Genomic DNA, 57,250 nt, shown 5'->3' with positions numbered 1-57,250 from the left:
AGTTCGTGCGCGAGCACAACCCGCGGCATGCGCGCTTGATCCACGAAACCCTGACCCAGTTCGAGCACCACCCGGCCGACTGGCACGACTTCCTCGGCTGGTTCTACGACATGCCGCTGTTTGTCGATGCCGGGCGTTTTCGCGTGGTGCACGCGTGCTGGGACGACGGTTTTATCCAGCCGCTGCGCGCCACCTTCGCGGACGGCTGCATCGACCAGCACTTCCTGCAGGCCGCCGCCGTGCCGGGCAGTTTTGCCTGCAACGCGTTCGACCGCCTGTTGCGCGGCACCGACATGCGCCTGCCGGATGGCCTGACGCTGACCGGTGGCGACGGGCTGACGCGCTCGTTCTTTCGCACCAAGTTCTGGGAAGACGACCCGAAAACCTACGGTGACATCGTGTTCCAGCCCGACGCCTTGCCGGAGCCGGTGGCGCGCACGCCGTTGTCGTCCACCGAGAAAAACTCGCTGCTGCGCTACGGCGTCGACGAACCGTTGTTGTTCGTCGGGCATTACTGGCGCAGCGGCAAACCGGCGCCGATCCGCCCGAACCTGGCCTGCCTGGACTACAGCGCAGTGCTGTACGGCAAGCTGGTGGCGTACCGCCTGGACCAGGAAACCCAACTGGACCCGCGTAAATTTGTGTGGGTCGACGTTGAGCGACCCGAAGTGATCAAACCTGAGGTGACCCAATGAGCACCGTGGCTGTATTGCGCTTGCCCCTGAGCGTCGACCTGGGTGGTTTTGTCAAACTGCTGCAACGCATGCAAGTGCCTCACCGCGTCAGCGAGGAAGCGGGCGAGCAGGTGTTGTGGGTGCCCGACACCCTCAGCGACGACGTGCGCGTGTTGTACCAGCGGTTTCCCGCCGGCGACCCCGACCAGCAACTGGATATCCCGGAACAAGCGCCGGTGACGCGTCCCAGCTTTGCCCAGCAAGTTCGCCACAGCCCGGTGACGGCGCTGGTGCTGCTGGCCAGCCTGATCGTTGGCGCGGTGACGTTGCTCGGTGAAAATCTGCAAACCATGAGCTGGCTGACTTTCCTGCCGTTCCGGGTGATGGGCGAGTACATCCAGTTCACGCCGTTCGCCGACATGCTGGCCTCGGGGCAGTGGTGGCGGCTGGTCACGCCGATGCTGATCCACTTCGGCATCCTGCACCTGGCCATGAATGGCATGTGGTACTGGGAGCTGGGGCGGCGCATCGAAGTGCGCCAGGGCAGCATCAACCTGCTGGGCCTGACCCTGTTGTTCAGCCTGGTGTCCAACTACGCTCAGTACGCCTATGGCGGCCCGGGCCTGTTTGGCGGGTTGTCCGGCGTGCTGTATGGCCTGCTCGGGCATTGCTGGATCTTTCATTTATTGTCGCCGAACCCGGCGTATCGCCTGCCTCGCGGGGTGCTGGCGATGATGCTGATATGGCTGGTGCTCTGCATGTCGGGGCTGATCTCGATGATCGGTTTCGGCGAAATCGCCAACGCGGCTCATGTGAGCGGCTTGGTCATCGGTTGCCTGACGGGTTTGCTGGGTGGGTTGTACAACCGCCGCAAAGCCTCAATTTGATAGAAGGAAGAGCCTAATGTCCTCTTTTGCTGAAATGATCGAAAACATCACCCCGGACATCTACGAGAGCCTCAAGCTCGCCGTCGAAATCGGCAAGTGGTCCGATGGCCGCAAGCTCACCGCCGAGCAGCGCGAGCTGTCCCTGCAAGCGGTGATCGCCTGGGAAATCCAGAACCTGCCGGAAGACCAGCGCACCGGCTACATGGGCCCGCAGGAGTGCGCGTCGAAGTCTGAGCCGGTAGCGAACATCCTGTTCAAGTCGGATGCGATCCATTGATTGAAATTGGTCGCGGTGCAGTCAGCAAAATGTCGGCGCAACTCGGTGAGCCGACCGTTCAATACGCGTTTCGCCTGGGCGACACCGAGGTGCCGGTCAACCCGTTGATCGGCACTCACATTCGCCTCGAATACCTTGGCGCCATCCATTGCAGCCATTGTGGGCGCAAGACCAAAACCAGTTTCAGCCAGGGGTATTGCTACCCGTGTATGACCAAGCTGGCCCAGTGCGACCTGTGCATCATGAGCCCCGAGCGTTGTCATTACGACGCCGGTACCTGCCGTGATCCGGGCTGGGGCGAAACATTCTGCATGACCGACCACGTGGTGTACCTGGCCAACTCGTCGGGCATCAAGGTCGGTATTACCCGCGCCACCCAGTTGCCAACCCGTTGGCTCGACCAGGGCGCCAGTCAGGCTTTGCCGATCATGCGTGTGGCGACCCGCCAGCAGTCAGGCTTTGTCGAAGACCTGTTCCGCAGCCAAGTGGCCGACAAGACCAATTGGCGCGCGTTGCTCAAGGGCGATGCGCAGTCGGTCGACCTTGCGCAGGTGCGCGACGAGCTGTTCGCCGCCTGCGCCGAAGGCCTGGTGAGTCTGCAGGAACGCTTTGGCCTACAGGCCATCCAAACCATTGCCGACATTGAGCCGATCGAAATTCGCTATCCAATTGAGCAGTATCCCACCAAGATCGTCAGCTTCAACCTGGACAAGAACCCGATTGCCGAAGGCACGCTGCTGGGGATCAAAGGCCAATACCTGATCTTCGACACCGGCGTTATTAATATTCGTAAGTACACGGCCTACCAGCTCGCCGTGCATCAGTAGAAGGATGCCACCCATGCGCACCGAACAACCCAAGATGATTTACTTGAAGGACTATCAGGCGCCGGACTACCTGATCGAAGAAACGCATCTGACCTTCGAGTTGTTCGAGGACCACAGCCTGGTCCACGCGCAGCTGGTGATGCGCCGCAACCCTGAGCGCGGTGCCGGCTTGCCGCCATTGGTCCTCGATGGCCAGCAGTTGGAGCTGCTGACCGTCAACCTGGGCGACAAGGAATTGACCGAGGCTGACTACCAGCTGACCGACAGCCACCTGACGTTGCACCCGACCAGCGAGACGTTCACGGTCGACACCAGCGTGCGCATCCATCCGGAAACCAACACCGCCCTGGAAGGCCTGTACAAATCCAGCGGCATGTTCTGCACCCAGTGCGAGGCCGAGGGCTTTCGCAAGATCACCTACTACCTTGACCGCCCGGACGTGATGAGCACCTTCACCACCACGGTGATCGCCGAGCAGCACAGCTACCCGGTGCTGCTGTCCAATGGCAACCCGATTGCCAGCGGCCCTGGGGAAGACGGCCGTCACTGGGCGACCTGGGAAGACCCGTTCAAGAAGCCGGCCTATCTGTTTGCCCTGGTGGCCGGCGATCTGTGGTGCGTCGAAGACAGCTTCACCACCATGACCAACCGCGAAGTGGCACTGCGCATCTACGTCGAGCCGGAAAACATCGACAAGTGCCAGCACGCGATGACCAGCCTGAAAAAATCCATGCGCTGGGATGAACAAACCTACGGCCGCGAGTACGACCTCGACATCTTTATGATCGTCGCCGTGAACGACTTCAACATGGGCGCCATGGAGAACAAGGGCCTCAATATCTTCAACTCCAGCGCCGTGCTGGCCCGCGCCGAAACCGCCACCGACGCCGCGCACCAGCGAGTCGAGGCAATCGTCGCCCACGAATACTTCCACAACTGGTCGGGTAACCGCGTGACCTGCCGCGACTGGTTCCAGCTGTCGCTCAAGGAAGGCTTCACCGTGTTCCGCGATTCGGGCTTCTCCGCCGACATGAACTCGGCCACGGTCAAGCGCATCCAGGACGTCGCGTACCTGCGCACTCACCAGTTCGCCGAAGACGCAGGCCCGATGGCCCACGCCGTGCGGCCAGACAGCTTTATCGAGATCTCCAACTTCTACACCCTGACCGTGTACGAAAAGGGCTCGGAAGTGGTCGGCATGATCCACACCTTGCTCGGCGCCGAAGGCTTCCGTAAAGGCAGCGACCTGTACTTCGAACGCCATGACGGCCAGGCAGTGACCTGCGACGATTTCATCAAGGCCATGGAAGACGCGAACGGCGCCGACCTCAGCCAGTTCAAGCGCTGGTACAGCCAGGCCGGTACGCCACGCCTGGCCGTGAGCGAGTCCTATGACGCCGCCGCCCAGACCTACAGCCTGACCTTCCGCCAGAGCTGCCCGGAAACCCCGGACAAGGTGCAAAAGCTGCCGTTCGTGATCCCTGTCGAGCTGGGCTTGCTGGACGGGCAGGGTGCGGGCATTGCCTTGCGCCTGGCCGGCGAAACGACCGCTGGCGCCACGTCCCGGGTGATCTCGGTGACTGAGGCCGAGCAGACGTTCACCTTCGTCGATATCGCCGAACAGCCGTTGCCGTCGCTGCTGCGTGGTTTCTCGGCGCCGGTGAAACTGAGCTTTCCGTATAACCGCGACCAGCTGATGTTCCTGATGCAGCACGACAGCGACGGCTTCAACCGCTGGGATGCGGGCCAGCAGCTGTCGGTGCAGGTCTTGCAGGAATTGATCGGCCAGCACCAAGCGGGCCAGCCGCTCAAGCTGGACCAGCGTCTGATCGACGCACTGCGCACGGTCCTGAGCGACGAAAGCCTGGACCAGGCGATGGTCGCGGAGATGCTCTCGTTGCCAAGCGAAGCCTACTTGACCGAAATCAGCGAAGTGGCGGATGTCGAGGCGATTCACGCTGCCCGCGAGTTTGCTCGCAAGCAATTGGCCGACAACCTGTTTGAAGGGTTGTGGCTGCGCTACCAGGCCAATCGCGAGCTGTCCAAGCAGACGCCGTATGTGGCGGCAGCCGAGCACTTTGCGCGCCGTGCCTTGCAGAACATTGCGCTGTCGTACCTGATGCTCAGCGGCAAGCCGCAAGTGCTGGCGGCCACCCTGGATCAGTTCGACACCAGCGACAACATGACCGAGCGCCTGACGGCGCTGGCGGTGCTGGTGAACTCACCGTTCGAAGCGGAAAAAGCCCAGGCGCTGGCGGTGTTCGCCGAAAACTTCAAAGACAACCCGCTGGTCATGGACCAGTGGTTCAGCGTGCAGGCCGGCAGCACGTTGCCAGGCGGCCTGGCGCGGGTGCAAGCGTTGATGGAGCACTCGGCGTTCAACATCAAGAACCCGAACAAGGTGCGTGCGCTGATCGGTGCCTTTGCCGGGCAGAACCTGATCAACTTCCACGCCGCCGATGGCTCGGGCTATCGCTTCCTGGCGGACCTGGTGATCCAACTGAACGGCTTCAACCCGCAGATCGCATCGCGCCAGTTGGCGCCGTTGACGCGCTGGCGTAAATACGACAGCGCGCGTCAGGCGCTGATGAAGGCGCAGCTGGAGCGTATTCGCGCGTCCGGCGAGCTGTCGAGTGATGTGTTCGAAGTGGTCAGCAAGAGCCTTGCTTGATCTGAGCAAATAAAAAAACGGCCTGTTCAGGCCGTTTTTTTTGCCTCAAATAACCGGCGGTCGCGGTGGATCCGCGCCGTTATCGAGGGGGAAGCGCTCGGCGATGAGTGCGCAGGGCAAGATTTCGCGGCTGGATATTTCCGTGTAGTTCATACTGGCGGGCATGACGCTCGACTCGCCCCTTACCGCCTACCAACACGCCATCGCCCAACAGGGGTTCGTTGCCGACGACGCCCAGCGCCGGGCGGTGGCTGCCTTGCAGGCCTGCCACGAGGCCCTGCACCAAGGCCGCTCGCCTATCAACGGCGTGTACCTGTGGGGGGCGGTCGGGCGCGGCAAGACCTGGTTGATGGACCAGTTTTACCAGACCTTGCGGGTACCGGCGCGGCGTCAGCATTTTCATCATTTCATGGGGTGGGTGCATCAGCGCCTGTTCCAGCTCACCGGCACCCATGACCCGTTGCAGGCGCTGGCGCGGGAACTCAGTCGGGAAGTACGTGTGTTGTGCTTCGACGAGCTGTTCGTCAATGATATCGGCGATGCAATTATTCTCGGTCGGCTGTTCCAGGTGATGTTCGAGGCAGGCGTGGTCATGGTCTGCACCTCCAACCAACCGCCGGATCAGCTATATGCCGATGGCTTCAACCGTGAGCGGTTTTTGCCCGGCATCGCCGCGCTCAAGCAGCACCTGCACGTGGTCGCGGTGGATGGCGCGCAAGACCATCGCTTGCACCCAGGTGTCGGCATCCAGCGCTATTGGGTGAACCAGCCGGATGCGCTGGCCACTGTGTTCCAGCAATTGGCCCAGGGGCAGGCAGCGAGCAGCGGCGCGGTCACGGTCGGCCACCGTGGCATCGTGGCGGTGCGGTCCAGTGACAGGGTGCTGTGGTGTCGCTATGCCGAGCTTTGCGAGCAGCCTCTGGCCGCGATGGATTTCATGCTGCTGTGTGACCGTTTCAAGGTGATCCTGCTGGGCGGGGTGCCGAACCTGAGTGCGCAGCGACGTCCGGGCCGTATTGCGCGCGGCACCGAGGATGCTGCCGAGCGTGTGGTGGCCGGTGATCGCGAGTTGCCGCAACTGTCGGTGCACGATGACAGCGTGAGGCGCTTCATCGCCCTGGTGGACGAATGCTACGACCGCAAAGTGCCGCTGTATATCGAGGCTCAGGTGCCGCTGGAATGCTTGTATACCGAGGGTTATCTGGAATTTCCCTTCCGTCGCACGCTGAGTCGGCTGCAAGAAATGCAACGCCAGCGGTTTGGCTGAAGCAGGTAGGAAAAAACCTCGAAATTCACGCATCGCGCTTTTTTAGAGGCATACCCTTCGCACTTTCAGGCGGATATTTGTAGTTAATCTCCTTCATCTGTTACCGATTCCGCGCTTACAATCGTGCGCCTCAAAGGGAGCCGAATCCCTTGTTGTCGTGATCGAGGAAGGACATGGACACCCCAGATATCCTGGTGCTGCAAGCCAGCTATACCAACCCCGTGCATGCCCAGGCCATTGGCCGCGTGCTCAACCATTACGCCGAAGACCCGATGGGTGGAGGCCACAGCCTGCCTGCCGACCTTCTGGAGCAACTGCCCGGCGAACTGGCCAAGCGTCCCCATGCGTTCAGCGTGCTGGCGTTCGTCGGCGGTGAGCCGGCGGGCCTGGTGAATTGCTTCGAAGGGTTTTCCACATTTGCCTGCCGCCCTTTGGTCAACGTCCACGATGTGGCGGTGATGGAGGCGTTTCGTGGCTTGGGGTTGAGTCAGAAAATGCTGCAGAAGGTCGAGGAAATCGCGCGCCAGCGTGGCTGCTGCAAGATCACCCTGGAAGTGCTTGAAGGCAATGCCGTGGCCCAGTCGGCGTACCGTAAGTTTGGTTTTGATGATTCCAAGTTTGATCCTGAGTTTGGCCGCATGTTGTTCTGGAGCAAGCCGCTTTAATAAATAGCGGGCAAAAAAAAGGCGCCATTAGATGGCGCCAAGTTAGCCTTGGCCATAGGAGCAGAATGGCAGAGGGTAGTACGGTTACTTCAGCTTTTGGGTTGTTGATCAGTATTGGTTTCTTCAACCGTGTCCATTTTCATATCCTTGCCATCGGCGGCGGCAACCCGTTCGTTAGTGCTGTGAAGCTGGTTCTGCATGAAGGTGAAGTTGTTGTAGAACTCCTTTGAGCGCTCCGAGCCGCCTTCTGCGAACGCGGCGGCGGAGGTCAGGGTCATCAGGCTGGCGAGCATCAAGGTAGAGAGTTTCATTGCGCTATTCCCATTAAGATTGATCGGTATCCAGTCGCTCCTTGATCAGATGATGGAGGCAACTATGGGGCGATCTTATTAAGTGGGAATTAACGCAATTGAGGTCAGGCGTTAACAATACTGTTAACTAAGAGGGTGATGGGTTAACCCTTAAATCCCGGCCAAGCGTTACGGTGTGCGGGGGTTCCCACTGCACACCGTTATAAAAGCCGACGCGTCCGTAACATTTTTTATCAAATAAGCTATTGATGCAGTTTCAGGGGCTGTTCGGCGTTTCCTGAAGTACCACATCGGTTGAATTGACCTTTTTCGGCTTGATCAGGCTGAAGTCTATCAGCGCCTTGCGCTGGGCCGCGTAGGGGTTGCCGATCAACAAGGGGCGTGGCGTGAAGCTGTCGCTTACCACGCTTCTGGTGCGATCCAGTTCGTTGAAGCTCAGCCCGGCCAGGTCGGCCCAGGTGTGAATCAACTGTGAACTGCTGTACGGGCGCTGCAAATCGCCGGCGAAGTTCCAGTCGTGGGTTTCGCGCCATTTCGGTGACGCATAGGCCATGAACGGAATGGTGTACATCGGCGCCGTGGGTTTGCCTTCATTGCGCCCCAGGGTGGCATGGCCGGCCGAGTCGAACACATCTTCGCCGTGGTCCGACAGGTACAGCAGGAAGCCATTGGGGTCGGTCTTGGCGTAATCCTTGATCAGGCTCGACACCACGAAGTCGTTGTACAGCACCGCATTGTCGTAGCTGTTGTAGGTCGGCAGTTGGTCGTCGCGGATGCCCGCCGGTACCCCTTGGCGATCGGTGAACTTGTCGAAGGTCGGCGGGTAGCGGTACTGGTAGCTCATATGGGTGCCGAGCAGGTGCACCACAATGAACTTGCGTTCGGCCGGATCGGCCAGGGCCTTGGCGAATGGCGCCAGCACGTCGCCGTCATATTGGCGGGCGTTCTGGTTGCGGTTGTTGTTCAGGTACACCTGCTCGTCGGCCTGTTCGGAAAAGGTCGTGAGCATGGTGTTGCGCTTGGTCATGGTCTGCTGGTTGGTGATCCAGTAGGTCTTGTAGCCGGCCTGTTTCATCACGCTGACGATCGACGGCGTCTTGAGGTACAGGTCCGGGTTTTGCTCGTCGGCAAACGTCAGCACCTGTTGCAGTGCCTCGATGGTGTAGGGGCGCGGCGTGATGACGTTGTCGAACACTGCCAATTGGTCGCGCAGCTTGTCCAGTTCCGGCGTGGTGTTGCGCGGGTAGCCATAGAGGCTCATGCGCTGGCGGTTGGTGGACTCGCCGATCACCAGCACCAGGGTCGAGGGCTGGCCGGCCATGCTGTCCTTGAGGTTGGTCAACGGCGGGATCTGGCTCGCGCTGTCGAGCATGCCTTGCATGTTGTCCAGTTGTTCGGTGTAGCGGCGGTAGGCGACGATCATCTGCCACGGTACGGCCGGCTCGATGCGCGATTCAAAGCGGTCCATCGCGTCTGCCAGGGTATCGCTGCGCGCGATCTGCTTGACCAGCGGGTAACCGATGATCGCCACCAGGATCGCCGTGGACGCCAGCAGCGCCTGACCGCGCGGCAGGTACACCGGGCGCACCCGGGTCCACAGGAAAATCGCGACAGCGGTGTGGGCGATGAATGCCAGCACGATCCACCAGGCGAAATACTGGGTGGCGTACTCACCCGCTTCAGAAATGTTCGACTCGAACATGATGAAGATGACGCTTTGGGAAAACTCTTGCTGGTAGATGAAGAAATAACCCAGGCTGGCCATGGAGCAAGCCCACAGCACCACGCCGATCAGGGCTGCGAGCAAGCGCGTACGGCGCGGGAATATCAACATCGGCGCCAGCCACAGCGCGCTCATGAAGAATGCCTGGCGGAAACCACTGAAGCCGGAGGTTCCGCTCAGTTGTATCAGCAGCTGGGTAATACCCGAGAAATACCAGAAAAATATGAACAGCCAGCCGAGACCGGCCCAATCAAAGCCTTTCGCAGACTTAGTGCTGCGTTTGAACATTGCCATCCAGCGCTCCGACCCGACAATTCTTGAGTTGACGCGCAGGGCTGCGCGCAACAGAGGCCACCCTTGCATGCGGTGGCCCTTGGGGGCGGGAGTATCGGGAGGGGCGTGTGAAAACTTTGTGAGATTTTCGTAGGCGTTATCTTACAAAGCGATGACGCGGCTCAGCAGAGCGCAGGCTGCGCGCTGGAGGGCTGATCCAGCTGGGCTTGAATGATGTGCGAGCGTAGGCGCATGACTTCCTGCTGCAGTTGATCGCGCTCGTCTTTCAGCTGGCGCAACTCATCACGGCGGATGTTGACGTAGAGGGTCTGTGGCGGACGGGGCATCTGTGCAGTGCTCATTGCTTACCTCGCAAATAGCCGGTGTGTCGCGGTGTGCCAGAACGCTTGAGTCGAGGTTCTCGGCAGCAGTCGGAAGCAATTCTGAATTCTTTTTTGCAGCAAGGGAACTTTTTTATTTTTGACGGTCGTGTGACTTTTTGGGCCGTGATGCTGAAATGATGGCAACTTTTTCTCATGAAACTACACGGATCGGGCCTGGACTAACCCTCATTAGCCTCATTGCGCTATAAACTATGTCACACATTTATTTAGTAGTTGGGAGCATCAGCACATGCAACTGGGGATTATCGGACTAGGCCGCATGGGCGGGAATATTGCACGGCGCCTGATGCTCAATGGGCATACCACCGTTGTTTACGACCGTAACGAAGCATTTGTAAAAGGCCTTAGCGAGGAGGGCGCCACCGGCGTTGCCGACTTGAAAGCCTTGGTTGCCGGGCTGCAAAAGCCTCGCGCCGTCTGGGTGATGCTGCCGGCAGGCGACCCCACGGAACACACCATCAATGAATTGAGCGAGCTGCTGGAAGACGGTGATGTCATCATCGACGGCGGCAACACCAACTATAAGGACGATGTGCGTCGCGCCAAGGCGTTGGCGCAGAAGGGCCTGCACTATGTCGACGTCGGTACTTCCGGCGGCGTCTGGGGCCTGGAACGTGGCTACTGCATGATGATCGGTGGCGACACTGAATCCGTGCAGCGCCTGGACCCGATCTTCGCCAGCCTGGCGCCGGGCCTGGGCAACATTCCGCGCACCAAGGATCGCTCGCCGTCGGCCGACAAACGTGCCGAGCAAGGTTACATCCATGCTGGCCCTGCGGGCGCCGGGCATTTCGTCAAGATGATCCACAACGGCATTGAATACGGGATGATGCAGGCGTTTGCCGAAGGTTTTGACATCCTCAAGACCAAGAACTCGGAAAACCTGCCGGCAGACCAGCGTTTCGACCTGAATGTCGCCGATATCGCCGAAGTCTGGCGCCGGGGCAGCGTGGTCTCGTCCTGGTTGCTCGACCTGACGGCCGATGCACTGGCGACTGACCCCAAACTCGACGGTTACTCAGGCTCCGTAGCCGACAGCGGCGAAGGCCGCTGGACCATCGAGGCCGCCATGGAACAGGCCGTGCCGGTGCCGGTACTCTCGACGTCGTTGTTCGCGCGCTTCCGCTCGCGTCAGCAGAGCACCTACGGTGACAAGATGCTGTCTGCCATGCGCTTCGGCTTTGGTGGTCACGTGGAGACTTCCAAAAAATGACCGCTAACGGCAAGAAACCCAAGGCCGAACCCGCTCCACCCACCACACTCTTTCTGTTTGGCGCCCATGGCGACCTGGTCAAGCGCCTGCTGATGCCGGCGCTGTACAACCTCAGTCGTGACGGGCTGCTGGGCGACGGCTTGCGCATTGTCGGCGTTGATCACAACGCCATCAGCGACGCCGACTTCGCCAAGAAGCTGGAGGATTTCATTCGCACCGAAGCGGCAAGCAAGGTCAAGGGCAATGCGGATAACGCGTTGGACCCGGCCTTGTGGGCGCAATTGGCCAAGGGCATCAGCTACGTCGAGGGTGACTTCCTCGACGACAGCACCTACGCCGATATCGGCAAGAAAATCGCCGACAGCGGCACCGGCAATGCGGTGTTCTACCTGGCCACCGCACCGCGCTTCTTCAGTGACGTGGTGCAGCGCCTGGGCAGTGCCGGCTTGCTCACGGAAACCGATGACGGTTTCCGTCGCGTGGTGATCGAAAAGCCATTCGGCTCCGACCTCGCCACCGCCGAAGCGTTGAACGCCAGCCTGCTCAAGGTGATGAGCGAGAAGCAGATCTATCGCATCGACCATTACCTGGGCAAAGAGACGGTGCAGAACATTCTGATCAGCCGGTTCTCCAACGTGCTGTTCGAAGCGTTCTGGAACAACCATTACATCGACCACGTGCAAATCACCGCCGCCGAAACCGTCGGTGTGGAAACACGGGGCAACTTCTTCGAAAAGACGGGCACCCTGCGCGACATGGTGCCCAACCACCTGTTCCAGCTGCTGGCGATGGTGGCCATGGAGCCGCCAGCCGCCTTTGGCGCCGATGCCGTGCGCGGCGAAAAGGCCAAGGTGATCGGCGCGGTACGCCCTTGGTCCCTGGAGGACGCGCGGGCCAACTCGGTCCGTGGGCAGTACACCTCGGGTGAAATCGGCGGCAAGCTGCTGCCGGGCTACCGGGAAGAGGCCAACGTCGCACCTGACAGCAGCACCGAGACGTTTGTCGCGCTGAAAGTCATGATCGACAACTGGCGCTGGGTGGGTGTGCCGTTCTACCTGCGTACCGGCAAGCGCATGAGCGTGCGCGACACCGAAATCGTGATTTGCTTCAAGCCGGCGCCGTACGCGCAGTTCCGGGATACCGAGGTTGATGAGCTCAAGCCGACTTACCTAAAGATCCAGATCCAGCCGAATGAGGGCATGTGGTTCGACCTGCTGGCGAAAAAGCCCGGGCCGACCCTGGACATGGCCAATATCCAGCTAGGGTTCGCCTACAAGGACTTCTTCGAGATGCAGCCATCGACAGGCTATGAAACCCTGATTTATGACTGCATGACCGGCGACCAGACCTTGTTCCAGCGCGCCGACAACATCGAGAACGGCTGGCGTGCGGTGCAGCCGTTTCTGGATGCGTGGAAGGAAGACGACGGGATCCAGGCCTACAAGGCCGGTGAAGACGGCCCGGCCGCCGCCGATGCGTTGCTGGCCCGTGATGGCCGTACGTGGCATAGCCTCGGATGAGTGATGCAGCGATTCATCCCATCCGTTTTATCCTCAGTGACGTGGACGGCACCTTGCTGCATCCGGATCACAGCCTGAGTCAGCGCACGGCCGATGCGATTCGCGCCTTGCGCGACGCCGGGGTGTTATTCAGCCTGGCCAGCGGGCGGCCGCCCAAGGCCATGCTGCACCTGATCGAGACATTTGGTATCGATGTGCCGGTGGCCGGGTTCAATGGCGGCACGCTGATCAACCCGGATGGCAGCATCCTGGTTGCCCATCACCTGCCGGCGGAAGCGGCGCTGGTTACCCTGGCGCTGTTTTCCGCCGAGCCGGACGTTGAGGTCTGGGTGTTCGCCGACGGCGACTGGCTGCGTCGCGACGCCCCTGGGCCGATGGAGCAGCGTGAAGCCGATGGCCTGGGTTATGGCCCGGTGGTGGTGGAGAGTTTCGAGCCCTACCTGGACCGGGTCGACAAGATTGTCGCGGCGAGTAACAACACGCAATTGCTGGTGGAGCTGGAAGCGCAATTGCAGCCCAAAGTGCACGGGCTGGCCCAGGTGTCGCGTTCGCAGCCGGTTTACCTGGATGTGACCGCGATGCTGGCCAACAAGGGCGAAGCCTTGAAGACCCTGGCGGCGCACTTGGGCGTGCCCATCGAGCAGACGGCGGCGATCGGTGATGGCGGCAATGACCCGGCGATGTTTCACGTGGCCGGTTTGTCGATTGCCATGGGGCAGGCGGAAGAAACCGTCAAGCGCCAGGCCAGTGTGGTCACCGGCAGCAATATCGAAGACGGTGCCGCCGAGGCCATCGAACGGTTTATTCTCGCTGCTCGATAAGCGAGATTAAGCATCTTCTGATGCACAACTTCCGAGCACTGTTTGGCAGTGCTCGGAAGTTGCTGTGTCGTCTTACTTGGGCATTACCCAGGATTGCAACTGGTGGCCATCTTTATCGAGCTGGGCGCGCGCTTGCAACAGCAAGTCTTCCAATTGCGCCGGGTCGGTATAGGCACTCGACGACAGTTGTTTGCTGCCGATACGGGTATTGGTACGGTCGATGACACTCAGGCTGAGGGCGCCATTGCCATCGTGCCAGGCCACGCACTGAAAGGGCTGGAAGGCACGGTCTGCGATCAAAAGAGCTTCGTTGATGCGGAGCGGGGCGTTCATGTCGGGTTCTCTCTCATTGCCCATTCAAGTGAGTGCCGTTGGTTGGGCGGGCCAAGCGGCGAGTTACTTGTACTGATGCACGATGACCGGGTACGGGTCACATCTTAGAGCAAGAAATTTTAACCTTCCCTGATTAACGTCATGTAAGCGGCTGTTTTGAAAGCTGATTGAATGTTTCCACGGCGAGCAACTTTTTTACCCAAAATGCTCAGGGGTGGCTTTTTGCCCACACTTATAGCGAAACGGTACAAGCGCAGCGTCAAGATCTTGCTAGTGTTAGCGCCAGGCTTCACAAACCGTTGTTTATTAATAAATTTAACGATTTTGACGTCAAGGAATAGTCATGATTGTTACACCTGCGCAGCGTCGCTTGCTTGTGGTCGATCCCTGTGACGACTGCCACGGGCTATTGCCCGGTTTGCGCACCGCCGGGTGGGACGTGGACAGCTGTGCGCTGGAAGCCGTCGGCGAACGGACCTGCGATGTGGGCCTGCTGCGTTTGCAGCCCTTTCATCTGCAACGGCCCGAGGCGGTCAAGGAACTGATCGGCCGCAGCGGCACCGAGTGGATCGCGGTGCTCAGCCAGGATGTACTGCGCCTGCAGAACGTTGGCGATTTTGTCTGCGAATGGTTTTTCGACTTCCACACCTTGCCCTTCGACGTTGCCCGCGTGCAGGTCACCCTTGGCCGTGCTTTCGGCATGGCGCGGCTGCGGGGCAAGGAGCAGACACCCGCGGATGAGCCCGAACACGAGCTGCTGGGTGACAGCCGGCCGATTCGTGAGCTGCGTAAATTGCTCTCCAAGTTGGCGCCTACCGAATCCCCCGTGTTGATCCGCGGGGACAGCGGCACCGGCAAGGAGCTGGTGGCCAAGACCCTGCACCGCCAATCCCAGCGCCACGCCAAGCCGTTTGTCGCGATCAACTGCGGGGCTATCCCGGAACACTTGATTCAATCCGAACTGTTCGGCCATGAGAAAGGCGCGTTTACCGGCGCCCATCAGCGCAAGGTCGGGCGTATCGAGGCGGCCAATGGCGGCACGCTGTTCCTCGATGAGATCGGCGATTTACCGATGGAGCTGCAAGCCAACCTGCTGCGGTTTCTCCAGGAAAAACAGATCGAACGCGTCGGCGGCAGCCAGCCGATTCCCGTGGACGTCAGGGTATTGGCCGCCACCCACGTGGACCTGGAAGCCGCCGTCGAGAAGGGCACTTTCCGCGAAGATTTGTACTACCGGCTCAATGTCCTGCAAGTGGTGACCGCGCCGTTGCGCGAACGCCATGGCGATGTGGCAAAGCTGGCCAACCACTTTGCACGGTTCTACAGCCAGGAAACCGGTCGACGCCCGCGCAGCTTCAGCGAAGACGCGCTGGTGGCGATGGGGCAGCACCCCTGGCCGGGCAATGTGCGTGAGTTGGCCAACCGCGTGCGCCGTGGCCTGGTGCTGGCCGAAGGGCGCCAGATCGAGGCCGTTGATCTGGGCTTGCAGGGTGAGCAGGCAATTTCGCTGCCCATGGCTACACTGGAAGACTATAAGCACCGCGCCGAACGTCAGGCGTTGTGCGATGTGCTCAACCGGCACAGTGACAACCTGAGTGTCGCGGCCCGTGTGCTGGGGGTGTCGCGGCCGACGTTCTACCGGTTGCTGCACAAACACCAGATCCGCTAGGGCGGGTAAACCGAAAAGCCCCGCAACGACCCTTATCGTTGCGGGGCTTTTCCTTGTTTGCGGTAAAACGTCTGCGTTAGAAGTAATACGGGAATTTGAGGCTGAACGTAAAGTCCGGCGCGTCATCCGTCATGCCAATCGCCAGGTTTGGCACGATTGTGAGGTTGTCCGATGCCGCAATCGTCATGCCCACGTTGAAGTAGCCGGCGTTGGCATCGCTGGAGACCACCGATTGCCAGTCGCCGCCGTCAGGCTTGAGTTTGCTCTTGCGCTGCACCAGGTCGGACACGGAGAACGACATACTCATCTTCTCGTTCAGCGCAAAGGCTACGCCGACGCCGACCTGGAAGCTGTCGCCAAGGCTGACCTTGCCGCCGACTTTCTGGTTGGCGTTGGAGCTGATGTCGTCAAACGAATCCTCGAAATTGTGGGTGTAAGACAACGAACCGAACAGTACGGCCGGGTCGAAGGTCTTGACCAGCGAGATGCCCGGCGTGACCGACCAGACGCCGTTACCCGTGGGCAGGCTTTCGGGGACGAACAGGTTGTCGTTGTTCGGCGATTCGATCAGTTTGATGCCGTAGGGTTCTCTACCGGTAGGCGCCTTGACGCGTACTGAAACCACCGCATCCGGCAGGCTGTCGGTTTCGTCGAGGAATTTGTACGCGATGCCAAAGTTGACGTCGCCGATGGTCGGGTCGCGAGTGACCGAGGCTTCCGACGTGGTGGTGCCACTGTTGCCGGCGCCACCCGACTGGTACGTCGATTCGCGGTAGACCACCGGTACGTTGACATCGAACTGCCAGCGGTTATCGAGGTTGTAGCGGCCGGTCAGGTCCAGGGTCCAGTTATCGGCCTTGATCCGGTCAAGGTTGATGTTGCCGAGGAAGATCGAGTCCAGCGCCAGAAAACCGTTGAGGGTCAACTGGCGTGCGTCATACCGGGCATAGGTGATGCCGGTTTCAAAGCTGAACTTGCCATCGCCGAAAAAGCCGCTGGCCTCGTTGTACAGGTTGCTGACGCTTTGCGCGGGAGCCGAGTCATCCTTGAGGCTTTGCCCATAGGAGCTTCCGCCGCCCGCACCGCCGGATGCTGCTGCGGCGCCCACGCCCGGCGCGCCGGCAACGGTGGTGCCTTTGTTGAAGTCGGCAGGCGATTTGGCCAGGCGCTTGGGCGCCGGTGTTGCCGGTTGGTCTTCGACCTGTCGTACCCGCTGTTCCAATACCGCCAGTGCCTTTTGTTGCACTTCGTAACGCTGCTTGAGCTCCAGCAGTTCCTGTTTAAGCGTTTCAATATCGGCGTCCGGCGCGGCATACAGCATGGTCGCAGGCAGGAGCGTACTTAAACAAACCACAGCACGTAACGATAAAGATCGATGCATGAAGTAAGCCGTCCCTTTTTAAATACGTAAGTGTCGTGGCTCAGCGTAGTTCAATAACCGATAGTGCGTAGGCCTTTGAGTTGGTCCAGATTGAGGTTCTGCGCAATGTTATTCAGCCCGTTGTTCCCCATCACGATGTTGAGTTGGGTCAGGTTGTTGATGAGGTTGCTGTTGCCCTGGATAACCGTGCCTTGCAGGACATTGCCGCCGCCGATTTGCTGCACGACATTGCCTTGGTTGTTATTGGCCAGAAGCGCCATCTGCAAGCCGCCATTCTTGGCCGAAACAGTCACTTGGCCAGCGGCGGTACTGCCGGTAATTGCCTCGCCGGCCACCAGCGCCTGGCCGGATTGCGCGTAGTTGGCCGGAGCCAGGCCGTTTTTGCTGACGTTGATGTCGACCGCATTGCTGGCGGTATTGCCGTCACCCGCCGCGCGCACGCTTTGGGTCACGCCTTGGCCGCTGCCCAGGCCGCCGCCGCCGACGACTGTGCCGGTGCCGTCAGGTTGCTTGATGCTGCCATTGCCATCATTGCCGGTGATCTGCACATAGAACTGCGGGGTCACCGTGGTTTTATCGATCTGCATGCTGGCGCTGCCCGTGACGGTGGCGCCGGCGGAGTTGGTCCAGGTGCTGCTCATCACAATGCCGAAACTGATGATCCGCCCAGGCATCACGAAGCGCCCACGCAGATCTGCCATTTCCGCATCCTTGAGTTCAACAGGCTTGAACGCCGATGACGCATACGCGGGCATTGAGGCTGCCAGGCACATGACCGTCAGCCAACGGTAAGTGTTCATCATCTGCTCCTGGAGCGTCCTGCTCCTTATTGCGCTTCTAGAAGAAGTCGCTCTGGATGAAACCGAAGTCCATCAGTTCGCTGTCGCGCACCGGGCTGAACGCACTCAGCTGGTTCTTGGCGGTCAACGGCGTGGGCGGGGAGAGCAGGGCGTTGGTCTTGTCGTAGCCTTCACCCAGGACGGCAAACACAATGCCGTTCCAGCCCTTGATGAAATCGTCCTTTGTATAGCGCTTGTGGCCCAGCACGGGGTCGCCGATGTAGACCCAGTCCTTGTCGGCGCGCTGCAGGACCACAAAGTGCTTGTAGCCGCGGATTTCCAGCAGCACCACGACAGGGATCTTCACCGTGGTCAGCACTTGTGGCGTGATCCGGTAGCCCCTGGCGCGCATGCCGATGCTTTCGAGGTAACGCTTCATGTCGAGCATCGAGAAACCCTGGGTCCGGACCAGATCCTGGTCGGCGTTCACCAGCATGCCCTTGATGACGTCATCCTCGTTGACATCCAGCCAATAGCCTTGGCGCAGAATGCTGGCCAAGGCGGCGGCACCACAGCTGAAATCGGTTTTCTGTTCCACCAGGTTGGCGAATTTACGCTCGCGGATGCTTTCGACTTTCTTGTACATCATCCCACCGCCGGGCATTGGAACTGCCACTTGGCCTGCCCAGGTCGGGCCGGTCAGCGATAACAAGAGGGCGAAGGCAACGAGGCGCATGATCGTATGACCTGCTGGACACTGGAATTGAAAAGGGCCTTGTTGCCAAGGCCCGATTTGCATCAGAAGCGGGAGATCGACACACCGAGTGCAGCCTGGTTGCCAGTACCTGCTTGGGAAACAGTCCCGGAAATACCGGTGTTGTTGTTACCCGAGTTGGTGAGGCTGGCGTTGTTCACCACGTTCGCTTTGTTCCAGCCGTGGCCGGTGGTGGCGTTCAAGGTCAGGTTGCTCGACGAGTTTTGCTGAGCATTGACAGCTGCACCGCCCGAGGCACCGTCTTCGGAAGAAGCGATGGCAATGCCTTGGCTGCTTTGGTTGCCGGTACCGGCCTGCACGGAAGCCAGGCTGACACCCGAGTTGCTGTTGTTGGAGTCGGTCAGCGACGAGTTGTTGGTGTTGCCGAGGTTGCCCACCAGGTTGCCGCTGCTGTTTTGCACGGTGTTGATGGTCGCGAACACTTGATCCGCATCATCGGAGGCGCCGATGGCGATGTCGTGTTTGGCTTGGTTGCCAGTGCCGCTTTGAATGATGCCGCTGGCCACACCGGAGTTGCTGTTGATCGAGTTGGTGGTGGACGCGTTGTTCTCGGTCTTGTCGTTCAGGGTGCCGTTGCCCGAGCTGTTCTGGGAATCGTTGGCAGTGACCGACAGCACGGTAGGTGCAGCCGGTGGTTGGTTGCCGCCGCCACCACCGCCATTGCCGCCGCCGTTACCACCACCCGCTTGTGCGGCGATTGCCATCAGTGCAGTCAGAGCGAAAACCAGTGGTTTGAGAGCCATTGTAGGTTTCATGGTGTTTCTCCTTGCTTCTAATTAGTTGGTTAAGTGTTGGTACGGTCTAGCTATTGGACTCAGCTCCATCAGTTGAGTCGCAGGTTCAGGGTGTTAGCCACTCGGTTCCCCACCCCGGCGCTCTGGTTGACCTGTACCACTCCACGGCTGCCGGTGAAGGCCTGGTCGCTGGTAACGACCTGGCGGCTGCCAGTGGTAGAGGTCACTCCCGAGTCTGTTGCAAGCACAACGTTCTGTTGTGACATGACACTGTCGTCGATGCTTTGCGGGCCAGCGTTGAGGCTGATTCGCACGGCATTGATCATTTGGTTCTGGGCCCCGGCGGACTGGTTGACGGTGACGATGCCGTTGCCATTGGTGAAAGAGCTGCCCTGAATCGACGTCTTGGCGTTCAGGGAGCGGTCGGCGGGTGCGCCGCTGATTGTCTGCGTGACCGAAACAGTTGCCTGGGCGTTACGGCCGACGGCAATAGCGATGCTGTTGCTCTGCTGATGCTGGTCGCCCGCTGCCTGGTTGACGGACATCACGCCGTCGTACTGTTTGCCGGAGTTGTCGATGGTTGCGTTGTTGTCGCCGCCGGCCATGGCCGATGCGCTGACCAGCACCGCAAGAAGCATCCAGGAATGATTCATCTCAACGCCCCCCGGCCATGCTGCCGATAGAGTTCAGGGGCGCAAGGCCTCTGGAAATGGCATTGTTCACCGTTCCGGAGAGGCTGCCGCCGCCGCTATGCCCTGCAGCACCGCCGGCGCCCAGGCCGATGCCGCCACCGTTGTTATCGAGCCCAGGCAGGTTGCCGCCGGGCAAAATGGTGCGGTTGATGCTGGAGCCACTGGCGATCCCGGAGATATCCGTGTCATTGAGTTCGTGGGTGGTCGTGCGAAAGATCTGCGCAGACGGGTTGGCATTTGCGGTGGTGGGGCTGGGGTCGGAGCCGGCGGTGCGGCCCCACATGTGGCCACGGACTGCACGGTCAATCACGATCACACCGTTACCCTCGGCGAGCACGGGAAGGCTCACGCTGGTACTGAGTACGCAGCTGATCAGCAGTAGGCTCAATGAGCCTTGAGTGTGAGTGACCACGGCACGATTCCTTCTTCTTCGCGCTGACCCTAAACAGCGCTGTCAGGGATAGAGCAGAAGGCGTGCCGCTTTTTATTTAGTGTTGTTATTCAATGGGTTGTGGGTTTTGACGGGCTTTTCGAGATCACGCCTGTTTCATCGCTGAGACACCTGCCGTTCAGGCGCGCGCTCCCGGCCATACCAAAAACGTTTCACCAGGGTGTATCAGCGCTGTAACAGCCACTGTGACAAAAGCATTAACCCGCGCAGGGCGGGCGATGCAGGGCGGGGCGGTGTTTCAAAAATGGACACTGCAGGCGCGAGCGAGGCCCACGCCTGCGGGCAAGGCTCAGCCTTTGGGGGTTTTACGCGGGATGGAATTGAGTACGGGGTTGCCGTCCTGGTTCTGGGTCACGTAGACCGGCAGCACCTTGGGCAGGGAGGCGATGAGGTTGTGGACCTCATTGATGTTGTAGATGCCGCCGATGCGAATGGCGCCGGTGCCGGCATCGGCGAGCATCACCGGTTTGTTCAGGTAGCGGTTGATCAGTGGCAACGCATCGACCAGTGCCAGGTTGTCGAGCACCAGCTTGCCTTGGCGCCAGGCCAGGGCGCTGTCATTCGCGGGGATCGTGCGCACACGAGGGGTGGCATCGCCCTGTTGATAGCTGGCCTGCATGCCGGGGGTCAGAGGGACGCTGCCGTGCACCTGGTCGCTGGCGATCTGCACCGAGCCTTCGAGCAGCATCACTTGCACCTGGTCTTCGTACTTCCACACGTTGAACTGGGTGCCCGTGACCCGCACCTGGCCCGCGCCGGCGTGCACGATAAAGGGATGTGCGCTGTCATGGCTGACTTTGAAGAAGGCTTCGCCCTTTTTCAGTGTGACCCGGCGCTGGTCCTTGTAATGGCTGTAGACCAGTTCGGTGCCCAGGTTGAGTTCGACCTGGCTGCCGTCACTCAAGGTGATCTGCCGCAAGCCATTGTCGGCCTGGTAGCGCTCATAGGAACTCGGCAGCCAGCCGGCTTCCCAGCCGGTAAAGGCAGCCAGCGGCAGGGCGGCCAGGCAGATCGCTGCCGCCACCGCGTAGTGACGCAGACGGCGGCGGGGTTTGAACGGCACCACTACCGGCGTGGTTTCGGTGCGGGGCAGGTGGTCGGCGACGTCCCATATTTCCAGCATCGCCGCGTATTCAAAGGCATGCAGCGGGTCGGCATCATGCCATTGGGTAAAAGCCTGACGTTCCTGCGGGGTGCAATCCCCCGCATGCATGCGCATGCACCAATGCGCGGCGGCGTCGGTGATGGCGTCATATTCGGCTTCTGTAAGGGACTTTTCGCTCATTAATTCATCCTGATTTCACGCATTCTAACCTCCCGAGGGGGACGGCGAGAACAGCCATCATGGCGATTGCACATCAATTGGAACTTATTCTCGTTTGGCGGGCTCCTAAAAAATTCAGGACATTCCCACAATGGAGTACGAAGATGCTGAAGAAAACCTTAGTCGCCCTGTGTGCAACCACCGCTCTGCTCAGCGCCGGCGCTGCGCTGGCCGATAAACCCGGCGCAGGCTGGATCACCATCGAAAAGGCCATCGAAGTGGCCAAGACCAAGGCCGGGTACATCGAGGTCTATGCGGCGGAAGCCGACGACAACGGCTATTGGGAAGTCAAAGGCCGCAAGTCCGACGGCACGGTGTATGAAGCGCGTATCGACGGCGCTTCGGGCAACATCCTGCGTGACCAGAAAGACTGACGTACCCCGCCGGGAGCCTGCTCAGGCTCCCGCATCCAGTTCTCGCCCCAGTTGACTGATCAGATACGTCACCGAGTCGGCATTCGCCAGGATGGTGTCAATGCGTTTATCGGCGTCGCTCATGAAAATCACCCGCGCCTCAGCGAGGCTCCGGCTGCCGGTGGTGCGCAGGACTTTATCTTTGAGCGGTGAGGTCACGTTTCGGCTGCCGAAATCCTCCCAGGCTTGCGAGAATTCGTCCCATGCCTTGAACAGCAGTCTGGCGGGCGTCAAGGTGGAGAGGGCGGTCAGGCGCAGGTCGGCAAGGTCGGTCTGCATCACCCCGGCGCCCTGGATGTTGGTGTTGATCAGGTCGTGGAACGGCCGCATCGAGTCGAGGTAAGCCAGGTCCTCGGTCAAGGATTTGATGTGCGATATCTCGTGAATCAACGACGCCGCCCGCGCATGCGCCGAAATGTTGAACGGCGTGGTCAAGCGGTTTTGATAGACGTCCATCCCGGGGTCGAAGAAGCGGTCCAGCAAGTAGATCTTTTGGTCCAGGTCATCGGGTATCACGAAGGCAAAGCTGTTTTCGGGGTTGTAGCGATGGGTACCGCTGACAAAACGCTGCGAGTCGGGACCGATCAGCGTGTGATTGGTCAACTCGTCGAGCACCTCGTCCACGCGCCGCTCGATTTTCTGCACGTGATCGGCCGTCAACGTGCCCACGCCCAGTAACTCGGTGAAGAACCGCCCGAGCCGGCTATTGGGCTCGCGCAGTGTCGCAAAGTGGCTCAGGTTGCGTTTGCACGTCACTGCATAGTAAGTCGCGACATTCAGCGCTTCATCAATGCACTGCGCCTTCCAATTGGATAAGGCCGCGATTTCGCGCATGCCCACGGCTTCGATATTGATGACCTCTCGTTCGGCTGCCCGCGTGTACACCTTGCCTGCCAAGCGCTTCAAGGATTGGCCGTAGCGCGGGTTATGCCCATCGAGGTCCAGTGTCCAGCCGCCCTGGGCGCTGCTTTTTACATAAGGGCCGTGGAGTTCGCCTTTGCTCAGACGCCAGTGTTCGCCGGCTTTTTTCACCGGGTACACCTTGCCCGCCAGCGGCACGCAATGGAGTGCTCCGGTGCTATCTCTGTAAGGCTGTGTCGAGGTGCTGGGCGTGAGGTCCGCCAGCGCAATATCGTGGTCTTCAAATGCCCGCAACCCGGTGCGCCCAGGTGCTGTCAGGTCTACATCCGCCAGCGTGGCGGCGGCTGCCTGAGGGGGGTTGAGCCACGCCTCCAGCGAGACGTCTTGCTGCGGCGAAGAGGCGGGTGGCAACAGCCGGTCCAGCTCTGTGCGCAACGAGGCCAGCTCGGCCACGCCACGGGCAAAGGTTTTCAGCGCGTGCTGCCAGCGGTGCTGCTGCAAATCTTCAGCGGAGGTCTTGAACAGTTGGTAGCTGCGCCAAACCACCAATGGGTAGGCCAGTTTACCGGCCATGAACATCAAGCCTTTAGGGATCGCCTGCCCGAGCAGGCTGGTGATCGCGTCCCACTGAGCCTTGCCTGATGCGGAAAACTGACTGTCGAGCATCCTGAGCAACATCTCGCTATTGTCCTCAAACAGCTTTTTGAGCAGATTGCCGGTGATATAGGCGGCGCCGAGACGGATTTCCGAGGCGCCCCGACTGTCTTGTTGGGCCAGCAAATTGCGGTAGGTGGCTTGATGGGCGGCTTGCATCTGACCGGTCACCCAGTCCTGCAGCGCGCCGGGGGCGGTGAACGCATTGATCAATGCGGCCTCATTCGCGTATTCCGTCAACATGTGCTGGGGGCTGTAGGGCGCATACAGCACCAGCGGGCCGGAAGCGGCCGTCGGTGTGCCAATGAGGTAGCAGCACAGTGCGTTGGCCGGCGTCGCGCCTGGGGTGGCGATCAGTTCAAGCGGGCAGATGTTTGCCGTTGCGTCAGTTACCGTAGCGCGTGCCACATGCGTCAGTTACCGTAGCGCGTGCCACACCGTCGGGCATGTCGAAGACTTGCTGGATCAGGCTCCACGCCGATGCCGACAGCCGCCCTTCGAGTTTTTGTTGATGGGCGTACTGCAGCAATTGCCAGGGCAATTGCTGGCAGAACAGCTGGCGACGCTCACGGGTTGCCTGCGTATCGCCTTTGAGATGGGTGGTCAGTTGTTCCTGGTAGAAGCTTTTCAAGTCCAACTGGCGAACCAGTTGCACCACTGCCGTGCCGTCCAGTGCCGCCGGCAACGGCGTGGCCGTTCGCGAGTGTGGCCGGATGTCTTCGCCGCGCAGTACAGGCAAGTGTCGCAGGGCGAAGTCTGTCAGCGTCTGCGTGTTGCCCGCCAGGTTGATGCGACCCGGGATCATTACATGGTCCGGGTTCACCACTTGCCCCGGAAAACGGGCGTTGAGCAACGTCGAGAGGCTGCTCACGGCCTGCTCGCGCAGGGTTGTGATGCTGTGCAGATAGTCACGCTCATCCAGCGCGTTGACGCGGTATTGCTCGAGCAATTCGGCGTGCAGGATCTGCTCGCTCGGGCGCGCCATGCCCAGCCAGACCGGAAGTGCCTGCTGGTGGATGAGGGCCTGTGCGATGGCCGTGGCCCTGGGCAGGTTGGTCGGGGGGGCGCGACGGATCAAGCTGTCCATCCATTGTTCGTAACGCTGTGCGCTCAGTTTCATCGAGCGCACATGGCCAATCTCGTCACTGATGAAGTCGCGGTAAGACTGTTGCCGATCGTTCAGCAAGTGGGCGTCGAGACGTCGCAGCGGGCCGAGCTGACAGGACTGATGGGGCACCCGCTTGGAGGGCGGCAGGTTCTCTATCAGCGGTAATCGCGCTTGGGCGTCTTGCAAGCGTTGCTCAAGGGTGTCACGCAGGGCCTTGATCGACGCAAACGCCTCAACGCCGCAACGGGGTGTCCAGAGTACTGCCGCCCCTGAGTGAGCAGGGTCTGTGCCGCCACGTTCGGTCAGTACAAAACAATTGGCCAGTGCATGGGGCGTGGCAGGCGAGCCGAGGTGTAAGGTCAGGCCATAGGCATCCGGGATAAACCCGTTCAGGCCCCGGCGCTTCTCGCGGGTCATGCTGTCGGCGTGGAGCACGCTGTCCAGCAGCGCCAGGGCGTTGGCTGGCAGGCTGTTGTGCAGTCGCCTCAGTTGCGCCTCGCCGCTCAGGCCTTGCAGCATTCCATGGCTGAGCTGTGCCTGGTGACTCTCCAGCAGCTGGACCGGTAACGTTTGCAAACCGGTTGGGCCAAACCTGGGAGGCTGACTGCGAGCCAGTGCCAGGGCCGTCTCGACCACTTGCAGGCGTTGCAGGTGCAGCTTGGCCTTTTGCGCCTGAACCGTGGTGGGGCGGTCATTGCCGCTGCTGCTCGGGTGTACGCTCCAGCGCCCGTCTGGTTGCGGCTCCAGCAAGCGGCTGTCGAGCATGGCGCGTACATACAGGGCACTGTCGAGCAATGCACCCAGGTCGATGCTGCCCACGCTGCGCCGATAAAACGCCAGCGCATACTCGAGGTTGTCGGCCTGTTTGGCGACGATGTCTTCGAGCATTGCCTGAAACACATCGCCGACCACGGGCTTGCCGGTCACCTGCGGCTGATCGATGCCGACAAACACACTGCGTTCATCCAGCGACAGGAAATTGAGCAGCTCATCCTCATAACCGGCGGTTTTGAGCATGGTCAGCAAGGTAGCGTTCAGGTCACTGAGGCTGCCCAGCACCTGCAGGCCACGCGATTGGGTATAGAGGTAAGCGTGGGCGTTGCTGATCATCAGGGTGCCGGCCAGGTCGACGTGATGTTGAAACGCGCTATCAATGCGTACCTTTTCTACGCTCAAGTGGTGGTCCAAGGCTGCGTGCGTGGCGTGGTCCGGCAGGATTGCGCCGCGCAATGTCCGGCTTTCGTCAGCCGACACAATGGTTTGCTGATGTTTGAACAGCAGGTCGGCGCGAAACTTGTCGCGCATCACCTGGGTGAAGAGCTGCAAGCGTGACTGACCCGCCGTGCAGTCTTCATTCCAGTAGACCTGCAGCAGGCTGTTCAATAATTTTGCAAGCGCCGCGCTTGTTTGCTCGACCACACTGTCCCAGCGTTGCTGGTCCTCGGCCAGCTGTTCCTTGCTGAAGCTGCGCGTGTCATGGGCGCTGTTGAAGTAGCTGTGTGTCTGCCCGATTGGCCAGGCTTGCTGGACATAAAAGCGTAACAGCGTGTCGCGTAAGGAATCGGAGGCCACCCAATGGCTGTGCTCGCCATTGGGTGCCGAGACGAAGGCGTTCACCCGCGTGTCGCCCTGGTTCAGGCGTGGGAAGTAGGAGCGCGCCATGATGCCGAGCAACGTGTCGAGCATCTCGTTCAAACTGGGAAGCTTGCACAGCTCGTTAAGCATCAGCGCTACGTTTTTCTGCTGGGACGCCAGGATGGCGTGTTCCTGGTCTTCCATCACCGGGCCCAGGATGGTGCTGGTAGTGACCGTCAGCGGCGCAGTGGCTGGCAGCGCGTTACGTTCGCCGACGGACACAAACTGCAGCAATTCACTGCGCTGACTCGCCTCTGTCAGGCGTTGTGCTACCTCGCTCAACAGGTCAGCGTGGCTGTCGAACAGCTCAAGACCACCGTCAGGGGTGTACAGCACCGCCTTGGCGTCATCGGGGGTGGGGCTCATCACGAAGGCACCGGGCAGCGGCAGGGCGTCGCTACCGGCGAGGTTGATGTGCAACCTTTCCACTAGCATCGGAGCATCGCGCACCGTCGAGTTTTTACGTGCGGTGTCGGAGGCGTAGTACACCGTGTACAGCCAATCAAGGTCTTTCAACGAGAACCCCAACTCACGCTCCCGCGCGGTAGGTGCCCTGCGTCTGGCCGGGCGTAGAAATTCGTCGAAATAGTAGGGTGGGGTGACGTTCGCCATGCTGTGCGCTCCATCGTTGCGGCAGGTAGCAGGCGAGTCTGGTGTCGGCAGCGCGTGGCGGGGCGGTAGATAGCTCAAGCATAAAAACCGGCGCCTGCCTCAAGCGCCCGTTGACAGCAGGCACACGGAGCGTTGTTTAATCGACGGCCTGGATTCTTGTTGTCTCTCCCAATTCTAAAAATCGGAGCTACAGATGTCAGCCCAGTCCCCGATAGTTGAAAGTGCTACCGCGCTCATCGGCTTCAACGCGCTGGTAGGCTTGCTGCACGAGGTGTTTGTGAAGCACGGCACCTCGCCCGCAGTCGCCGCGATCCTGGCGCACAATTGCGCCAGCGCCGAGCGCGACGGTGCCCATAGCCATGGCATCTTCCGTATCCCCGGCTACCTCAGCACCCTGGCCAGCGGTTGGGTCAACGGCAAGGCCACGCCGGTGGTCACCGATGTGGCGTCCGGGTTCGTGCGGGTCGATGCGGCAAACGGGTTCGCCCAGCCGGCCCTGGCCGCCGCCCGCGCGCTGTTGGTGGACAAGGCCCGCAGTGCCGGCATCGCGTTGCTGGCAATTCACAACTCCCATCACTTTGCCGCGCTCTGGCCAGACGTCGAACCCTTCGCCGAAGAGGGGCTGGTGGCGCTGAGCGTGGTCAACAGCATGACCTGTGTGGTGCCCCATGGCGCCGACCGCCCGTTGTTCGGCACCAACCCGATTGCCTTCGCTGCCCCGCGTGCCGATGGCGCGCCCATTGTCTTCGACCTGGCCACCAGCGCGATTGCCCATGGCGACGTGCAGATCGCCGCGCGCAAGGGCGAGCGCCTGCCGACGGGCATGGGCGTGGACAGCCTGGGCCAACCCACCACTGACCCCAAGGCCGTGCTGGAAGGCGGTGCGTTGCTGCCGTTTGGCGGCCACAAAGGCTCGGCGCTGTCGATGATGGTTGAGCTGTTGGCGGCGGCCTTGACCGGCGGTAACTTTTCTTTTGAGTTCAACTGGGCCGACCACCCTGGCGCACGTACCCCCTGGACGGGGCAATTGCTGATCGTCATCGACCCGAGCAAAACCGCCGGCCAAAGCTTTGCCGAGCGCAGCCAGGAACTGGTGCGGCAGATGCATGCGGCGGGGTTGCGGCGGCTGCCGGGGGATCGACGTCATCGCACGCGGGCGAAGTCGCAGGAAGCCGGTATTGAGATTGAAGCGAAGGACCTGAGGCAGTTGCACGAACTGGCCGCAGATTAAGCGGGGCTGCGCGAATGGCGCAGCCCCGGTGTATCAGTTACGACGACCCAGCAACAGGCCAACTACCAGGCCGAAACCGGCGGAGATGGCCACGGTTTGCCATGGGTGGCCACCGATGTAGGTTTCAGTGGCATCGACCACCGGCTTGCTGCGTTCGCGCACGTTGGACACGGACTCCAGGGCTTGCTTGAGCTTGATGGCGACCTGCTCACGCAAGGTTTCACCTTCCTCGCCCACCAGGGAGGCGCTGCTTTTGAGCAGTTTGTCCGACTCTTCGATCAGCGCGGTGAGTTCGCTGAAGGCTTGATCCTTGATTTGATCTTCGACGGCTTGTGCGGCTGTTTTGCGGGCCATTGTGGTGACTCCTTGCGGGTGAATGTGACAGTGAACAATGGAGTGTCGGGCCGCGGCAAAAGTTGCAGTTTTTTTGCCCGGGGCCGGTTTCGGGGAAAATCCGGAGCCGGTAATTTCGACCTACAGTGTAAGATGTCGCCTATTTGTGCAGCAGGTAATTCAACATGAGCTTCAATCTGGCCAACAAGACCCTCGCCGAACGCGCCGAGCTGGAAGATGAAAAGTCGCGCCTCTACGACCTGTGGCAAACCAACCTGGGCAAGGCCAAGGGCGAGGCCGCGCGGTTGTTCGGCGAGCGCGCCAAGCGCAAAGGCAAGTGGGCTGAATGGGTCCGCGCCGAACTCGACGGCATGTCACCGCCGGAGTTTTCCAACATGGTGCGCAGTGAAGTCAACAAGCTGATGGCGGCGGCGAAGTAAAGCACTCGGCAATAGCCTCGCGCACTTTCAGCAACATCGGATCACGTTGGGCCTGGGTGCGCCAACCCAGCTCCACCGGGTAACGGGGCAGATCCAGCGGGCAGGGCAGTACACGCAAACCGGTCATTTCGGCAATAGCCAACGCCGCATGCCCTGGAATGGTCGCCACCGCCTGGCTGCCCTTGAGCAAAAACGGCAGCGCTGCAAAATGGCTGGTCGAGGCGCACACCTGGCGGCTCAACCCGTGCGCCGCCAACCCCTCATCGGTAATCCCGATGAACCCGCCGGATGACACCAATATATGCTCGCGCCTGACGAACTCGTCCAGGCTGATGCTTGCCTGGTCCGCATCCAGCAGGCAGCGGTAATCGCCTTCGCCCAGCACCTGCCGACTCAAGCGGCCTTGGGCGAACCCACCGGCGGTAATCGCCAGGTCCAGCGTGCGATCGAGCAGCGCGCCCGCGACGATCTGGCTGTGGGTCTGGCGGAAAATCACCCGCAGCTTAGGCGCACGCTGCGCGATCTCAGCGATCAGCCGGTGGCCGTAGGCAATCTCGAAATCATCCGATAACCCCAGCACCACGGACCGACCCTGGTACTGCTGGTTATCCGGGTTGACCATCGCCAGGCTCTGCCGGCAGCGATCCAGTGCCTCACTGATCACCGGCTTCAACTGGTTGGCCCGCAGCGTCGGCGCCAACCCCCGGCCGGTGCGCACAAACAGCTGGTCGCCGTACACCTCGCGCAAGCGCCGCAGGCCCGCGCTGATCGCTGACTGCGTGACGCCCAAACGCAACGCCGCGCGGCTGGCGCTGGACTCGTCATGCAGGGCTTCGAAGGTTTTCAGCAGGTTCAGATCGACCTGGGCGATATTTGTTTGGCTCATATCATTCAGCACTGAGGTGGGCTTTATTCATGATCGAGGCTGGCGCGAGAATGGGCAACCCCCCTGATTCGGAGTGAACGTGATGCCCATTTCTACCGTGGCAGCCCTGCAAATCGGCGCCTTGCCCGGCGGCAAGGCCGACACCCTGGCGCAAATCCTTGCCTATGAAGACGCGATAACACGCAGCGGCGCGCACTTGGTGGTGATGCCCGAAGCGCTGCTGGGCGGCTACCCCAAAGGTGAAGGCTTTGGCACGCAGCTGGGCTACCGCCTGCCTGAAGGCCGCGAAGCCTTTGCGCGGTATTTTGCCAATGCCATCGATGTGCCGGGCGCCGAGACTGAGGCCTTGGCGGGTTTGGCGGCGCGCACCGGCGCCAGCCTGGTCCTGGGTGTGATCGAGCGCAGCGGCAGCACCCTGTATTGCACCGTGTTGTATTTCGAACCGGCGGGCGGCCTGGTGGCCAAGCACCGCAAGCTGATGCCCACCGGGACCGAGCGGCTGATCTGGGGCAAGGGTGACGGCTCGACGTTACCGGTGATCGACAGCGCGGTCGGGCGCGTCGGCGCTGCGGTGTGCTGGGAGAACATGATGCCGCTGCTGCGCACGGCGATGTACGCCAAGGGCGTGGAGGTGTGGTGCGCGCCGACGGTGGATGAGCGCGAGATGTGGCAGGTCAGCATGCGCCACGTGGCCCATGAGGGGCGCTGCTTTGTGGTCAGTGCGTGTCAGGTGCAGGCGTCGCCCGAGGCGCTGGGCATCGAGGTGGCAAACTGGCCTTCAGAGCGCCCGCTGATCGCCGGCGGCAGTGTGATCGTCGGCCCGATGGGCGACATCCTGGCCGGGCCGTTGCTGGGTGAAGCGGGGCTGCTGACCGCGCAGATCAATACCGATGACCTGGTGCGTGCGCGGTATGACTACGACGTGGTGGGGCATTACGCCCGGCCGGATGTGTTCGAACTGGTGGTGGATGAACGCGCCAAGCCCGGCGTGCGCTATATCACCGACTGAAACACTGACCAGGATGAGCTGCTTTTGTGGCGAGCGGGCTTGCCCGCGTTGGGGTGCGTAGCAGCCCTAAAATCAGGCGCTACGGTGTACCTGGAAAAATGCGGTGTACTTATTGGGGGCTGCTACGCAGCCCAACGCGGGCAAGCCCGCTCGCCACACAAGCCCGCTTCCCACACAAGCCTGCTTTGCACAGAGCAGCAACCGTCTACCAGGTTGCGGTATTGGGCAAATCCAGGGTGCCATGGTCCACGAACCGCATCGTGCCGAACAGCCCGCCCGCCAGCTTGCCGCGCAGCACATAGGGCAGGTTGTTCAAACTCTGGGTCTGGCTCAGGCCCAGGGTCTGACGCAACACGGAAAACGCCGAAACGCTGACCGGCACCGTCAGCACCGTCTCGGAGAAACGTGGGATGCTTCCCTGCTGATCGCTCACTCCCGAGGCCAACGGCCGGCCATTGACCTCCAGGTCCAGGGCTACGCCGTTGTAGTCGATCGCCGTTTCATTCGGGTTCTGCACCCGCAGTTTCACGGCGAAGCGCACTTCCAGGTCCTGGCTTTGCAGCGGCTCAATGCCGACCACGTTGATGTTCACCGGGTCGCGGTTGGGGAACAGGGCGCAGGCGCTCAAGCTCAGCAGCAGTAACGATAGAACCATGAGCTTGCGCATAACGAGGTGCTCCTATTTCGTGACGTCCGGGTCCTGCATCACCTTGAGGGTAGAGGACTCCGGATCAAATTCGTCTTCTTCCAGCTCTATGAACTCCTCGGGCAGGAAAATGTTCAGCAAGATTGCACAGAATGCCCCTACGGTGATCGGCGATTCGAAAATGTTGTGCAGCGCTTTGGGCAGTTCACGCAGCACTTCCGGCACGGCGGCCACGCCCAGGCCCATGCCCAGGGAGATCGCCACGATCAGCACGTTGCGTCGATGCAGCCCGGCTTCGGCGAGAATCTTGATCCCCGCCACGGCCACGGTGCCGAACATGATCAGGGTCGCGCCGCCCAGCACCGGCTTGGGCATCAGCTGCAGCACCGCGCCGATCATTGGGAACAGCCCCAGCAGCACCAGCAGGCCGGCGATGAAGTACGCCACGTAGCGGCTGGCCACGCCGGTCAACTGGATCACGCCGTTGTTCTGCGCGAAGGTCACCATCGGCAGGCTGTTGAAGGTGGCCGCCATCGCCGAGTTGAGGCCATCAGCCAGCAAACCGGATTTGATGCGCTTGATGTACAGCGGGCCCTTGACCGGCTGTTGGGAAATCATCGAGTTGGCGGTCAAGTCGCCGGCGGCTTCCAGCGGCGAAATCAAAAAGATCACTGCCACGGGAATAAACGCCACCCAATCGAACGAAAAGCCGTACTTGAAGGGCACCGGCACGCTGATCAACGGCACCTGCGGCAACGCCGCCATGTCCACGCGGCCCATCCACCAGGCCACTACAAAGCCCAGGGTCAGGCCGATCACGATCGAACCCAGGCGCAGGAACGGGTTGTTGAAGCGGTTGAGCACCACAATGGTCAGCAGCACCAGAGCCGCCAGCCCCATATTGCTCGCGGCGCCAAGGTCGCTGGCGCCAAAGCCGCCGGCCATGTCGGTGACCGCTACCTTGATCAGCGAAAGACCCATCAGGGTGATGATGGTGCCGGTGACCACCGGGGTGATCAGCTTGCGCAACTTGCCGATGAACTGGCTGAGCACCACTTCGATAAAGGCCGCGAAAAAGCAGATGCCGAAGATCGTCGAAAGGATTTCATCGGTGCCGCCGCCCCGGGCCTTGACCATGAAACCCGCGCTCAAGATCACGCTGATAAACGAAAAGCTGGTGCCTTGCAGGCACAACAGCCCTGAGCCGATCGGGCCGAACGTGCGGGCCTGCACAAAGGTGCCGAGCCCCGAGACGAACAGCGCCATGCTCACCAGGTACGGCACCTCGCTCTCCAGGCCCAGCACACCGCCGACGATCAGGGTAGGGGTGATGATGCCGACAAAACTGGCCAGCACATGCTGCAGCGCGGCGAATATCGCTGCGGTGAAATGCGGGCGGTCTTCAAGGCCGTAGATCAGGTCGGATTTATAGCGCGGGCGAGGGGCTTGAGCGTCAGACAAAATATGGGCTCGGGTCAGAAAAGGGAGGCGCAGGATGCCAGAAACTGCCGGTCGTCAGAAGTGTAAAAAATTATTTATAAACCCCTGAGTGAAACCCCAGGTCCTGCCGATAACGAGGGTAGGCCCACATACTAACGACAACAGTGGTGACCAAGGTCTGAGCAGCGCGTTGACGCTGCCGGATCGTTTAGCGGCAGGGACGCTCGCGAACATTCCCCCTGAGAGCACCCTCTATGTCCCTGCGTCATTTGAATATCGCCCCACGCGCGTTTCTCGGTTTTGCCTTCATTGCCCTGTTAGTGATTGTGTTGGGGGTGTTTGCGGTCAACCGCATGACGCAGATCCGCCAGTCTTCGGTGGACATGAGCGCCACACAACTGCCAAGCGTCACCTACCTGGCCAACATCACGGAAAACGTACTGCGCCTGCGCATCTTGTCCTTCCGCGTGCTGGTCAACCGCGAGCCTGCCGGCTTGCAGGAAGCCGAAACGCGCATGGGCGTGCTCACCGATAAAGTCAAAGCGGCCCAAGCCGGTTACGCCGCGTTGCCTGCAGGCACCGAGGAAGCGGCGCTGTACGCAACCTTTGTCGCGACACTGGACAACTACCTTAAAGCCCAGGCCGACATGCTGAGCTTGTCCAAGCAAGGCAAGGTCGATGAAATGCGCGCGCTGATCAACAGCCGCATCAAGGACGGCACCGACCAGATGGGCGAGCAGTTGAACAAGCTGATCGCCATTAATGCCGCGGACGCCAAGCAAGCTGACGCCGAGGCGGGGCAGAGTTACAACGGCGCCATCACCGGCGTGATCTCGGTGGCGGTCGCCGCCGCGCTGCTCACCGTGCTGTTGGCCTGGCTGCTGACCCGCAGCATCGTCACGCCGTTGCGCAAGGCGCTGGCCGTCGCCGAAACCATTGCGGGCGGCAACCTGACCAGCGTGATTGCCGATGACGGCAAGGATGAGCCTGCGCGGCTGATCAGCGCGTTGTCGACCATGCAAGCCAACCTGCGCCAGACCATCCAGCACATCGCCGGTTCGGCCACGCAGCTGGCGTCGGCGGCAGAAGAGCTGAGCGCGGTCACCGAGGAAGCGTCACGGGGTTTGCAGCAACAGAACAATGAAATCGACCAGGCTGCCACGGCGGTCAACCAGATGACGGCGGCGGTGGAAGAAGTGGCGCGTAATGCGGTGTCCACCTCCGAGGCGTCCGGCCAGTCCAACCAGGCGGCCCGCGAAGGCCGCGACCGCGTGGTGGAGACAGTCGGCGCGATCCAGACCATGACCCAGGACGTGCACACGACCTCGCTGCTGATCGAGGGCCTGGCGTCCCAGGGGCGTGACATCGGCAAGGTGCTGGACGTGATCCGCGCGATTGCCGAGCAGACCAACCTGTTGGCGCTCAACGCCGCCATCGAAGCGGCGCGGGCCGGTGAAGCCGGGCGCGGTTTTGCGGTCGTGGCGGACGAAGTGCGGGCGCTGGCCCATCGCACGGCGCAATCGACCCAGGAAATCGAGAAGATGGTCGCCGGCATTCAGAATGGCACCGGCGAAGCCGTGCAGTCCATGCAGCAGAGCAACCAGCGCACCCAGGGTACCCTGGAAATGGCGCGCGCCGCCGGCGTGGCGCTGGAGCAGATCACCCAGTCCATCGGCCTGATCAACGAACGCAACCTGGTGATCGCCAGCGCGTCGGAAGAGCAGGCTCAGGTCTCGCGCGAAGTGGACCGCAACCTGGTAAACATCCGCGACCTGGCCACGCAGTCGGCGGCGGGCGCCAACCAGACCAGCGCGGCCAGCCATGAGCTGTCGCGGTTGGCGGTGGACTTGAATGGGATGGTGGCGCGGTTCGTGATTTAGCTAGCTCAAAGGTGATCCAAATGTGGGAGGGGGCTTGCCCCCGATGGCAGTGTGTCAGTCAGCTCATTTGTCGCTGATGCACCGCTATCGGGGGCAAGCCCCTTCCCACTTTTTTGACTGGGTTGCGTCTGGGGTTATGGCTTCCAGGCGTCAGAATTCACCAGGTTTTTCGGGCGCTGACCGGCCAATGCCTGCAGCAGATTATCCACCGCACACTTAGCCATCGCCTCGCGCGTTTCGTGGGTGGCCGAGCCGATATGCGGGGTGGCCACCACATTGTTCAGGCGCAGCAGCGGCGAGTGGTGGTCCAGTGGTTCCTTCTCGAACACATCCAGCCCCGCCGCCCGAATCGTACGTTGCTGCAGGGCTTCCACCAGCGCGGCTTCGTCCACCACCTTGCCGCGCGAGATGTTGATGAAGATCGTCTCCGGGCCCATCCGTGCAAACTCTTCAGCGCCGATCAGCTTCTCGGTTTCGGCGGTCAAGGGCAGGGTCAGGCAGACGAAATCGGCCTGTTGCAGCAGGTCGTCGAGGCTGCGGTACTGTGCGCCAAACCTTGCCTCGACCAGCGGCTTGGGCGAATGGCTGTGGTAGATCACCGGCATGCCGAAACCGAAATGCCCGCGCTGGGCCAGCGCTTCGCCGATGCGGCCCATGCCGATGATGCCCAGGGTCTTGCCGTGCACATCGCTGCCGAAGTGCGCGGGGCCGATGTTTTTGTTCCACTGGCCGGCGCGCACCATGTCCGCCAGTTCCACCACCCGCCGGGCGGTGGCCAGGATCAGCGCAAAACCGGTGTCGGCGGTGGTTTCGGTGAGCACGTCCGGCGTGTTGCTGAGCAGGATGCCGCGTTGGGTCAGGTAGTCGATGTCGTAGTTGTCGACCCCTACTGACACGCTGGCCACCGCTTCCAGCTGCGGCGCCAGGTCGAGCAAGGTCGCATCCAGGCGCAGGCTGGCGCCCAGCAGGCCATGGGCGCCGGGCAGGGCGTCGCGCAGCTTGGCCAGGCCAGTGTCGTCCAGCGCGTCGATCAGGGTGACCTCGGCCTGTTCATGCAGGCGGGCCATCAACGGCGCGGAAAGTTTTTTGTACAGCACCACAGACTTTTTCATCGGGTTCTTACCTTCAATTCAAGGGTTGGCTGCGGCGCGCGTTCACGGTCACTGGCGCCGGGCTTGAGGAAAATCGTCAGCACCACCGAGAGCATCAACGCGCCGCTCATCAGCAGGTACGAAGCGCCGGGCGAACCGGTGCTGCTATTGAGGTAGCCCACCAGGTATGAACCACCAAAGGAGCCGAGGGCGCCCATGCTGTTGATCAGCGCCATGGCGCCCCCGGCCACGTTGGCCGGGAGGATTTCCGGGACGATGGCGAAAAACGGGCCATAGGGTGCATACATGCACGCCCCGGCAATCACCAGCAAGGTGTAGGACCACCAGAAGTGTTCGGCGCCCAGCATGTAGGACGCATAGAAGGCGATGGAGGCAATCAGCAGCGGCGGCCACACGAAACGTTTGCGCTTTTGCAGTTTGTCCGAGCCCCAGGACACCACCAGCATACCGATCACGGCCGCCAGGTAAGGCAGCGCCGAGAGCCAGCCGGCTTCGATCATGTCCATCTGCAAGCCTTGCTTGAGGATCGACGGCAGCCACAGCACAAAGCCATACACGCCGATGCTCCAGCAGAAAAACTGCAGCGCCAGGACGATCACCTTGGGTGAACGGAAGGCTTCGGCGTAATTCTTCACCGCCTTGATGCCCACTTGCTCGGCGGCGAGGGCGCTTTCCAGGTCGTGCTTCTCGCCGTCGCTCAGCCACTTGGCATCCTTGGGACGCTCATCGGCCAGCTTCCACCAGATAAAGGCCCAGAGCACCGCCGGCAGGCCTTCGATGATAAACATCCAGCGCCAGCTGAAATGCTGCACCAGGTAACCCGACACCACCGACATCCACAGCATGGTCACCGGGTTGCCGAGGATCAGGAAAGTATTGGCGCGCGAGCGTTCGGCCCGCGTAAACCAGTGGCACAGGTACACCAGCATTGCTGGCATCACGGCGGCTTCCACCACGCCAAGCGTGAAGCGAATCACGATCAGCATGTAGGCGTTGGACACTACCCCGGTCAGCGTAGCCAGGCCGCCCCAGAGGATCAGGCTGACAAAGATCAGCTTCTTGACGCTGCGCTTTTGCGCGTAGATCGCCCCCGGCACCTGGAAGAAAAAGTAGCCGAGAAAAAACAGTGCACCCAGCAACGACGACATGCCGGGGGTGATCATCAGGTCTTCGGCCATCCCGGAGGCGGCGGCGAAGCCGTAGTTGGCGCGGTCCAGATACGCCAGGCTATAGGTGATAAAAACGATAGGCATGATGTACCACCAACGGCGGGTGGCGAGTTTTACGGTGTCCATGGGGTTGCTCCTGAGCTTGTTGTAGTTGTGGCAACAGGGTGTGGGTCACGCAACGGATCGGGCGGGTAACTCGGCACGCGTCGGCAGGCCTTCCATATCGCCGCGACTTTGTACGGCACGGCTGCCGATCCAGTTGCCGCGCTGAACCGCCTCGGGGAAGCTCAAGTTTTCCAGCAGCGCACTGATCATGCCGACAGCAAAGCCATCGCCGGCGCCCACGGTGTCGACCACCTTGACCACCGGCACGGCGGCGACGAAGCCCTTGTCCATCTGCGTTCGGTAGTAGGCGCCGTCCGCGCCGAGCTTGATCGCCACGGCTTCCGCGCCCTTGTCCAGGTAGAAGGCAGCGATGTCGGCCGGGTCGTCGAAACCGGTGAGCAATCGGCCTTCGCCGAGGCCCGGCAAGACCCAGTCGGCCAGGCCGGCGAGGGCGTTGATTTCGCGGATCATCTGCGCCTGGCTGGCCCACAATGCGGGGCGCAGGTTGGGGTCGAATGACACGCTGCGCCCGGCTTTGCGCATCTGCGTCATCAACTCCACAGACAGCTCATGGGTGGCCGCAGACAGGGCCGGTGGAATACCGGTGGCGTGCAAGTGACGCGCCTGCAGCAGGCCAGGGCTGATGCCGGCAATCGACAAATGGCTGGCCGCCGAGCCTTTGCGAAAGTACTCCACCTGAGGGTCGGCGCCGGCGTCCTCGCGGGACTTGAACTGAAAGCCGGTAGGGTGCAAGGGGTCGACCGCCACGTGCCGGCAATCCAGGCCTTCTTTCTGCAAGGTGTCGACCACAAAGCGTCCGAGCGAGTCGTTGCCCACGCGGCTCAGCCACGCCACCTTGAAACCCAGGCGCGAGAGGCCGATCGCGACGTTGCTGTCGGCCCCGGCGATACGCTTGTGAAACTGCGCCACCTGGGCCAGGTCCCCGGTCTGTTCGGCGACGAACATCGCCATGGTTTCACCAAACGACAGGATATCGATCTCAGACATGGGCGTTCTCCACACGGGGTTGGCCAAGGACGGCGAGGGTGGCGACCTGCTGCGCGGTGACCGCGATCAGGTCATCGCCCTGCAACGGGAATTCCACGGCCCGCGTAATACCCTGAGTCATGTGCTTGAGCAGTTGTTCCCACAGATGCAGGTCGGTGGCGCCGGGCGGCAGCGCGACCAGTTTGCCGTCCGGGCGACGCGCCACCGCTTTGCAGTGCAGGTAGTCGACGTGCCGGCCCAGCAGGCGCGCGGCGGTCAGGGCGGACTGGTCTTGCCACTGCCAGTTGCCGATATCGAAGGTCATCTTCACCGGCAGGCCGAGGCGTTCGATCTCGCTGAAAAACCTTTGCATCGGCTCGATCCGCCCGCCGTGCAGGGTCTGGTCGTTTTCCACCAGCAGCGTGACCGGGTGACGCTGGAGCAAGGCGTTGAGGCTGTGCAGGTCGTTGGTGTCGGTGAAATAACCGAGGGAGACTTTCAGCCAGCGCGCGCCGAAGGCCTGGGCACGGTCCAGGGTTGCGCTGAGTTCGGCATTCGGTTGGGCGCGGCCGGCGACCCATAATTCCAGGGGCGATGAGTAGACCGACTCCAGGCGCTGGTCGGCGGCCGCCTGGGCCAGTTCGGCGGGCTGTTCGGTGGTCAGCAGTTCTTCGCGCCATTCGATGCGCTGAGCGCCAGCGGCGGCCAGCAAGGTGACAAAACTCAGTTGGCCTTGCTGCCGCACCAGGTCGGCGCCGTAGCTGGAAAGACTGATGGAGACGGGGTATTTATGCATTGTTGTGTACCTCTGAAACCGGTTTCATTTTTATACGCAAAGGGAAAGTCGCAGCCGGTGCTTGGGCAGGCGGCTTGTCAATCAAGGTGGTGGCGGCTGACCTATTGCTTTCGCGAGCAAGCCCGCCCCCACAGGGGGTTGAGTTGAGCCGCGGATAATTAACTCGGGCAAAAAGTCGAGGTTGCGCGTCGGGGTGGTATCGCCACGCAGGCGTTTGAGCAAGCAGTCGAAGGCGCTGGCGCCAATCGCCTCGGTGGGCTGGGCGAGGGCGGTGATGCCATTGCCCACCAGCGGGTACCAGTCGAGATCATCCAGGGCGATCAGGCCGACATCCGTAAACAGGTTGCAACCCAGGGCTTTCAGCGCGTGGGTGCAGGCCAGCGCGGCCACGCCGTTGGCGCAGAACAGGGCTTTGCGGCCAGGGTTGGCAAGAAAGGTTTGCAGGTGGGTATTGAGTTCGCTGTCCAGCTCGAGCACCGCCCCGGTCAACCCCGGGCGGGCGGCGATTTCAGCCTTGAAGCCGTTAATGCGCTCCAGGCGCGAGCTGGTGCCATCGGTGGCTTCGCTCACCAGCAACACTTCCTGATAACCCTGTTGTTGCAGATGCTCCACGGCCATACGCACCGCGGCCGGGTTATCCAACCCCACCAGGTCGCTGTGCAGCGGCTCGACCTTGCGGTCCACCAGCACCAGGGGCATTTCCTGCTGCAGCTGCAGTAATTGGTCGAGGTGATGTCCAAGCGTGTTCACGATCAGCCCTTCAATGTTGTACGAGCGCAGCGCGGCCAGGTGTTGGCGCTCCTGTTCGTCGTCGCGGTCGGTGTTGCACACCACCAGGCTGTAGCCGTGCTGGCGGCAGGCGGTCTCGACGCCGTGCATCACGGCAATCGAATAGGGGTTGCGGATATCGGCCACGAGCATGCCGATCAGGCGGGTGCGGCCACGTTTCAAACCGCGGGCCATCTGGTTGGGGCGGTAGCCGAGTTCGTTGATGGCCTGCTCGATGCGCAGCGCAATGGCGTCGGAGAGCAGGGCGCGGTCATCACCGATAAAACGCGACACGCTGGCCTTGGATACGCCTGCACGCTCGGCGACGTCGAGCATGGTGATACGGCTGCGTTGAGCGGCGGAAAAAGTCGTCACGGGTAGCGGGCCTTTCTTATTGGATTTATCGGTTCTATTGCCGTGAAACAGCGCTGAAACCGGTTTCATAAGAAGCCAGGCAGTTAATTTCGTCAAGGAAAATTTGGAAAGCCGACGCGCAATAAACCGACGAGCGGGTAGGCCTACCTGTTAGTTCTGACAGTATCCAGCCAGTGGCTTTAGGCGTTTAATTTTTCCAACAGCAGACAGGTACGTAGTTCGCTCCTGGCTCGGCGTGGTGAACTAATCCTGAGGCTGCAATATGTCTACGATCCCTGGTCTGGCCCCTCTGACAATCGCCGGTGTGAATACCACCGACGGCAGAGGTGTGGTGCCACAAGCATTATTAGCGGTGCCCATGAGAGTGCGTATTCCCATGTGGCAACCTTTGCCGGCAGTGGGCGATGAACCACACGTTGTCGAGCTTTTTGAGGACAGCGTTGATGGCATCAGGTCGCTCACCAGACAGACTGTGACGCCACCGCCACCACCCATTCCCAGTTTTCATGAGCTTGAAATCACCGTGGACCAGTTGCGTCGTACAACCCGCGTCGCGCGACTTTATTACGTCGTGACCACTGAGGGCGGTTCGAACCGTATGCAGCCGAGCATCCCGATCACGATCGATCTGAACCCTCCAACGTGGATGCTACCAACGGATGCGCTGCAGTTTGTCGTGCCGCCGGTGCCGGTGATGAATGCGCAGTACTTGCAGAACAATCCACGGGTGGCCTTCAACATTCCGACCTATGACATTGGGGTATCGGGTGACCGGGTCGAATTCTATCTATCCAACCAGGCCAACCCCGCCACCGGTCTGGCGCCAGCAGGAGGCTCGCTGGTGGATTTCACCACCACACCGTGGACTGGAACGCTGGACGCCGCTGCCTTTCGCAGTCTGAGTGACGGGACTGCCTACGTCTTCTGCAGAATATTTGACGCGACCGGCAACTTCAGCGCACTGAGTGCTGGCCTGCCTTTTGTTGTGGGCCTGGGAAACGTCATTCCGATCCCGATTACTTCGTTCCCCGCCCCCCGTGTATTGAACACATTAACCAACGGTAACTTGAACTGTAGTTCGATGCCCAAGGCGGTAGACGGTGTGCATTGGTTGATAGCAGCCGATGCGAGGATACGCGTGGGTGATGAAGTAACGTTTATCTGGCAAGGCTTCAATGAGAATAACTGGGGCACTGTTAATCCTAATGTGGTGTTCAGGCGTTCGATCATTTGGACGGCGGCGAATATCAGCGCAGGCGCAACAGTAGTGGTGGACTCGTTCGAGACTACATTGTTTCCGTTACGCAATCGTACGTCGGCTACCGGCAGTTACGAAGTGCGGCGCGGCGGCGTACTCATCGGTACGTCACAGCCGGGGCGTGTGCGAGTTGATCTGACTTATTCCACCGGTTGTTATTGCACGCCGCGCGGAATTATATGCGGTTAACACTCGAGTGGCTGATGGTTGTTTTTGTCAACTGTTATAGGGGTTTCCGAATTTTAAAGATTCGTGGTTGACGAGGTTGAACTTAGTCAGCTGACGAAGAAAGTAGTTGTTCTAGTAGCTAAACTATCCGGAGCAAGAAGATGGACAGGACAAATAGAGAAATTGTTGACAGCTTTGTGCCGAACGCCCCAGGAAGTTACACCCCTAATCGGCTTCTGGGCGGTACGTTTCAAGGTGAAGTTCCGGGTTATACCGGGCTGCTGTCGAGGTCGGCGGCAAAAGCGCAATTCATCACCCTGAACATCCCCAGATGGTTTGCCGCCAGTACTGATCCGGCCGCGCCCGATAGTGTCAGGGTGGACATCCGCCCTTATCGCGAGCTCAGCAGTTTCGTGGATAGCGATGCAGAGGATCTCTACTTTAACACCGGGGGCAATAGCTTTACGGTGCCGGTAGTGAATCCGCCCGACCCTGTTCCGATCCCCATTCCGGAAGCCTATGTGCCCAATGGTGTGTGGCTGGTCAGGTTCACGGTGACGGTCACAGACTCGAGTGTGAGCAACACCTCGGTCGCGCAATTGCTGATCGTGGACGAGACATCGCCCTATGACCGCTCGGACGATCGACCTCCGGCACCGACCCTACCCGCAGGGGCGACGCTGCCTCTTGATCGTGCCTATATCCAGAGCCAGCCAGGCCAGACAGGGCGCTTCCCGATTCCGTACAGTGCCGCCGACGGGCTCTCCCCTGACGATACGGTCGAAGTGTTCTTCGGCTCCTCGGAATTGCCTATCTCAATTGGCGGTGTTACCCGGTTTCCGGTTGGTACCGCGCCAGTCAGCATTCCCTTGCCGTTAAGTGCAATCCAGGCTGAAACGGGCGGGAATTATAACCTCAGGTACGTGATCAGGGACGTCGCCAATAATCGATCGGACATTTCCTACAGTTTGAATCTGCCAGGCCTGGCGCAGGTGCCAGTCCCCGCCGACTTTCTGCCGGCACTGGTCGACCTGGCCGTCCCCGGCGATCTGCTGATCCATCGTCGAGACGTGGCGGACAGGAACGGCGCGATTGTACGGATTCCCGCCTTTAGCAATGTTGATCGCACTACAGACCAAATTACCGTCACCCTGACGTCGACTCACGGTTCAGTTACGTTGACGCAGCCGGTAGGCGCGCTGCCGTTCCCGATTTCGTTTCAGTTCAATGAAGCCAACATGGACACGCTGTACGGGACCGGACCGGCGCGGGTGCCGGTAACGGCTATTTACACCGTTACTCGCGCGACTGTGACCTATCCGACGCCACTGTTGAGCACGCTGTTCGACCTCGACCTGTCTGTGGTCGGGCCGAACCCGAATCCGAACCCACCGGGGCCGGACGCGATCAACACCGACCTGCACGCGGTAGTGGTCGAAGCGGTCCGCCCTGGTGGTCTGTTCGGGCCAATGAACCACTTGGAACTTGTGGATGTAAATCGGCCTGCAAGGGCTCGAATCCCGTTGTGGGATGCCGATATAAGGCCCGAATCCCAATTACCATTTACCATCGAGTTTAATTATGGCGGTCGTATTTATAGACAGGATGTGACTGTTATGCCTGCTGGGCGGCAGGTGCTAATCGACATTCCTTTCGCCGATATTCTGGCGTTGCGCGGCCCCACTCAGCAGGCGTTTTATACCGTCAGTCGTGCGGGCCATCCTAATCCACAGCGTTCCGTCAACACCACGGTGATCGTGGACAATGCAATCATGCAGATGGACGCACCCACCGTTCAGAACACAGCCGGTGTTAATAGAACAGCCAACTGCGATAGCTTGGTACCCGCTAATACCGGCAGGCTCAGGATATTTATCCCTGGCTCCGATTACTTGTCGCCGGCAGAGCCGGTTACTGTGACGTTCACCGGGTTCCAGAACAACACTACGACAGCTCCTGGTTTAACGCCTGTAGTGCGGTCTTTCCCAGTCCCTAATGAAACAGCCCGCCGACTTGGGTTTACCGTCGATCTGGACACAGCAACGGTGCTCTACAATCCGGTCAACGCCAACGTGGCGCTACTGACAACGGGTTCGGCCACCGTAACTGTTTCCACCCGGTTCCAGGGGCAAACCGTGAACTCTACGCCTGCAACTATCCGTGTCAGAGGTTACAGACCGGGTAATGGTGTTTCCTACTACTGTGAGGGGGCAGTTGTTCCTACATAGAACCCAGTACCCGTGTGAACGCCAAAGAGGGTAAAGACCCTCTTTGGCGTATTCAGTTGTATGGGTTAAAGATGTTCTACAACTGTTCTCCAGCGACCCCTACATGCATTGTTGATTATTCATATTATTTCTTAGGATTAGTCCTACAGATTTAGCGCACTTCTTGATTAATTATGGCGCCGCTTGATTGGTTGGGTCTCATGAGATTCAGAACCCTGCCCATCGTTTCATGAAGGCTCCAGAGGTCCATTAAAATGTCGGCAGTATTCAATTTCAAACCAACGCCCTTGAGCCTTGCTTTAACGGCTCAAGCAGTCTCGCTCTTGTTTCTGGTAGCACCTGATGCCCAGGCACTCACGCAGGTAACGGCGCCTAACACCACGATATCCTCATCGACAGTACTTGATAATTATGGGTTGTTTGCCGGGTCGAGTCTGATTGCGACCGGTGCGAACATGAACCAGATCGTCATGGACAACGCCGGCTTGACGCTTCAGGCGGGCACCCGGGCGCTGGATATCTCTGCTGGCCGGCAATCGACGATTGTGATCGACCGTTCACAGGTGACGGCCCGTCCCGGCGTGTTACAAGCCATTGTCGCCACTGGCGCCAGCAGCATATTGATCACCAACAACAGCACCGTCAGCAATGCCAATGGCGTTGGCGTGACGGTTACCCGTACCACGACCGGCACCGATGGTTCATCCGTCACGGTCAGAGACAGCAGTGTTGTCGGCTCAACCCGTGGTATCAACGCTGCGGGCTACAGCACCGTGAACCTGGACAACGCCCGTGTCGAGGCTACGGCGGCGAACGGTCACGGCGTGGTGTTGCTTAATGCCCAAGCGGTGGCAAGAAATAACAGCACCATCGTTGGCGGTGAATCCGGCGTCAATCTGCGCACTGAAGGCGGTCTGACGCGCACTGCCAGCTTGATCCTCGATAATTCCGTGGTTCAGGGCAGAACCGGGCCCGCGATCCTGGTGAACCCGCCAGTCAACAATGCCACCATGGCTGATATCCAGGTGCTCAACGGCTCGAACTTGTTGAGCGGCAACGGCGTGCTGCTTCAGGTCGACAATAACTCCACGGCCAACATGAACGTCGACAACAGCACCTTGGTCGGTGACGTGGTGGTCAGTGCGGGTAGCACAGGGACGGTTCAACTCAACAACAATGCGTTGCTGACCGGCCAATTGCGCAACGTCGCGCAACTGGATGCCAATACCGGCGGCAAATGGATGCTGGTGGGCGACAGCGAAGTCGGTGCTTTGCGAATGGCGGGTGGCGCGGTCGAGTTCGGCGCTCCTAGCCGGTTTTTTCAACTGAACACCAATAGCCTGGCCGGCAACGGCACGTTCATCATGCACACCAACTTCAACACCGGCGAGACCGACCTGTTGAATGTCAACGGCAACGCCGAAGGCAATCACCAGCTGTTGATCGCCGCCAGCGGTAACGAATTGGCCGTCGGCGAACCGATCAAAGTGGTGCACACCCAAAGCGGTGGCGCACGGTTCGGGCTGGTGGGCAACACCGTCGATGTCGGCGCGTTCGCTTACGGGCTCAAGCAGGAAGGCACCGATTGGTACCTGGACCCCGCCAGAAAGGGCCCTAGTACCAGCGCCCAGGCGGTGTTGGCGTTGTTCAACGCGGCGCCGACTGTATTGCTGGCGGAGACGAACATCCTGCGTACGCGCATGGGCGAATTGCGTTTCAGCGAAGGCAAGAGCCAAGGCCTGTGGATGCGTTCCTACGGCAACAAATATGACGTCGCGGCTAACAGCAATGGCCTGGGCTATACCCAGAACCAGACCGGTTTCGCCATTGGTGCCGATACCGCGTTGGAAGCAGGGGATGGGCAGTGGCTGGCAGGTGTGATGGGCGGCTACAGCAAGTCCGACCTGAGCCTGACCCGCGGCAGCAGCGGCATGGTCAACAGCTACCACGTCGGCGCGTACGCCACCTGGCTGGATGCCGAGAGCGGTGTGTATGTCGACCTCGTGGGTAAGGTCAACCGACTCAACAGCCAAAGCCAGGTCAACATGAGCGATGGCCAGCGCGCCAAAGGCAACTTTACGCAGGATGCGGTGAGTGCCTCGGCGGAAGTCGGCAGGCATATCAAGCTGGACGATGACTTCTTCGTTGAACCTTACGCCCAGCTGTCCACGGCGTTTATTGCTGGCTCGAGTTACACCATGGATAACGGCCTCAAGGCCAAGGGTGACAGCACCAAGTCGGTGCTCGGCAAGGTCGGTGTGACGGTGGGTAAAAACATCCAGCTCGATGGCGGCCCTGTGCTGCAACCGTACCTGCGTACCGCTGCGGCCCACGAGTTCAACGATAACAACAAGGTGTTTATCAACAACCAGGCGTTTAACAACGACCTCTCGGGTTCGCGTTATGAAGTCGCGGCGGGTATGGCGGTTAACCTGTCGGATAACCTCAAGCTGCACGCCGAGATTGAAACCAGCCAAGGTAAGAAAATTGACATGCCTTGGGGTGGGACCGTCGGTCTGCGTTACACCTTCTAAAATAGTCGGTAGGTAAAAAGGGGAAGCTTAGGCTTCCCCTTTTTTTGCCTGTCGATTCAGCTGAACAGTCCGGCGGCAATATTGATTGAAAAGCCCAATATCGCGGTATTGAACAGAAAACCGATCAACGACTGCCCCAACACCACCTTGCGCAAACTGCGCGTGGCAACGCCGACATCGGCGGTTTGCACGGCCACGCCGATGGTGAACGAGAAGTACAGGAAGTCCCAGTAATTGGGGGTTTTCAACCCCTCAGCAAAGCGCAGCGCCGGTTCGTCGCCGTCCCATGTATAGAACAGGCGGGCGTAATGCACGCTGAAAATCACTCCGATCAACAGCCAGGAACCGATCACCGTCACTACGGTAAAAGCGTAATGCAGCAGGCGCGCCGTGCCATCGAGGTCGTTGCTGCCCGCCAGGTTCAGGGTGATGGCGGCCAGGCTGGCGATTGCTGCAATGCACACCATGAACAGCACCAGCCCCGCGTTCTCATCCTCGATGTCGGCGATGCGTTTCACGTCGTCGGCGCGGGCTTTGCTCGCCAGCCACAGCATCAATGCCAGGTAGGTCCAGACCCCGGCGTTCCAGCCAATCAGGATTTTGCCGATCAGCGTATCGGCCGGTGCCAGGAGGCCCACGGCAACGCCCAATAGGGCCGCGCAGGAGAGGCGAGGGTGGGTGCGGGCGAGGAAGGCCATAGGTGCTCACAACAGGGGATGTTGTGAGCACCATAGCGCATTTTTTAGCGGCGCTTGCGTACCTGCTTCATGACCACCACAAAGAACACCGGCACAAACACCACCGCCAGTGTCGCGGTGATCATCCCGCCGATCACGCCCGTGCCGATCGCCTGCTGGCTGGCCGAGCTGGCGCCCGTGGCGATTGCCAGTGGCACCACGCCGAGGATGAACGCGAGCGAGGTCATGATGATCGGCCGTAGGCGCAACCGCGCGGCCTTCAAGGTGGCCTCGAGCAGGTCTTCGCCCTGGTCCACCAGGTCCTTGGCGAACTCGATGATCAAAATCGCGTTCTTCGCCGACAAGCCGATGATGGTGATCAAGCCCACCTTGAAAAACACATCGTTGGGCATGCCCCGCAAGGTCACCGCCAGCACCGCGCCGAGTACCCCCAGCGGCACCACCAGCAACACCGACGTCGGAATCGACCAGCTTTCATACAGCGCCGCCAGGCACAGGAACACAATCAGCAGCGACAGGCCCAGCAGCAGTGGGGCCTGGGCGCCGGACAAGCGTTCCTGCAGCGACAAGCCGGTCCATTCCTGGCCCAGGCCTGCCGGCAACTGGCTGACCAGACGCTCGATTTCGGCCATCGCCTCGCCCGTGCTATGCCCCGGCGCCGCTTCACCGCTGATGGCGATGGCCGGGTAGCCGTTGTAGCGCGTCAACTGCGTCGGGCCCTGGGTCCATTTGGCTTCGACGAAGGCCGACAACGGCACCATCTTTCCGGCGGTGTTGCGCACATGGATCTTCATCAAGTCCGCGACCTGGCTGCGTTGGTCGCCCTCAGCCTGCACCACCACCCGCTGCATGCGGCCCTGGTTGGGAAAGTCGTTGATATAGGCCGAGCCAATGGCCGACGACAGCACATTGCTCACGTCCGCGAACGACACGCCCAGCGCGTTGGCTTGTTTACGGTCAACCTCAAGCTGCACTTGCGGGGCCTCGGCCAGCGCGCTTTCGCGCACGTTGGCCAGGATCGGGCTGTTCTCGGCGGCGGCCAGCAGCGCCGTGCGCGCCTCCATCAGTGCCGCATGGCCGACGCCGCCGCGGTCCTGCAAGCGGAACTCGAAACCGCTGGAGGTGCCGAGGCCGTCAACCGGCGGCGGCAGGATCGCGTAGGCAATCGCATCCTTGAGTTCACTGAACGCGGCGTTGGCCCGGTCGGCAATTGCCGAGGCCGAATCGTCACCGCTGCGCGTTGACCAGTCCTTGAGCGTGGTAAACGCCAGCGCTGCGTTCTGCCCGGAGCCGGAGAAGCTGAAGCCCATGATCATGGTGGTATCACCCACCCCAGGCTCGCCGGCGTTATGCGCTTCGATCTGCTCGGCCACCTGCACCGTGCGGTTCTTGCTCGCGCCGGGTGGCAATTGGATGTCGGTGATGGTGTAGCCCTGGTCTTCCACCGGCAGGAACGAGGAGGGCAGGCGGCTGAACATCAGCCCCAGGCCCACCAGCAACACCAGGTAGATCAGCAGGTAACGGCCGCTGCGCTTGAGGGCATAGGTCACCCAGCCTTCGTAGCGGTCGGTGAGGCTTTCAAAACGTCGGTTGAACCAGCCGAAAAAGCCGCCCTTGGCGTGGTGCTCATCCTTGGCGATCGGCTTGAGCAAAGTGGCGCACAGGGCCGGGGTCAAGGTCAGCGCAAGGAAGGCCGAGAACAGAATCGAGGTGGCCATCGACAGTGAAAACTGCTGGTAGATCACCCCCACCGAGCCCTTCATGAATGCCATGGGCAGAAACACCGCCACCAGCACCAGGGTGATACCGACGATGGCCCCGGTGATCTGGCCCATGGCCTTCTTGGTCGCCTCCTTGGGCGACAAGCCTTCGGTGGCCATGATGCGCTCGACGTTCTCCACCACCACAATCGCATCGTCGACCAGAATGCCGATGGCCAGCACCATGCCGAACATGGTCAATACGTTGATCGAGAACCCGAGCACCAGCATGGTCGCAAAAGTGCCCATCAGCGCGATCGGCACCACCAGCGTCGGGATCAGCGTGTAGCGCACGTTCTGCAGGAACAAAAACATCACCGCAAACACCAGCGCCATGGCCTCCAGCAAGGTGTAGACCACCTTGGTGATCGAGACTTTGACGAACGGCGAGGTGTCGTACGGAATCTTGTATTCCACATTGGCCGGGAAGTAGCGCGACAGCTCGTCCATCTTTGCCCGCACCAGGGTCGCGGTGTTCAGCGCATTGGCTGCCGGCGCGAGCTGCACGCTGACGGCGGTGGACGGCTTGCCGTTCAGGCGTGTGGAGAACTGGTATTCCTGGCTGCCGATTTCCACCCGTGCTACATCGCCGACGCGCACGGTGGAACCGTCCGGGTTGGCCTTGAGCACGATGTCGGCGAACTCCGCGGGCGTCGAGAGTTGGCCCTTGACCAGGATCGCGGCGGTGATTTCCTGAGTGTGCGTGCCTGGCAAGTCACCGATGCTGCCCGCCGACACTTGGGCGTTCTGCGCGCTGATCGCAGCGTTGACGTCGGCTGGCGTGAGGTTGAAACCTATCAGTTTCTGCGGGTCGATCCAGATGCGCATGGCGCGTTCGGCACCATACAGCTGCGCCTTGCCCACCCCGTCAAGGCGCTTGAGTTCGTTCATCACGTTGCGCGCCAGGTAATCGCTGAGCGCAACGTCATCGAGCTTGCCGTCACTGGAGGTGAGGGTCACCAGCAGCAAGAAGCCAGCCGACACTTTTTCAACCTGCAAGCCTTGTTGGGTGACGGCCTGGGGCAGGCGCGGCTCTACCGCTTTGAGACGGTTCTGCACATCGACCTGAGCCATTTCCGGGTCGGTGCCCGGCTGGAAAGTGGCGGTGATGGTTGCCGAACCGAGGCTGCTCTGGGATTCGAAATACAGCAGGTGATCGGCGCCGTTAAGCTCCTGCTCGATCAGGCTGACCACACTTTCATCCAGGGTCTGGGCCGAGGCGCCGGGGTACACCGCGTAGATCTCCACCTTGGGCGGCGCGACGTTGGGGTACTGGGCCACCGGCAGCTGCGGAATCGCGAGCGCGCCAGCCAGCAGGATAAACAGGGCCACCACCCAGGCGAAAATCGGGCGGTCAATAAAGAACTGCGGCATGACGGGTTATTCCTTGACTGGCTGGCCGGAAGCGGGGCTGTCATCCACCTCGACCTTTTCACCGGGGCGCGCGTGCTGCAGGCCTTCGACGACAATACGGTCACCGGGTTTGAGGCCACTGCTGACGATCCAGCGGTCCTCGATCACCGCGCCGAGTTCCACCGGTTGCTGGCTGACGGTCTGCTCGGCATCCAGGCGCAGCACCATCGGGATGCCGGCGCTGTCACGGGTGATGGCCCGCTGCGGCACGCTGAGGCCTTGCTTGTCCACGGCTTGCTCCAGGCGCACACGCACAAAGCTGCCGGGCAGCAGGTCGAGGTCCGGGTTGGGGAACTCGCTGCGCAGGATAATTTGCCCGGTCCCCGGGTCGACGCTGATTTCGGCAAAGAGCAACTTGCCCGGCAGCGGGTACAGGCTGCCGTCGTCCTGGATCAGCGTGGCCTTGGCCTGGTCCTGGCCGACCTGCTTCAAGCTGCCGGCACGGAACGCGCGGCGCAGGTCATTCAGTTCGCGGGTCGACTGGGTGAGGTCAGCGTGGATCGGGTCCAGTTGCTGGATGATCGCCAGCGGCGTGGCTTCGTTCTGGCCCACCAGGGCGCCTTCGGTCACCAGGGCGCGGCCGATGCGCCCGGAGATCGGCGCGGTGACGGTGGCGTAACCCAGGTTCAGCCGTGCGCGTTCGACCGCGGCTTTGTTGGCCGCCACGTCGGCGTTGGTTTGGCGCACGGCGGCGCGGGCATTGTCGTAGTCCTGGCCGCTGATGGCGTTGCCTTCGACCAACTGGCTGTAGCGCTGCGCTTGCAGGCGGGCCTGGAACGCATTCGCCTCGGCTTTGCTCAGGTTGGCCTGGGCGCTGTCGAGGTCGGCCTTGAACGGCGCCGGGTCGATACGGAACAGAACGTCGCCCTGTTTAACGTCATGACCTTCCTTGAACACTCGCTGCATGACCACGCCAGCCACCCGCGCGCGCACTTCGGCGATACGCGGCGCGGCGATGCGCCCGCTCAGTTCGCTGGTGATCGACACAGGTTTGGCCTGCAGGGTCTCGATGCGCACTTTGGCCAACGGCATGGGCGGCGCCTCGGCGGCGGAGTTGTCACACGCACTGAGGGCCAGCGCCACGGACAACAGGCAAAACGGCGCAAACAGATTCTTCGACATGCTCTTATCCCAATATTGACTGGCGCATCCTAAGGTCACCGGCGCCACGGTGCTGTGAAGCTGTGTAGGTGGTGTGTGAAGAAATGTAAGGTGCGGCCCACAGTCGGCAGAGGGCGTATATCCTTGCACACTCCTGCAAACAACCACGACCCAATGTGTGTCTGTGCACAACCGACGAACCGTACTATTTGGAAACACCATGCCCAACATCCTCCTGGTGGAAGACGACGCCGCACTCTCGGAGCTGATTGCCAGCTACCTGGAGCGCAACGGCTACCACGTCAGTGTGCTCAGCCGTGGCGACCACGTGCGTGAACGCGCGCGTCTCAACCCGCCGGACCTGGTGATTCTCGACCTGATGCTGCCGGGCCTCGACGGCCTGCAGGTGTGCCGCCTGCTGCGTGCCGACTCGGCGGGCCTGCCGATCCTGATGCTCACCGCCCGCGACGACAGCCACGACCAGGTGCTGGGGCTGGAAATGGGCGCCGACGACTACGTGACCAAACCCTGCGAGCCGCGCGTGTTGCTCGCCCGTGTGCGCACCTTGCTGCGCCGCAGCAGTTTGTCCGAGCCCCAGGTGGCCAACGACCAGATCCTGATGGGCAACCTGTGCATCGACCTGTCGGAGCGCACCGTGACCTGGCGCGGCCAGCCGGTCGAGCTGTCCAGCGGTGAATACAACCTGTTGGTGGTGTTGGCCCGGCATGCCGGTGAAGTGCTGAGCCGCGACCAGATCCTGCAACGCCTGCGCGGTATCGAGTTCAACGGCACGGACCGCTCGGTGGACGTGGCCATTTCCAAGCTGCGCCGTAAGTTCGACGACCACGCCGGCGAAGCGCGCAAGATCAAGACGGTGTGGGGCAAGGGGTACTTGTTCAGCCGTTCCGAGTGGGAATGCTGACGCATGTTTCGTGTACTGCTGCGTCTCTACTTGATCACTATCGTCACCTACAGCGCGGCGATTTTCCTGATACCCAAGCTGGTGATCCAGCTGTTCGAACACCGCTACCTGGACTACAACGTCGAGCAGTCGCGGGGCATGCAGAAGCTGATCGTCAAGCAATACCTGCGGGCGCCGGTGGAGCATTGGTCACAGATCACCGAGCAACTGAGCCAGGACTTTGCCCCCCTGAAATTACAGCTGTTGCTACGCCAGGATGCGCGCTACACCCCCGAGGAAGCGTTGCAACTGGCGCAAGGCAAGCCGGTGATTCGCCTCGGCGAATGGGGCTGGATGGACGAAATCAGCTCGCCGATCAACCAGCAGTTCGTGGTCAAGCTGACGGTGCCACCCGACCCGCTGGACATGAACCTGTTGTACTGGTCGATGAACGTGCTGATCGGCGCCGCGCTGCTGGCCTGCCTGCTGGTGTGGTTGCGCCCGCATTGGCGCGACCTGGAACGCCTCAAAAGCACCGCCGCGCAGCTGGGCAAGGGCAATCTGGCTGAACGCACACGCATCCCGCCCAGCTCCAATATCGGCAGCCTGGCGGCAGTGTTCGACACCATGGCCGGGGACATCGAACACCTGCTCAATCAGCAGCGCGACCTGCTCAATGCGGTGTCCCATGAACTGCGCACCCCGCTCACACGCCTGGACTTTGGCCTGGCCCTGGCGCTCTCCGAAGACCTGCCCCAGGCCAGCCGCGAACGCCTGCAAAGCCTGGTGGCGCATATTCGCGAGCTGGACGAGTTGGTGCTGGAGCTGCTGTCCTACAGCCGCCTGCAAAACCCGGCGCAACTGCCGGAGCGGGTCGAGGTGGTGCTCGATGAATTTATCGACAGCGTGCTGGGCAGTGTCGACGACGAACTGGAAAACCCCGAAATCGTCATCGATGTGGCGCTGGATTGCGCCATCGAGCGCTTCAACCTCGACCCGCGCCTCACCGCCCGTGCCTTGCAGAACCTGCTGCGCAACGCGACGCGTTACTGTGACAAGCGCATCCAGGTGGGGGTCAAGGTGTGCCCCAAGGGCTGTGAAATCTGCGTGGACGACGATGGCATTGGTATCCCGGCCGACCAGCGCGAACGCATTTTCGAACCGTTCTACCGCCTTGACCGCAGCCGTGACCGCGCCACGGGTGGGTTTGGCCTGGGCCTGGCCATCAGCCGCCGCGCCCTGGAAGCCCAGGGCGGCACGTTGAGCGCGTTGGCGTCGCCGTTGGGCGGCGCGCGGTTCCGCCTGTGGTTGCCCAAGGCCGATTGATCAAAGCACTTTGACGGCGCGGCCAATTGCCTGGATCGGCCCGGTGGGTTTGCCGGTCGGCGAGCCGCGCGGGTCTTCCAGGGTCAGTTCGAACAGCTGGTTCTGGGTCAGCGGCGGCAGCTTGTCCAGCGGCACCGACAGGGTCTGCCCAGGCTTGACCAGCCCGAGAGACACCGGGCCCTGCCAGCCATCGCCCTTGGTCCAGAACTGCAGGGCCTTGTCCGCCGGCACCTCCATCACCCCCAACGGGATCAATTGGATCTGCTGGTTAGTGCTGGCCTGGATCACCCAGCCCGGGGCCTGGGTGTGCGGCGCCACCAGTACCACCACAAAGCTGGGCTCGCCGGCCGGGCGTATCACCAGCAGCGTGGCCAAGACCAGGCTGGCCAGCAACCCGGCACCGGCCAGGCCGCGCCATACCGCCAGCAGGTTCCACCACGGCACGCCGGTGTCCGGGGCCGCGATGCTGCGTTCGATACGTCGCCATAGCGGCGACGAGGGCGGCACCGGTTCGGCCAGGGCGGTCAGCGGCAACAGGCGCTGCTCCCAGGCGTCCACCGCCGCGCGCAGCTCAGCGTCATGCGGGAGGCGTTGTTCGACCTGCGCGCGTTGCTCGGCGGGCAGGGTGCCCAGCACGTATTCGCTGGCCAGTTCGTCCAAAGGGTTGCTCATGCCATGCACTCCCGCAGCGCGGCGAGGCTACGTTTGATCCAGGCTTTGACGGTCCCCAGCGGGGTGCCCGTTTTCTGCGCGATTTCGCTATGGGAATAACCGTCCACATAGGCATGCAGGATGCACGTGCGACGGGCCGGGTCGAGCTGTTCCAGGCAGGCGTAAATCTGCCCCGAACGCGCGGTGAATTCAACGCTGTCACCGGGGGCGGCGACTTGCTCATGTTCTTCGCCCAGCGCCACCTCGCGGGAGTGGTTGCGCACATGGTTGAGCGCCTGGTGCCGGGTCACGCTGAACACCCAGCCGCGCGCCGAGCCGCGAGCGGGGTCGAAGCTGGCGGCGCCGCGCCAGATCTTGATAAACGCGTCATGCACGATATCTTCGGCCAGGGCCTTGTCCCGCACGATGCGCAAGGCCACGCCGAGCAAATGGTGGCTTTCCTGCTCGTATAACGCGCGCAGTGCGCGTTGCTCGCCTCGGGCACAGGCCTTCAGGCACGCTTCGTAATCAAACACTGACATCCCCAATGGCCGAATCCTGTGGCGAGCCAGCCAGCTCGCCACAGGCAGCGTAGCCCAGTTTCCTCAGTTGGCCGCCCAGAAAATATAGTCGGCCTGGTACTTCACCACTTCCTGCTTGCCCTTGTTGGCCGCCGTGCATTCGCTGCTCGGTGCCACGCCACCTTTAAGGGCGACCCGCTGGATGTAACTCACGCCCGTCATGGCGCCCTTGCCTTGGGCCGGGTTGGCCTTGACCAGTTGATACGGCAAGTTGCCCGGACTCGACGGCGCCACCGCCAGCTGAGTGCCGGTGATGCTCGAGCCGTCCTTGGCCTGCCAGGTGGCCGGTGGGCCGAAATAGGTCCCTACTTGTTTGCCACTGCGGTCATTCAGCACGGCCTTGGGGCCGACAAAGGTCCACTCGGTCTGGCCGGCGGCGTTGGCTTTGTCGCGGCACTCGTAGGTAATTTCGCCGACGCCGGTGGTCTCCAGCGCCACTTTGTGGCCAGCCGGCACCTTGATGCTGTCGGGCAAGCCGGTCTGGGCGAAGGCGCTTGGCGCAGCGGCGAGCAGGGCGGTCAGGCAGAACAGTGCTTTAGCATTCATGGGTAGTGCTCCATTTCAGTCAAACAGCGGGGTTACTGAGAGGACTACCCATGACCCGCACGATCGGATGCAGCGATTAGAAAATAAATCAGTGAAGGCGCACACTGTGCCCCCGCTTTACCCGAGGAGAGATTGGCAATGACTGGTGTTCACACGTCTGCTCAACAAGGTTTCTCTACCCAGGCGGTGACTTACGCCCAAGGCCGACCGGACTATCCACGCCAACTGACCGGTTGGCTCGCCAATGGGCTGGGGGTTGGCGCACAGTCGACCGTCATCGACCTGGGCGCCGGAACCGGCAAATTCACGCGTTTGCTCAGTACCCTGGCGCCCACGCTGATCGCGGTCGAGCCGGTGCAGGCCATGGGCGCGCAGTTGCACCGGCTGCTGCCCGACGTGCGCCTGGTCGATGGCACCGCCGAAGCCATCCCGCTGGCGACCGGCAGTGCCGATGCAGTGGTCTGCGCGCAAGCCTTCCATTGGTTCTCGACCCAGGCCGCGTTGGCGGAAATCCACCGCGTGCTCAAGCCCGGCGGCCGCCTGGGGCTGGTGTGGAATGTGCGCGATGAGTCGGTAAGCTGGGTGGCGGCGATCACCGCGATCATCACGCCCTACGAGGGCGACACGCCGCGCTTTCATACCGGGCGTTGGCGCGAGGCCTTCACCGGCGAGTACTTTGCTGCGCCGCAGATGACCTGTTTCCCCTACAGCCATGTCGGCAGCCCCCAGGAAGTGATCATCGACCGCTTTTTGTCTGTGAGTTTTATCGCGGCGCTGCCCGCCGCAGAAAAGGCCAAGGTGACGGCGCAGTTGCACGCCCTGATTGACACCCATCCCGACCTGTGTGGGCGGGACACGGTGGCCTTTCCCTATCAGACCCAAGCGTATGTCTGCCACCGACTGACGTAAAAGGCATAAAGTCAGATCATATTGATATAAGTCGTTATAAGAAAAATCGCTATCCTGCGGCCAGAAATTTATAAGGCCGCAGGTAGCTTCAATGGAAGTGGGTAATTTTGGTTTCGTGATTGCGGGCCTGATCGTTGGTTTTATCGTCGGCATGACCGGTGTGGGCGGGGGCTCGTTGATGACCCCGATCCTGTTGTGGTTCGGCATCAACCCGGCCACGGCCGTGGGCACTGACCTGTTGTACGCGGCCATCACCAAGTCCGGCGGGGTGTTGGTGCACAGCAAGAACAAGAATATCGATTGGACCATTACCGGCTGGCTGACCCTGGGCAGCGTGCCCGCCGTGTTGCTGACCCTGTGGTTTCTGGCCACTCTGCACACCGACCCCAGCGCCATGAACGCGGTGATCAAGCAGGCCCTCGGCGTGGTGCTGCTGCTGACGGCGCTGGCGATTTTGTTCAAGAAAAGCCTGCTGGCCTTTGCCCAACGCCATGCCGGCGATGGCTACCATATGAACCCGCGCAATTTGAATGCGTTGACGGTGGTGACGGGGGCGGTGCTGGGGACCATGGTTGCTTTGACTTCCATCGGCGCTGGGGCGCTGGGTACGGTTGCGTTGTTTATTCTGTATCCGTTTCTGGCTACGCGCCGGCTGGTGGGGACTGAGATTGCTCACGCTGTGCCCCTGACTTTGGTGGCGGGCCTGGGGCACGCTGGCATGGGTAATATGGATTGGCAGCTGTTGGGCTTTCTGCTGATGGGGTCTCTGCCAGGGATCTATGTCGGCAGCCACATGACCGGCAAAGTCCCGGACGGGGTGTTGCGGCCTTGTTTGGCGGTTATGTTGATGGCCATTGGTTATAAGTTGGCGTTTTGACTTGGTGGGGGGATATCCGTTATTTGGGTGATGGCTGATATTGGTTCCGCTCTTACAGCGGGTCACTTTTTGAAGAGCGCAAAAAGTAACCAAAAACGCTTCGCCCCAACACTCGGCACCTCGCCTAGGCTCGGTGTGCCCTCACTCCGGCTTTGGAGCGTGGGCCGC

General features: G+C 61.1%; 51 protein-coding genes (1 of these 51 cut by a window edge). 23 read left to right on the top strand and 28 right to left on the bottom strand.

Annotated features, from left to right (window positions below; genetic code table 11):
• From GIW02_RS13885 to GIW02_RS13855, 7 genes are all read left to right on the top strand, one after another.
• On the top strand, positions 1–695 hold the 3' portion of the coding sequence (locus GIW02_RS13885) for a metallophosphoesterase (protein WP_456361636.1). It extends 295 nt beyond the left edge of the window; only the last 695 of its 990 coding nucleotides appear in the window; the start codon falls outside the window, past its left edge; the stop codon is at positions 693–695.
• Entirely contained in the window at positions 692–1,561 is an 870-nt protein-coding gene (locus GIW02_RS13880; RefSeq protein WP_236415108.1) for a rhomboid family intramembrane serine protease, read from the top strand. The genes GIW02_RS13885 and GIW02_RS13880 overlap by 4 nt, the downstream gene beginning before the upstream one ends.
• A 16-nt stretch (positions 1,562–1,577) precedes the next feature.
• On the top strand, positions 1,578–1,838 hold the full coding sequence (locus GIW02_RS13875; protein WP_122541572.1) for a YeaC family protein: 261 nt from the start codon (positions 1,578–1,580) through the stop codon (positions 1,836–1,838).
• Positions 1,835–2,665, top strand: coding sequence for a DUF2797 domain-containing protein (locus tag GIW02_RS13870; RefSeq protein WP_236415106.1), 831 nt, complete (start codon positions 1,835–1,837; stop codon positions 2,663–2,665). The genes GIW02_RS13875 and GIW02_RS13870 overlap by 4 nt, the downstream gene beginning before the upstream one ends.
• A 13-nt stretch (positions 2,666–2,678) precedes the next feature.
• Positions 2,679–5,336, top strand: a complete 2,658-nt coding sequence (gene pepN / locus GIW02_RS13865; protein ID WP_236415103.1) for an aminopeptidase N — start codon at positions 2,679–2,681, stop codon at positions 5,334–5,336.
• A gap of 163 nt (positions 5,337–5,499) precedes the next feature.
• Positions 5,500–6,603, top strand: coding sequence for a cell division protein ZapE (gene zapE / locus GIW02_RS13860; RefSeq protein ID WP_236415102.1), 1,104 nt, complete (start codon positions 5,500–5,502; stop codon positions 6,601–6,603).
• 173 nt (positions 6,604–6,776) lie between these two features.
• Positions 6,777–7,268, top strand: a complete 492-nt coding sequence (locus GIW02_RS13855; protein WP_236415100.1) for a GNAT family N-acetyltransferase — start codon at positions 6,777–6,779, stop codon at positions 7,266–7,268.
• Between the two features lie 89 nt (positions 7,269–7,357).
• Here the strand turns inward: GIW02_RS13855 and GIW02_RS13850 are convergent, their stop codons facing one another.
• The 3 genes from GIW02_RS13850 to GIW02_RS13840 form a co-directional block, all read right to left on the bottom strand.
• The gene (locus GIW02_RS13850; RefSeq protein WP_236415098.1) at positions 7,358–7,579 is read right to left on the bottom strand and encodes a hypothetical protein; all 222 of its coding nucleotides are present in this window, start codon (positions 7,577–7,579) and stop codon (positions 7,358–7,360) included.
• A 256-nt stretch (positions 7,580–7,835) separates the two neighbouring features.
• Positions 7,836–9,596, bottom strand: coding sequence for a phosphoethanolamine transferase CptA (locus tag GIW02_RS13845; RefSeq protein ID WP_236415117.1), 1,761 nt, complete (start codon positions 9,594–9,596; stop codon positions 7,836–7,838).
• 161 nt (positions 9,597–9,757) lie between these two features.
• Positions 9,758–9,922, bottom strand: a complete 165-nt coding sequence (locus GIW02_RS13840; RefSeq protein WP_236421897.1) for a DUF6026 family protein — start codon at positions 9,920–9,922, stop codon at positions 9,758–9,760.
• A gap of 241 nt (positions 9,923–10,163) precedes the next feature.
• On the opposite strand from GIW02_RS13840, the gene gnd reads away from it, so the two are divergent.
• From gnd to GIW02_RS13825, 3 genes are read left to right on the top strand one after another with little or no spacing between them, the layout of a single operon-like run.
• Positions 10,164–11,192: a phosphogluconate dehydrogenase (NAD(+)-dependent, decarboxylating) gene (gnd, locus tag GIW02_RS13835; RefSeq protein WP_456361635.1), complete on the top strand. Its 1,029-nt coding sequence runs from the start codon at positions 10,164–10,166 to the stop codon at positions 11,190–11,192.
• Positions 11,189–12,712 carry a glucose-6-phosphate dehydrogenase gene (gene zwf, locus GIW02_RS13830; RefSeq protein ID WP_236415094.1) on the top strand — a complete coding sequence of 508 codons (1,524 nt, stop codon included), beginning with the start codon at positions 11,189–11,191 and terminating at the stop codon, positions 12,710–12,712. The genes gnd and zwf overlap by 4 nt, the downstream gene beginning before the upstream one ends.
• A complete protein-coding gene (locus GIW02_RS13825; protein WP_236415092.1) occupies positions 12,709–13,533 on the top strand; it encodes an HAD family hydrolase in 825 nt (274 codons plus the stop codon). Before zwf ends, GIW02_RS13825 begins: the two co-directional genes overlap by 4 nt.
• A 72-nt stretch (positions 13,534–13,605) precedes the next feature.
• Here the strand turns inward: GIW02_RS13825 and GIW02_RS13820 are convergent, their stop codons facing one another.
• Positions 13,606–13,866 (bottom strand): hypothetical protein, encoded by a 261-nt coding sequence (locus GIW02_RS13820; RefSeq protein ID WP_236415090.1) that lies wholly within the window; start codon positions 13,864–13,866, stop codon positions 13,606–13,608.
• Positions 13,867–14,209: 343 nt separating this feature from the next.
• Here GIW02_RS13820 and GIW02_RS13815 point away from each other — a divergent pair, with 343 nt between their 5' ends.
• Entirely contained in the window at positions 14,210–15,535 is a 1,326-nt protein-coding gene (locus tag GIW02_RS13815) for a sigma-54-dependent transcriptional regulator (protein WP_236415088.1), read from the top strand.
• A 76-nt stretch (positions 15,536–15,611) separates the two neighbouring features.
• Here the strand turns inward: GIW02_RS13815 and GIW02_RS13810 are convergent, their stop codons facing one another.
• The 7 genes from GIW02_RS13810 to GIW02_RS13780 form a co-directional block, all read right to left on the bottom strand.
• A complete protein-coding gene (locus GIW02_RS13810; RefSeq protein ID WP_236415086.1) occupies positions 15,612–16,916 on the bottom strand; it encodes a hypothetical protein in 1,305 nt (434 codons plus the stop codon).
• A gap of 50 nt (positions 16,917–16,966) precedes the next feature.
• A complete protein-coding gene (locus GIW02_RS13805) occupies positions 16,967–17,716 on the bottom strand; it encodes a hypothetical protein (RefSeq protein ID WP_236415084.1) in 750 nt (249 codons plus the stop codon).
• Positions 17,717–17,753: 37 nt separating this feature from the next.
• Positions 17,754–18,431, bottom strand: coding sequence for a C39 family peptidase (locus GIW02_RS13800; protein ID WP_236415082.1), 678 nt, complete (start codon positions 18,429–18,431; stop codon positions 17,754–17,756).
• Between the two features lie 62 nt (positions 18,432–18,493).
• Positions 18,494–19,225: a heme utilization protein gene (locus GIW02_RS13795; RefSeq protein ID WP_236421896.1), complete on the bottom strand. Its 732-nt coding sequence runs from the start codon at positions 19,223–19,225 to the stop codon at positions 18,494–18,496.
• A gap of 68 nt (positions 19,226–19,293) precedes the next feature.
• Positions 19,294–19,857, bottom strand: coding sequence for an adhesin (locus GIW02_RS13790; protein WP_236418639.1), 564 nt, complete (start codon positions 19,855–19,857; stop codon positions 19,294–19,296).
• 1 nt (position 19,858) lies between these two features.
• Positions 19,859–20,308 (bottom strand): hypothetical protein, encoded by a 450-nt coding sequence (locus tag GIW02_RS13785; protein WP_236418640.1) that lies wholly within the window; start codon positions 20,306–20,308, stop codon positions 19,859–19,861.
• Positions 20,309–20,636: 328 nt separating this feature from the next.
• Positions 20,637–21,632, bottom strand: a complete 996-nt coding sequence (locus GIW02_RS13780; RefSeq protein ID WP_236418641.1) for a FecR family protein — start codon at positions 21,630–21,632, stop codon at positions 20,637–20,639.
• A gap of 143 nt (positions 21,633–21,775) precedes the next feature.
• On the opposite strand from GIW02_RS13780, the gene GIW02_RS13775 reads away from it, so the two are divergent.
• On the top strand, positions 21,776–22,045 hold the full coding sequence (locus tag GIW02_RS13775; RefSeq protein ID WP_025857288.1) for a PepSY domain-containing protein: 270 nt from the start codon (positions 21,776–21,778) through the stop codon (positions 22,043–22,045).
• Positions 22,046–22,066: 21 nt separating this feature from the next.
• On the opposite strand, the gene GIW02_RS27305 is transcribed toward GIW02_RS13775, so the two are convergent.
• Both GIW02_RS27305 and GIW02_RS27300 read right to left on the bottom strand, forming a co-directional pair.
• Positions 22,067–24,007 (bottom strand): hypothetical protein, encoded by a 1,941-nt coding sequence (locus GIW02_RS27305; protein ID WP_456361634.1) that lies wholly within the window; start codon positions 24,005–24,007, stop codon positions 22,067–22,069.
• Positions 23,985–26,954, bottom strand: coding sequence for a dermonecrotic toxin domain-containing protein (locus GIW02_RS27300; RefSeq protein WP_456361633.1), 2,970 nt, complete (start codon positions 26,952–26,954; stop codon positions 23,985–23,987). The genes GIW02_RS27305 and GIW02_RS27300 overlap by 23 nt, the downstream gene beginning before the upstream one ends.
• Positions 26,955–27,147: 193 nt before the next feature.
• Between GIW02_RS27300 and GIW02_RS13765 the strand changes: the two genes are divergently transcribed.
• Positions 27,148–28,185: an Ldh family oxidoreductase gene (locus tag GIW02_RS13765; protein WP_236421895.1), complete on the top strand. Its 1,038-nt coding sequence runs from the start codon at positions 27,148–27,150 to the stop codon at positions 28,183–28,185.
• 33 nt (positions 28,186–28,218) lie between these two features.
• Here the strand turns inward: GIW02_RS13765 and GIW02_RS13760 are convergent, their stop codons facing one another.
• On the bottom strand, positions 28,219–28,539 hold the full coding sequence (locus GIW02_RS13760) for a DUF883 family protein (RefSeq protein ID WP_197628627.1): 321 nt from the start codon (positions 28,537–28,539) through the stop codon (positions 28,219–28,221).
• Positions 28,540–28,703: 164 nt separating this feature from the next.
• Here GIW02_RS13760 and GIW02_RS13755 point away from each other — a divergent pair, with 164 nt between their 5' ends.
• Positions 28,704–28,958 (top strand): hypothetical protein, encoded by a 255-nt coding sequence (locus GIW02_RS13755; protein ID WP_003190904.1) that lies wholly within the window; start codon positions 28,704–28,706, stop codon positions 28,956–28,958.
• Here the strand turns inward: GIW02_RS13755 and GIW02_RS13750 are convergent.
• Positions 28,930–29,844 carry a LysR family transcriptional regulator gene (locus GIW02_RS13750; RefSeq protein ID WP_236419925.1) on the bottom strand — a complete coding sequence of 305 codons (915 nt, stop codon included), beginning with the start codon at positions 29,842–29,844 and terminating at the stop codon, positions 28,930–28,932. The two genes, GIW02_RS13755 and GIW02_RS13750, sit on opposite strands and share 29 nt — an antisense overlap.
• 82 nt (positions 29,845–29,926) lie before the next feature.
• On the opposite strand from GIW02_RS13750, the gene GIW02_RS13745 reads away from it, so the two are divergent.
• Positions 29,927–30,853, top strand: a complete 927-nt coding sequence (locus GIW02_RS13745; protein ID WP_236419927.1) for a carbon-nitrogen hydrolase family protein — start codon at positions 29,927–29,929, stop codon at positions 30,851–30,853.
• Between the two features lie 205 nt (positions 30,854–31,058).
• Here GIW02_RS13745 and GIW02_RS13740 read toward each other — a convergent pair whose 3' ends face one another.
• Together GIW02_RS13740 and GIW02_RS13735 are read right to left on the bottom strand one after the other, a co-directional pair.
• Positions 31,059–31,520 carry an LEA type 2 family protein gene (locus GIW02_RS13740; RefSeq protein ID WP_236418510.1) on the bottom strand — a complete coding sequence of 154 codons (462 nt, stop codon included), beginning with the start codon at positions 31,518–31,520 and terminating at the stop codon, positions 31,059–31,061.
• Between the two features lie 12 nt (positions 31,521–31,532).
• Complete coding sequence (locus tag GIW02_RS13735) at positions 31,533–32,960, bottom strand: nucleobase:cation symporter-2 family protein (RefSeq protein WP_236418511.1); 1,428 nt, start codon at positions 32,958–32,960, stop codon at positions 31,533–31,535.
• Between the two features lie 233 nt (positions 32,961–33,193).
• Here GIW02_RS13735 and GIW02_RS13730 point away from each other — a divergent pair, with 233 nt between their 5' ends.
• Positions 33,194–34,819 (top strand): HAMP domain-containing methyl-accepting chemotaxis protein, encoded by a 1,626-nt coding sequence (locus tag GIW02_RS13730; protein ID WP_236418512.1) that lies wholly within the window; start codon positions 33,194–33,196, stop codon positions 34,817–34,819.
• Positions 34,820–34,953: 134 nt separating this feature from the next.
• On the opposite strand, the gene GIW02_RS13725 is transcribed toward GIW02_RS13730, so the two are convergent.
• The 5 genes from GIW02_RS13725 to GIW02_RS13705 all read right to left on the bottom strand — a co-directional run bounded on the left by GIW02_RS13725 (position 34,954) and on the right by GIW02_RS13705 (position 40,131).
• Positions 34,954–35,931 (bottom strand): 2-hydroxyacid dehydrogenase, encoded by a 978-nt coding sequence (locus tag GIW02_RS13725; RefSeq protein WP_236418513.1) that lies wholly within the window; start codon positions 35,929–35,931, stop codon positions 34,954–34,956.
• Entirely contained in the window at positions 35,928–37,226 is a 1,299-nt protein-coding gene (locus GIW02_RS13720; protein WP_236418514.1) for an MFS transporter, read from the bottom strand. The genes GIW02_RS13725 and GIW02_RS13720 overlap by 4 nt, the downstream gene beginning before the upstream one ends.
• A gap of 45 nt (positions 37,227–37,271) precedes the next feature.
• Positions 37,272–38,213, bottom strand: coding sequence for a sugar kinase (locus GIW02_RS13715; RefSeq protein ID WP_236418515.1), 942 nt, complete (start codon positions 38,211–38,213; stop codon positions 37,272–37,274).
• On the bottom strand, positions 38,206–38,988 hold the full coding sequence (locus GIW02_RS13710; RefSeq protein WP_236418516.1) for a sugar phosphate isomerase/epimerase: 783 nt from the start codon (positions 38,986–38,988) through the stop codon (positions 38,206–38,208). Before GIW02_RS13710 ends, GIW02_RS13715 begins: the two co-directional genes overlap by 8 nt.
• Before the next feature lie 81 nt (positions 38,989–39,069).
• On the bottom strand, positions 39,070–40,131 hold the full coding sequence (locus tag GIW02_RS13705; RefSeq protein WP_456361632.1) for a LacI family DNA-binding transcriptional regulator: 1,062 nt from the start codon (positions 40,129–40,131) through the stop codon (positions 39,070–39,072).
• 262 nt (positions 40,132–40,393) lie between these two features.
• On the opposite strand from GIW02_RS13705, the gene GIW02_RS13700 reads away from it, so the two are divergent.
• The 3 genes from GIW02_RS13700 (at position 40,394) to GIW02_RS13690 (ending at position 46,319) form a co-directional block, all read left to right on the top strand.
• Positions 40,394–41,578 carry a hypothetical protein gene (locus GIW02_RS13700; protein WP_236421894.1) on the top strand — a complete coding sequence of 395 codons (1,185 nt, stop codon included), beginning with the start codon at positions 40,394–40,396 and terminating at the stop codon, positions 41,576–41,578.
• A 140-nt stretch (positions 41,579–41,718) separates the two neighbouring features.
• Positions 41,719–43,785 (top strand): hypothetical protein, encoded by a 2,067-nt coding sequence (locus GIW02_RS13695; protein WP_236418602.1) that lies wholly within the window; start codon positions 41,719–41,721, stop codon positions 43,783–43,785.
• 455 nt (positions 43,786–44,240) lie between these two features.
• The gene (locus tag GIW02_RS13690; RefSeq protein ID WP_456361631.1) at positions 44,241–46,319 is read left to right on the top strand and encodes an autotransporter outer membrane beta-barrel domain-containing protein; all 2,079 of its coding nucleotides are present in this window, start codon (positions 44,241–44,243) and stop codon (positions 46,317–46,319) included.
• Between the two features lie 56 nt (positions 46,320–46,375).
• Here GIW02_RS13690 and GIW02_RS13685 read toward each other — a convergent pair whose 3' ends face one another.
• The 3 genes from GIW02_RS13685 to GIW02_RS13675 are packed head-to-tail and all read right to left on the bottom strand — an operon-like array spanning position 46,376 to position 51,312.
• Positions 46,376–47,017, bottom strand: coding sequence for a DUF1345 domain-containing protein (locus GIW02_RS13685; RefSeq protein ID WP_236418600.1), 642 nt, complete (start codon positions 47,015–47,017; stop codon positions 46,376–46,378).
• 44 nt (positions 47,018–47,061) lie between these two features.
• Complete coding sequence (locus GIW02_RS13680) at positions 47,062–50,151, bottom strand: efflux RND transporter permease subunit (RefSeq protein WP_236418599.1); 3,090 nt, start codon at positions 50,149–50,151, stop codon at positions 47,062–47,064.
• 6 nt (positions 50,152–50,157) lie between these two features.
• The gene (locus GIW02_RS13675) at positions 50,158–51,312 is read right to left on the bottom strand and encodes an efflux RND transporter periplasmic adaptor subunit (RefSeq protein WP_236421893.1); all 1,155 of its coding nucleotides are present in this window, start codon (positions 51,310–51,312) and stop codon (positions 50,158–50,160) included.
• Between the two features lie 199 nt (positions 51,313–51,511).
• On the opposite strand from GIW02_RS13675, the gene GIW02_RS13670 reads away from it, so the two are divergent.
• Positions 51,512–52,213 (top strand): response regulator transcription factor, encoded by a 702-nt coding sequence (locus GIW02_RS13670; RefSeq protein ID WP_236419332.1) that lies wholly within the window; start codon positions 51,512–51,514, stop codon positions 52,211–52,213.
• A 3-nt stretch (positions 52,214–52,216) separates the two neighbouring features.
• Positions 52,217–53,518: an ATP-binding protein gene (locus tag GIW02_RS13665; RefSeq protein WP_236419331.1), complete on the top strand. Its 1,302-nt coding sequence runs from the start codon at positions 52,217–52,219 to the stop codon at positions 53,516–53,518.
• Here GIW02_RS13665 and GIW02_RS13660 read toward each other — a convergent pair whose 3' ends face one another.
• The 3 genes from GIW02_RS13660 to GIW02_RS13650 all read right to left on the bottom strand — a co-directional run bounded on the left by GIW02_RS13660 (position 53,519) and on the right by GIW02_RS13650 (position 55,296).
• Positions 53,519–54,190: an anti-sigma factor domain-containing protein gene (locus tag GIW02_RS13660; protein ID WP_236419330.1), complete on the bottom strand. Its 672-nt coding sequence runs from the start codon at positions 54,188–54,190 to the stop codon at positions 53,519–53,521. It lies immediately after the preceding gene.
• Positions 54,187–54,711 carry a sigma-70 family RNA polymerase sigma factor gene (locus GIW02_RS13655; RefSeq protein WP_236419329.1) on the bottom strand — a complete coding sequence of 175 codons (525 nt, stop codon included), beginning with the start codon at positions 54,709–54,711 and terminating at the stop codon, positions 54,187–54,189. The genes GIW02_RS13660 and GIW02_RS13655 overlap by 4 nt, the downstream gene beginning before the upstream one ends.
• A gap of 63 nt (positions 54,712–54,774) precedes the next feature.
• The gene (locus GIW02_RS13650) at positions 54,775–55,296 is read right to left on the bottom strand and encodes a DUF3455 domain-containing protein (RefSeq protein WP_236419328.1); all 522 of its coding nucleotides are present in this window, start codon (positions 55,294–55,296) and stop codon (positions 54,775–54,777) included.
• Between the two features lie 138 nt (positions 55,297–55,434).
• Here GIW02_RS13650 and GIW02_RS13645 point away from each other — a divergent pair, with 138 nt between their 5' ends.
• Complete coding sequence (locus GIW02_RS13645) at positions 55,435–56,205, top strand: class I SAM-dependent methyltransferase (protein WP_236419327.1); 771 nt, start codon at positions 55,435–55,437, stop codon at positions 56,203–56,205.
• Positions 56,206–56,296: 91 nt separating this feature from the next.
• Complete coding sequence (locus tag GIW02_RS13640; protein WP_236419326.1) at positions 56,297–57,082, top strand: sulfite exporter TauE/SafE family protein; 786 nt, start codon at positions 56,297–56,299, stop codon at positions 57,080–57,082.
• Positions 57,083–57,250: the final 168 nt, after the last annotated feature.

Source organism: Pseudomonas syringae (assembly GCF_021606685.1).
In the GTDB taxonomy this organism is placed as follows: Bacteria; Pseudomonadota; Gammaproteobacteria; order Pseudomonadales; family Pseudomonadaceae; genus Aquipseudomonas; species Aquipseudomonas syringae_R.
Note: the sequence above shows the minus strand (reverse complement) of the source record. Positions and strands in the feature narration are given on the sequence as shown.

Coding starts and splice junctions, on each gene's coding strand:
- GIW02_RS13880 (WP_236415108.1), top strand. CDS start 692: ATGAGCACCGTGGCTGTATTGCGCTTGCCCCTGAGCGTCGACCTGGGT.
- GIW02_RS13875 (WP_122541572.1), top strand. CDS start 1,578: ATGTCCTCTTTTGCTGAAATGATCGAAAACATCACCCCGGACATCTAC.
- pepN (WP_236415103.1), top strand. CDS start 2,679: ATGCGCACCGAACAACCCAAGATGATTTACTTGAAGGACTATCAGGCG.
- zapE (WP_236415102.1), top strand. CDS start 5,500: ATGACGCTCGACTCGCCCCTTACCGCCTACCAACACGCCATCGCCCAA.
- GIW02_RS13855 (WP_236415100.1), top strand. CDS start 6,777: ATGGACACCCCAGATATCCTGGTGCTGCAAGCCAGCTATACCAACCCC.
- GIW02_RS13850 (WP_236415098.1), bottom strand. CDS start 7,579: ATGAAACTCTCTACCTTGATGCTCGCCAGCCTGATGACCCTGACCTCC.
- GIW02_RS13845 (WP_236415117.1), bottom strand. CDS start 9,596: ATGGCAATGTTCAAACGCAGCACTAAGTCTGCGAAAGGCTTTGATTGG.
- GIW02_RS13840 (WP_236421897.1), bottom strand. CDS start 9,922: ATGCCCCGTCCGCCACAGACCCTCTACGTCAACATCCGCCGTGATGAG.
- zwf (WP_236415094.1), top strand. CDS start 11,189: ATGACCGCTAACGGCAAGAAACCCAAGGCCGAACCCGCTCCACCCACC.
- GIW02_RS13825 (WP_236415092.1), top strand. CDS start 12,709: ATGAGTGATGCAGCGATTCATCCCATCCGTTTTATCCTCAGTGACGTG.
- GIW02_RS13820 (WP_236415090.1), bottom strand. CDS start 13,866: ATGAACGCCCCGCTCCGCATCAACGAAGCTCTTTTGATCGCAGACCGT.
- GIW02_RS13815 (WP_236415088.1), top strand. CDS start 14,210: ATGATTGTTACACCTGCGCAGCGTCGCTTGCTTGTGGTCGATCCCTGT.
- GIW02_RS13810 (WP_236415086.1), bottom strand. CDS start 16,916: ATGCATCGATCTTTATCGTTACGTGCTGTGGTTTGTTTAAGTACGCTC.
- GIW02_RS13805 (WP_236415084.1), bottom strand. CDS start 17,716: ATGAACACTTACCGTTGGCTGACGGTCATGTGCCTGGCAGCCTCAATG.
- GIW02_RS13800 (WP_236415082.1), bottom strand. CDS start 18,431: ATGCGCCTCGTTGCCTTCGCCCTCTTGTTATCGCTGACCGGCCCGACC.
- GIW02_RS13795 (WP_236421896.1), bottom strand. CDS start 19,225: ATGAAACCTACAATGGCTCTCAAACCACTGGTTTTCGCTCTGACTGCA.
- GIW02_RS13790 (WP_236418639.1), bottom strand. CDS start 19,857: ATGAATCATTCCTGGATGCTTCTTGCGGTGCTGGTCAGCGCATCGGCC.
- GIW02_RS13780 (WP_236418641.1), bottom strand. CDS start 21,632: ATGAGCGAAAAGTCCCTTACAGAAGCCGAATATGACGCCATCACCGAC.
- GIW02_RS13775 (WP_025857288.1), top strand. CDS start 21,776: ATGCTGAAGAAAACCTTAGTCGCCCTGTGTGCAACCACCGCTCTGCTC.
- GIW02_RS27300 (WP_456361633.1), bottom strand. CDS start 26,954: ATGGCGAACGTCACCCCACCCTACTATTTCGACGAATTTCTACGCCCG.
- GIW02_RS13765 (WP_236421895.1), top strand. CDS start 27,148: ATGTCAGCCCAGTCCCCGATAGTTGAAAGTGCTACCGCGCTCATCGGC.
- GIW02_RS13760 (WP_197628627.1), bottom strand. CDS start 28,539: ATGGCCCGCAAAACAGCCGCACAAGCCGTCGAAGATCAAATCAAGGAT.
- GIW02_RS13755 (WP_003190904.1), top strand. CDS start 28,704: ATGAGCTTCAATCTGGCCAACAAGACCCTCGCCGAACGCGCCGAGCTG.
- GIW02_RS13750 (WP_236419925.1), bottom strand. CDS start 29,844: ATGAGCCAAACAAATATCGCCCAGGTCGATCTGAACCTGCTGAAAACC.
- GIW02_RS13745 (WP_236419927.1), top strand. CDS start 29,927: ATGCCCATTTCTACCGTGGCAGCCCTGCAAATCGGCGCCTTGCCCGGC.
- GIW02_RS13740 (WP_236418510.1), bottom strand. CDS start 31,520: ATGCGCAAGCTCATGGTTCTATCGTTACTGCTGCTGAGCTTGAGCGCC.
- GIW02_RS13730 (WP_236418512.1), top strand. CDS start 33,194: ATGTCCCTGCGTCATTTGAATATCGCCCCACGCGCGTTTCTCGGTTTT.
- GIW02_RS13725 (WP_236418513.1), bottom strand. CDS start 35,931: ATGAAAAAGTCTGTGGTGCTGTACAAAAAACTTTCCGCGCCGTTGATG.
- GIW02_RS13720 (WP_236418514.1), bottom strand. CDS start 37,226: ATGGACACCGTAAAACTCGCCACCCGCCGTTGGTGGTACATCATGCCT.
- GIW02_RS13715 (WP_236418515.1), bottom strand. CDS start 38,213: ATGTCTGAGATCGATATCCTGTCGTTTGGTGAAACCATGGCGATGTTC.
- GIW02_RS13710 (WP_236418516.1), bottom strand. CDS start 38,988: ATGCATAAATACCCCGTCTCCATCAGTCTTTCCAGCTACGGCGCCGAC.
- GIW02_RS13700 (WP_236421894.1), top strand. CDS start 40,394: ATGTCTACGATCCCTGGTCTGGCCCCTCTGACAATCGCCGGTGTGAAT.
- GIW02_RS13695 (WP_236418602.1), top strand. CDS start 41,719: ATGGACAGGACAAATAGAGAAATTGTTGACAGCTTTGTGCCGAACGCC.
- GIW02_RS13690 (WP_456361631.1), top strand. CDS start 44,241: ATGAACCAGATCGTCATGGACAACGCCGGCTTGACGCTTCAGGCGGGC.
- GIW02_RS13685 (WP_236418600.1), bottom strand. CDS start 47,017: ATGGCCTTCCTCGCCCGCACCCACCCTCGCCTCTCCTGCGCGGCCCTA.
- GIW02_RS13680 (WP_236418599.1), bottom strand. CDS start 50,151: ATGCCGCAGTTCTTTATTGACCGCCCGATTTTCGCCTGGGTGGTGGCC.
- GIW02_RS13675 (WP_236421893.1), bottom strand. CDS start 51,312: ATGTCGAAGAATCTGTTTGCGCCGTTTTGCCTGTTGTCCGTGGCGCTG.
- GIW02_RS13670 (WP_236419332.1), top strand. CDS start 51,512: ATGCCCAACATCCTCCTGGTGGAAGACGACGCCGCACTCTCGGAGCTG.
- GIW02_RS13665 (WP_236419331.1), top strand. CDS start 52,217: ATGTTTCGTGTACTGCTGCGTCTCTACTTGATCACTATCGTCACCTAC.
- GIW02_RS13660 (WP_236419330.1), bottom strand. CDS start 54,190: ATGAGCAACCCTTTGGACGAACTGGCCAGCGAATACGTGCTGGGCACC.
- GIW02_RS13655 (WP_236419329.1), bottom strand. CDS start 54,711: ATGTCAGTGTTTGATTACGAAGCGTGCCTGAAGGCCTGTGCCCGAGGC.
- GIW02_RS13650 (WP_236419328.1), bottom strand. CDS start 55,296: ATGAATGCTAAAGCACTGTTCTGCCTGACCGCCCTGCTCGCCGCTGCG.
- GIW02_RS13645 (WP_236419327.1), top strand. CDS start 55,435: ATGACTGGTGTTCACACGTCTGCTCAACAAGGTTTCTCTACCCAGGCG.
- GIW02_RS13640 (WP_236419326.1), top strand. CDS start 56,297: ATGGAAGTGGGTAATTTTGGTTTCGTGATTGCGGGCCTGATCGTTGGT.